The 57,671-nt window shown below is 49.6% G+C and carries 56 protein-coding genes, 1 pseudogene and 1 riboswitch (1 of these 58 cut by a window edge); of the genes and pseudogenes, 4 read left to right on the forward strand and 53 right to left on the reverse strand.

Annotated features, from left to right (window positions below):
* Positions 1-52: 52 nt before the first annotated feature.
* The 13 genes and pseudogenes from ACRPK8_RS04075 to gmk all read right to left on the reverse strand — a co-directional run bounded on the left by ACRPK8_RS04075 (position 53) and on the right by gmk (position 12,800).
* Positions 53-655: a thiamine diphosphokinase gene (locus tag ACRPK8_RS04075; protein ID WP_432237040.1), complete on the reverse strand. Its 603-nt coding sequence runs from the start codon at positions 653-655 to the stop codon at positions 53-55.
* A gap of 1 nt (position 656) precedes the next feature.
* Complete coding sequence (gene thiT / locus ACRPK8_RS04080; RefSeq protein WP_432237041.1) at positions 657-1,217, reverse strand: energy-coupled thiamine transporter ThiT; 561 nt, start codon at positions 1,215-1,217, stop codon at positions 657-659.
* A gap of 60 nt (positions 1,218-1,277) precedes the next feature.
* Positions 1,278-1,387, reverse strand: a riboswitch (TPP riboswitch).
* A gap of 22 nt (positions 1,388-1,409) precedes the next feature.
* Positions 1,410-2,066 (reverse strand): ribulose-phosphate 3-epimerase, encoded by a 657-nt coding sequence (gene rpe / locus ACRPK8_RS04085; RefSeq protein WP_432237042.1) that lies wholly within the window; start codon positions 2,064-2,066, stop codon positions 1,410-1,412.
* Positions 2,067-2,068: 2 nt separating this feature from the next.
* Positions 2,069-2,974 carry a ribosome small subunit-dependent GTPase A gene (rsgA, locus tag ACRPK8_RS04090; protein WP_432237043.1) on the reverse strand — a complete coding sequence of 302 codons (906 nt, stop codon included), beginning with the start codon at positions 2,972-2,974 and terminating at the stop codon, positions 2,069-2,071.
* A 25-nt stretch (positions 2,975-2,999) separates the two neighbouring features.
* On the reverse strand, positions 3,000-4,934 hold the full coding sequence (pknB, locus tag ACRPK8_RS04095; RefSeq protein ID WP_432237044.1) for a Stk1 family PASTA domain-containing Ser/Thr kinase: 1,935 nt from the start codon (positions 4,932-4,934) through the stop codon (positions 3,000-3,002).
* A 2-nt stretch (positions 4,935-4,936) separates the two neighbouring features.
* Positions 4,937-5,671, reverse strand: coding sequence for a Stp1/IreP family PP2C-type Ser/Thr phosphatase (locus ACRPK8_RS04100; RefSeq protein WP_432237045.1), 735 nt, complete (start codon positions 5,669-5,671; stop codon positions 4,937-4,939).
* 18 nt (positions 5,672-5,689) lie between these two features.
* Positions 5,690-7,021 carry a 16S rRNA (cytosine(967)-C(5))-methyltransferase RsmB gene (gene rsmB / locus ACRPK8_RS04105; protein WP_432237046.1) on the reverse strand — a complete coding sequence of 444 codons (1,332 nt, stop codon included), beginning with the start codon at positions 7,019-7,021 and terminating at the stop codon, positions 5,690-5,692.
* Positions 7,018-7,938: a methionyl-tRNA formyltransferase gene (fmt, locus tag ACRPK8_RS04110; RefSeq protein WP_432237140.1), complete on the reverse strand. Its 921-nt coding sequence runs from the start codon at positions 7,936-7,938 to the stop codon at positions 7,018-7,020. Before fmt ends, rsmB begins: the two co-directional genes overlap by 4 nt.
* A 24-nt stretch (positions 7,939-7,962) precedes the next feature.
* A pseudogene (gene def / locus ACRPK8_RS04115) lies at positions 7,963-8,400 on the reverse strand (peptide deformylase); the annotation flags it as partial.
* A 9-nt stretch (positions 8,401-8,409) separates the two neighbouring features.
* On the reverse strand, positions 8,410-10,734 hold the full coding sequence (gene priA, locus ACRPK8_RS04120; protein ID WP_432237047.1) for a primosomal protein N': 2,325 nt from the start codon (positions 10,732-10,734) through the stop codon (positions 8,410-8,412).
* Complete coding sequence (gene coaBC, locus ACRPK8_RS04125; protein ID WP_432237048.1) at positions 10,731-11,921, reverse strand: bifunctional phosphopantothenoylcysteine decarboxylase/phosphopantothenate--cysteine ligase CoaBC; 1,191 nt, start codon at positions 11,919-11,921, stop codon at positions 10,731-10,733. Before coaBC ends, priA begins: the two co-directional genes overlap by 4 nt.
* A 56-nt stretch (positions 11,922-11,977) precedes the next feature.
* Entirely contained in the window at positions 11,978-12,181 is a 204-nt protein-coding gene (gene rpoZ, locus ACRPK8_RS04130; protein WP_029342114.1) for a DNA-directed RNA polymerase subunit omega, read from the reverse strand.
* 1 nt (position 12,182) lies between these two features.
* Positions 12,183-12,800 (reverse strand): guanylate kinase, encoded by a 618-nt coding sequence (gene gmk, locus ACRPK8_RS04135; RefSeq protein WP_174316772.1) that lies wholly within the window; start codon positions 12,798-12,800, stop codon positions 12,183-12,185.
* A gap of 168 nt (positions 12,801-12,968) precedes the next feature.
* Here gmk and ACRPK8_RS04140 point away from each other — a divergent pair, with 168 nt between their 5' ends.
* A complete protein-coding gene (locus ACRPK8_RS04140; protein ID WP_432237049.1) occupies positions 12,969-14,660 on the forward strand; it encodes an Rqc2 family fibronectin-binding protein in 1,692 nt (563 codons plus the stop codon).
* Between the two features lie 61 nt (positions 14,661-14,721).
* Here ACRPK8_RS04140 and ACRPK8_RS04145 read toward each other — a convergent pair whose 3' ends face one another.
* The 4 genes from ACRPK8_RS04145 to ACRPK8_RS04160 all read right to left on the reverse strand — a co-directional run bounded on the left by ACRPK8_RS04145 (position 14,722) and on the right by ACRPK8_RS04160 (position 17,741).
* Positions 14,722-15,633, reverse strand: a complete 912-nt coding sequence (locus tag ACRPK8_RS04145; RefSeq protein ID WP_432237050.1) for an FUSC family protein — start codon at positions 15,631-15,633, stop codon at positions 14,722-14,724.
* On the reverse strand, positions 15,630-16,532 hold the full coding sequence (locus tag ACRPK8_RS04150; protein ID WP_432237051.1) for a DUF4097 family beta strand repeat-containing protein: 903 nt from the start codon (positions 16,530-16,532) through the stop codon (positions 15,630-15,632). Before ACRPK8_RS04150 ends, ACRPK8_RS04145 begins: the two co-directional genes overlap by 4 nt.
* A 185-nt stretch (positions 16,533-16,717) precedes the next feature.
* On the reverse strand, positions 16,718-17,407 hold the full coding sequence (locus ACRPK8_RS04155; RefSeq protein WP_432237141.1) for a metal-dependent hydrolase: 690 nt from the start codon (positions 17,405-17,407) through the stop codon (positions 16,718-16,720).
* 19 nt (positions 17,408-17,426) lie between these two features.
* Complete coding sequence (locus ACRPK8_RS04160; RefSeq protein WP_023468777.1) at positions 17,427-17,741, reverse strand: winged helix-turn-helix transcriptional regulator; 315 nt, start codon at positions 17,739-17,741, stop codon at positions 17,427-17,429.
* Positions 17,742-17,845: 104 nt separating this feature from the next.
* Between ACRPK8_RS04160 and ACRPK8_RS04165 the strand changes: the two genes are divergently transcribed.
* Together ACRPK8_RS04165 and ACRPK8_RS04170 are read left to right on the forward strand one after the other, a co-directional pair.
* A complete protein-coding gene (locus ACRPK8_RS04165) occupies positions 17,846-18,337 on the forward strand; it encodes a lactoylglutathione lyase family protein (RefSeq protein ID WP_023468778.1) in 492 nt (163 codons plus the stop codon).
* Positions 18,338-18,339: 2 nt separating this feature from the next.
* Complete coding sequence (locus ACRPK8_RS04170; protein WP_432237052.1) at positions 18,340-19,311, forward strand: zinc-binding dehydrogenase; 972 nt, start codon at positions 18,340-18,342, stop codon at positions 19,309-19,311.
* A gap of 101 nt (positions 19,312-19,412) precedes the next feature.
* On the opposite strand, the gene ACRPK8_RS04175 is transcribed toward ACRPK8_RS04170, so the two are convergent.
* From ACRPK8_RS04175 to ACRPK8_RS04345, 35 genes are all read right to left on the reverse strand, one after another.
* Positions 19,413-20,222 (reverse strand): GNAT family N-acetyltransferase, encoded by an 810-nt coding sequence (locus tag ACRPK8_RS04175; protein WP_432237053.1) that lies wholly within the window; start codon positions 20,220-20,222, stop codon positions 19,413-19,415.
* An 81-nt stretch (positions 20,223-20,303) separates the two neighbouring features.
* The gene (gene pyrE / locus ACRPK8_RS04180) at positions 20,304-20,945 is read right to left on the reverse strand and encodes an orotate phosphoribosyltransferase (RefSeq protein ID WP_432237142.1); all 642 of its coding nucleotides are present in this window, start codon (positions 20,943-20,945) and stop codon (positions 20,304-20,306) included.
* Positions 20,933-21,634: an orotidine-5'-phosphate decarboxylase gene (gene pyrF, locus ACRPK8_RS04185; RefSeq protein ID WP_432237054.1), complete on the reverse strand. Its 702-nt coding sequence runs from the start codon at positions 21,632-21,634 to the stop codon at positions 20,933-20,935. Before pyrF ends, pyrE begins: the two co-directional genes overlap by 13 nt.
* Complete coding sequence (locus tag ACRPK8_RS04190) at positions 21,609-22,541, reverse strand: dihydroorotate dehydrogenase (RefSeq protein WP_432237055.1); 933 nt, start codon at positions 22,539-22,541, stop codon at positions 21,609-21,611. Before ACRPK8_RS04190 ends, pyrF begins: the two co-directional genes overlap by 26 nt.
* Positions 22,538-23,269 carry an NAD-dependent dihydroorotate dehydrogenase B electron transfer subunit gene (locus ACRPK8_RS04195; RefSeq protein ID WP_432237056.1) on the reverse strand — a complete coding sequence of 244 codons (732 nt, stop codon included), beginning with the start codon at positions 23,267-23,269 and terminating at the stop codon, positions 22,538-22,540. The genes ACRPK8_RS04190 and ACRPK8_RS04195 overlap by 4 nt, the downstream gene beginning before the upstream one ends.
* Complete coding sequence (carB, locus tag ACRPK8_RS04200; RefSeq protein WP_432237057.1) at positions 23,266-26,475, reverse strand: carbamoyl-phosphate synthase large subunit; 3,210 nt, start codon at positions 26,473-26,475, stop codon at positions 23,266-23,268. Before carB ends, ACRPK8_RS04195 begins: the two co-directional genes overlap by 4 nt.
* Positions 26,468-27,556, reverse strand: a complete 1,089-nt coding sequence (locus ACRPK8_RS04205; RefSeq protein ID WP_223040581.1) for a carbamoyl phosphate synthase small subunit — start codon at positions 27,554-27,556, stop codon at positions 26,468-26,470. Before ACRPK8_RS04205 ends, carB begins: the two co-directional genes overlap by 8 nt.
* A complete protein-coding gene (locus ACRPK8_RS04210; RefSeq protein WP_432237058.1) occupies positions 27,549-28,820 on the reverse strand; it encodes a dihydroorotase in 1,272 nt (423 codons plus the stop codon). Before ACRPK8_RS04210 ends, ACRPK8_RS04205 begins: the two co-directional genes overlap by 8 nt.
* Positions 28,804-29,739 (reverse strand): aspartate carbamoyltransferase catalytic subunit, encoded by a 936-nt coding sequence (locus ACRPK8_RS04215; RefSeq protein ID WP_432237059.1) that lies wholly within the window; start codon positions 29,737-29,739, stop codon positions 28,804-28,806. Before ACRPK8_RS04215 ends, ACRPK8_RS04210 begins: the two co-directional genes overlap by 17 nt.
* A gap of 133 nt (positions 29,740-29,872) precedes the next feature.
* Entirely contained in the window at positions 29,873-31,177 is a 1,305-nt protein-coding gene (locus ACRPK8_RS04220) for a uracil-xanthine permease family protein (protein WP_432237060.1), read from the reverse strand.
* A gap of 51 nt (positions 31,178-31,228) precedes the next feature.
* Entirely contained in the window at positions 31,229-31,759 is a 531-nt protein-coding gene (gene pyrR, locus ACRPK8_RS04225; protein ID WP_432237143.1) for a bifunctional pyr operon transcriptional regulator/uracil phosphoribosyltransferase PyrR, read from the reverse strand.
* Between the two features lie 248 nt (positions 31,760-32,007).
* Entirely contained in the window at positions 32,008-32,931 is a 924-nt protein-coding gene (locus ACRPK8_RS04230) for an RluA family pseudouridine synthase (RefSeq protein ID WP_432237061.1), read from the reverse strand.
* The gene (gene lspA, locus ACRPK8_RS04235) at positions 32,928-33,404 is read right to left on the reverse strand and encodes a signal peptidase II (protein WP_432237062.1); all 477 of its coding nucleotides are present in this window, start codon (positions 33,402-33,404) and stop codon (positions 32,928-32,930) included. The genes ACRPK8_RS04230 and lspA overlap by 4 nt, the downstream gene beginning before the upstream one ends.
* Positions 33,405-33,476: 72 nt before the next feature.
* Complete coding sequence (ileS, locus tag ACRPK8_RS04240; RefSeq protein ID WP_432237063.1) at positions 33,477-36,212, reverse strand: isoleucine--tRNA ligase; 2,736 nt, start codon at positions 36,210-36,212, stop codon at positions 33,477-33,479.
* A 299-nt stretch (positions 36,213-36,511) separates the two neighbouring features.
* Positions 36,512-37,033 (reverse strand): DivIVA domain-containing protein, encoded by a 522-nt coding sequence (locus ACRPK8_RS04245; protein ID WP_023468794.1) that lies wholly within the window; start codon positions 37,031-37,033, stop codon positions 36,512-36,514.
* Between the two features lie 25 nt (positions 37,034-37,058).
* A complete protein-coding gene (locus ACRPK8_RS04250; RefSeq protein WP_432237064.1) occupies positions 37,059-37,829 on the reverse strand; it encodes an RNA-binding protein in 771 nt (256 codons plus the stop codon).
* Positions 37,826-38,101, reverse strand: a complete 276-nt coding sequence (locus ACRPK8_RS04255; protein ID WP_035406819.1) for a YggT family protein — start codon at positions 38,099-38,101, stop codon at positions 37,826-37,828. The genes ACRPK8_RS04250 and ACRPK8_RS04255 overlap by 4 nt, the downstream gene beginning before the upstream one ends.
* A 2-nt stretch (positions 38,102-38,103) precedes the next feature.
* The gene (locus tag ACRPK8_RS04260) at positions 38,104-38,583 is read right to left on the reverse strand and encodes a cell division protein SepF (RefSeq protein WP_432237065.1); all 480 of its coding nucleotides are present in this window, start codon (positions 38,581-38,583) and stop codon (positions 38,104-38,106) included.
* 40 nt (positions 38,584-38,623) lie between these two features.
* Complete coding sequence (locus tag ACRPK8_RS04265; protein ID WP_432237066.1) at positions 38,624-39,295, reverse strand: YggS family pyridoxal phosphate-dependent enzyme; 672 nt, start codon at positions 39,293-39,295, stop codon at positions 38,624-38,626.
* A complete protein-coding gene (gene pgeF / locus ACRPK8_RS04270; protein ID WP_432237067.1) occupies positions 39,282-40,058 on the reverse strand; it encodes a peptidoglycan editing factor PgeF in 777 nt (258 codons plus the stop codon). The genes ACRPK8_RS04265 and pgeF overlap by 14 nt, the downstream gene beginning before the upstream one ends.
* A gap of 83 nt (positions 40,059-40,141) precedes the next feature.
* The gene (gene ftsZ, locus ACRPK8_RS04275) at positions 40,142-41,296 is read right to left on the reverse strand and encodes a cell division protein FtsZ (protein WP_029342137.1); all 1,155 of its coding nucleotides are present in this window, start codon (positions 41,294-41,296) and stop codon (positions 40,142-40,144) included.
* Between the two features lie 48 nt (positions 41,297-41,344).
* Positions 41,345-42,646: a cell division protein FtsA gene (ftsA, locus tag ACRPK8_RS04280; protein ID WP_432237068.1), complete on the reverse strand. Its 1,302-nt coding sequence runs from the start codon at positions 42,644-42,646 to the stop codon at positions 41,345-41,347.
* Between the two features lie 229 nt (positions 42,647-42,875).
* Positions 42,876-43,655 (reverse strand): cell division protein FtsQ/DivIB, encoded by a 780-nt coding sequence (locus tag ACRPK8_RS04285; protein WP_432237069.1) that lies wholly within the window; start codon positions 43,653-43,655, stop codon positions 42,876-42,878.
* A gap of 60 nt (positions 43,656-43,715) precedes the next feature.
* Positions 43,716-44,810: an undecaprenyldiphospho-muramoylpentapeptide beta-N-acetylglucosaminyltransferase gene (murG, locus tag ACRPK8_RS04290; RefSeq protein ID WP_432237070.1), complete on the reverse strand. Its 1,095-nt coding sequence runs from the start codon at positions 44,808-44,810 to the stop codon at positions 43,716-43,718.
* Positions 44,807-46,153: a UDP-N-acetylmuramoyl-L-alanine--D-glutamate ligase gene (gene murD / locus ACRPK8_RS04295; protein ID WP_432237071.1), complete on the reverse strand. Its 1,347-nt coding sequence runs from the start codon at positions 46,151-46,153 to the stop codon at positions 44,807-44,809. The genes murG and murD overlap by 4 nt, the downstream gene beginning before the upstream one ends.
* A 33-nt stretch (positions 46,154-46,186) precedes the next feature.
* Positions 46,187-47,149: a phospho-N-acetylmuramoyl-pentapeptide-transferase gene (gene mraY, locus ACRPK8_RS04300; RefSeq protein ID WP_432237072.1), complete on the reverse strand. Its 963-nt coding sequence runs from the start codon at positions 47,147-47,149 to the stop codon at positions 46,187-46,189.
* A 22-nt stretch (positions 47,150-47,171) separates the two neighbouring features.
* Entirely contained in the window at positions 47,172-48,491 is a 1,320-nt protein-coding gene (locus ACRPK8_RS04305) for a UDP-N-acetylmuramoyl-tripeptide--D-alanyl-D-alanine ligase (RefSeq protein ID WP_432237073.1), read from the reverse strand.
* Between the two features lie 108 nt (positions 48,492-48,599).
* Positions 48,600-50,669, reverse strand: coding sequence for a penicillin-binding protein (locus ACRPK8_RS04310; protein WP_432237074.1), 2,070 nt, complete (start codon positions 50,667-50,669; stop codon positions 48,600-48,602).
* Between the two features lie 65 nt (positions 50,670-50,734).
* Positions 50,735-51,121 carry a cell division protein FtsL gene (ftsL, locus tag ACRPK8_RS04315; RefSeq protein ID WP_023468808.1) on the reverse strand — a complete coding sequence of 129 codons (387 nt, stop codon included), beginning with the start codon at positions 51,119-51,121 and terminating at the stop codon, positions 50,735-50,737.
* Positions 51,122-51,134: 13 nt separating this feature from the next.
* Positions 51,135-52,073 (reverse strand): 16S rRNA (cytosine(1402)-N(4))-methyltransferase RsmH, encoded by a 939-nt coding sequence (gene rsmH, locus ACRPK8_RS04320; RefSeq protein WP_432237075.1) that lies wholly within the window; start codon positions 52,071-52,073, stop codon positions 51,135-51,137.
* Positions 52,074-52,234: 161 nt separating this feature from the next.
* Positions 52,235-53,797 carry a bacillithiol biosynthesis cysteine-adding enzyme BshC gene (gene bshC, locus ACRPK8_RS04325; protein WP_432237076.1) on the reverse strand — a complete coding sequence of 521 codons (1,563 nt, stop codon included), beginning with the start codon at positions 53,795-53,797 and terminating at the stop codon, positions 52,235-52,237.
* Between the two features lie 31 nt (positions 53,798-53,828).
* Positions 53,829-54,185, reverse strand: a complete 357-nt coding sequence (locus ACRPK8_RS04330) for a DUF3397 family protein (protein WP_432237077.1) — start codon at positions 54,183-54,185, stop codon at positions 53,829-53,831.
* Positions 54,182-54,991, reverse strand: coding sequence for a 2-dehydropantoate 2-reductase (locus ACRPK8_RS04335; RefSeq protein WP_432237078.1), 810 nt, complete (start codon positions 54,989-54,991; stop codon positions 54,182-54,184). The genes ACRPK8_RS04330 and ACRPK8_RS04335 overlap by 4 nt, the downstream gene beginning before the upstream one ends.
* Positions 54,992-55,073: 82 nt before the next feature.
* Positions 55,074-55,247 carry a 50S ribosomal protein L32 gene (rpmF, locus tag ACRPK8_RS04340; protein WP_012370841.1) on the reverse strand — a complete coding sequence of 58 codons (174 nt, stop codon included), beginning with the start codon at positions 55,245-55,247 and terminating at the stop codon, positions 55,074-55,076.
* A gap of 46 nt (positions 55,248-55,293) precedes the next feature.
* A complete protein-coding gene (locus tag ACRPK8_RS04345; protein ID WP_023468813.1) occupies positions 55,294-55,818 on the reverse strand; it encodes a YceD family protein in 525 nt (174 codons plus the stop codon).
* Between the two features lie 156 nt (positions 55,819-55,974).
* On the opposite strand from ACRPK8_RS04345, the gene ACRPK8_RS04350 reads away from it, so the two are divergent.
* Positions 55,975-57,126 carry a tRNA(Met) cytidine acetate ligase gene (locus tag ACRPK8_RS04350; RefSeq protein ID WP_432237079.1) on the forward strand — a complete coding sequence of 384 codons (1,152 nt, stop codon included), beginning with the start codon at positions 55,975-55,977 and terminating at the stop codon, positions 57,124-57,126.
* Here ACRPK8_RS04350 and ACRPK8_RS04355 read toward each other — a convergent pair.
* On the reverse strand, positions 57,099-57,671 hold the 3' portion of the coding sequence (locus ACRPK8_RS04355) for a SepM family pheromone-processing serine protease (protein ID WP_432237080.1). Its footprint extends 426 nt past the window's final position; only the last 573 of its 999 coding nucleotides appear in the window; its start codon lies off the right edge, out of view; its stop codon occupies positions 57,099-57,101. The two genes, ACRPK8_RS04350 and ACRPK8_RS04355, sit on opposite strands and share 28 nt — an antisense overlap.

Genomic DNA, 57,671 nt, shown 5'->3' on the forward strand with positions numbered 1-57,671 from the left:
GTCATATGAAAGAGGCCGTGGATCATCCACGGCCTCTTTTTGTATGATTGTTCTATTCCTTAAGCGTCCGCATCATTAATAATTCGCCTTGATGGAGCGCTACTCTCGCTTGTGAGGCACACCATTCATTACTGACGGTCAATGAACCTCCGACCGGAACGGGATGGGCATCGAGCGGATATTTGACTCCAGCTAAGCTTAAGGTCGACGGTACAAGTGGAATGAATGATAGATAATGATAGCTTCCGGCTTCGACTGTATACGCTCCCGCTGCCAAATATCGTACCTCTTCTCGTTTCGTCACGAGTCGTGCCTCTGGATATTGCTTCAATAGATATACATTTTGGACGGTCATGTCGAGCCGCCCACCTGTCGCCCCGATGATGATGATCTCTTCATGCTGTTCCCTCTCAGACACTGTACGAAGGGCAAGTTCGAGATCCGTCTCATCTTTCTCGGCCGGATGAACGATTGCCCCTTCTGGTACATAACCAAGCGAATCAAAATCACCGATTGTCAGGTCGCATGTCAGCCCAAACGATTCGACCGTCTGAACACCACCGTCGACACCGAAGATGAAATCACCTAGCTGACAAAACGTCCGTAAATCCGGTACTTCTTCTCGCGGACCGGCACAGACGAGAATCGCCCGCATCTCAGACACCTCGTGCCGAATAACGGAGTAAGCGTGGCGCAGTCGTAAATAGAATTCCTGCTACGATTCCACATAAGATGTACGAGGGAACCATATACGTTGCGTTATAGACGAAAGAGTATTCCACGACTGGACCTTTTGCATACTTGGCAAAAAAGACGATTCCACTGATGACATGACAGATATAACGGAGACCGGCGCCTAATAACGTCGCAAGAAGAACGAACGCCATCAAGCTTTTCTTCTGACCATTTTGCGCTGCTTGTCTGACTTGACGTGCAAAGAGACCACTCAGTCCGACGACGCCATACGCAATCGTGTAATCGAGCAATGGTTGGACGATTGTCAACACTTGCGGCGCGAACATCAATTGAATCGTACCGACGAGCGCTCCCGTGACGACACCACCGACGACGCCGTGGCGGAATGCCATGACGAAGATCGGTAGCATCGCTAAGCTAATCGAACCACCCTGTGGCATTTTGAATGGAATCAGCAAATCAAAGACGACTCCGAGACTGGCGAAGATGGCAATTTCCATCATCATTTGTAACCGTTTCATGTTTATTTCCTCCTTCATGGTTAAAGAGGACGCAAAAAGGCAGTACGACGAACGCCGTACTGCCTGCGTGCGCCACATCCCTACGTCCGTCTGAACGGAACAGGTTCGAAGGGTTAAAGTCGAAAAGACTCCTCTCAGCCGCTTTTTAAGCGACACCCCTTGCGGTCATCATATTTCGTTTTCTCGTTCTTATTATACGGCAGCCCCTTGACGAATGCTAGTGATCGCTTCCGCATAATCCGGTGCATTGTAGATTGCCGATCCTGCAACGAGAACATTCGCACCGTTTTCGATACATTGTTTAGCGGTTTCCGGATTAACGCCACCATCAATCTCGATTTCGAATGCCAGACCACGATCTGCTTTCATTTGCGCGAGTGTTGCAAGTTTCGGCATGACGCTCTCGATGAACGCCTGTCCGCCGAAGCCCGGATTGACCGTCATCAACAAGACCATATCGACATCCTCAAGGACATGCTCAATCGTTGATAGCGGCGTGTGGGGGTTCAAGACGACCCCTGCCTTTGCACCGGCTGCTTTGATTTGTTGCAAGACACGATGGACATGGTTCGTCGCTTCGACGTGGAACGTCACGATATCTGCCCCTGCCTTGACGAAATCTTCGACGAAACGTTCCGGCTGGTCAATCATTAAATGGACGTCAAGGACCATATCCGTCTTCTGACGTAAACTGCTGAGTACGGGTAATCCAAACGAGATGTTCGGGACGAACTGACCGTCCATGACGTCGAAATGGATGTAGTCGGCTCCTGCTGCCTCGACGGCTTTGACATCACGCTCAAGATTTGCAAAATCTGCTGATAAGATTGATGGTGCAATTTTAATCATCTTCAATACCTCCGGGCTCGATTCTTGATTTCGTCTATAAACATACCATAGTTCTCATAACGAGAGGACATGATTTCTTGTGCTTCGACCGCTTCCTTGACGGCACACCCCGGTTCATTCAGATGCAAGCACCCCCGATATTTACAGTCGTCCTGCACAGCAACGAATTCAGGAAAGCTCCACCGGACATCCTCGATTTCCATCTCATAAGGGAAATCAAGATTCGAGAACCCAGGTGTATCCGCGATCAAACCGTCCGCAAGCGGCATCAACGTAACGTGACGCGTCGTATGTCGTCCACGTCCGAGTGATTTCGAGATGGCGCTCGTTTCTAAATCAAGAGATGGTTCGAGCGCGTTTAACAGTGAACTTTTGCCAACACCGGATTGTCCGGCGAGAACACTTGTTTTTCCCGCAAGTAATGGTCGGACTTGCTCGACACCTGCCATCGTCTCACTTGATGTCTCAATGACCGTATAGCCAATCTTACGGTAAGCGGCAATCGCTTCGTGGACAGCAGGGCCCTTGACATCGTCGAGCAAATCCATCTTCGTTAACAAGATGACGGGCTGGATTTCCTTCGCTTCGATCAATACGAGAAACCGATCGAGCAGATGCGCTGAAAAATCAGGTTCTGCCGCTGATACGACCAATAGGGCTTGGTCGATATTCGCAACGGGTGGTCGGACAAGGAAATTGTCACGCTCTTTCACTTCAAGAATATAGCCGGTCTCACTCTCGATATGAAGCACGACTTCATCTCCGACGACCGGACTGATGCCACGCTTCCGGAAATTCCCTCGTGCGCGCGAACGGACCTCCCCCTCTGGTGTCATGACATCATAAAAGCCGCCCTGCAACCGTATGATCGTACCTTCCCGATTCTCTTCGATGCGCTGTTCCGTCATCCTATGCACTCCTTCTTCGTCACATTCATTGTGCGTCTTTTGCTTGATTATACGTAATCGTTTTCGAACGATACACGGTATCATCCTTATAAATCGTAATTTTGCCTTCTTCTCCCGGATCAATCGTCACCGGCACGTCGAATGTCTCATCTTGATCAATCGATTCTTCAATGACAGTCCGCTTCCCTTTTGCATCTTCCGTCTCAATCCGAATGACTTGTTTCGCTGGTGTCTCATCTTCGTTCTCGCTGACCGCATCATAGACGACCTTTTCAGGGAACGTTGCCGTCACCGTTTTTTCTTCCTCACCTTTTGAGATGAAGACGGTTACCGAGTCGTTCGGTTCGACTTGTGCTCCTGCTTGCGGGAACTGACGAATGACTTGATCGAGCTTCACGTCGCTAGAGAATTCTTGCTCGAACGTTCCGTCGAGTCCTTTTTCATCCAGATACGCTTTCGCTTCGTCACTCGATAGGTTCGTCAAATCCTTCAACTCGAAAGAAGATGTTCCTTCCGAGACGGTAATCGTAATCGTCTGTTCTTTTGCGATCACTTCCGTTCCAGCCGAGATCGATTGCCGGATAACATTCCCTCGCGCAATTTCATCCGATTTCTCGCGTTCGACTTCAACTTTCGCAAAACCAGCATCCTTTAAGGTAGCGATTGCCTCTTTTTCAGCATCATCGGTGACATCGGGTACTTCGACCGGCGCGCTACCTGTTGAGACGACCAAGTTAACTGTCGAACCCTTCTTGACTTGTGCATTTTCACGCGGTGTCTGGCTGATGACGTTTCCCTCGTCCACTGTATCACTGTTTCGTTCTGACGTCTCAACAACGAAGCCAAGTTTCTCAAGCTTCGTTTCCGCCTCATCGCCGTCCGTTTTGACGACAGATGGGACGGTAACCGTCGGATCTGGCCACATCGCAAAGGTCGTAGCGGCTCCGCCTAGTAACACAAGGAACAGCAGCACGATCCACCAGCGTTTTTTCTTTTTCTTCTCTGGCGTTTTCGGTTGGACAGTCGTGACAGTTGGTGCCTCTGTTTCGGCTGTCTTTTCTTCCGGCACACTCACCGGTGCGAGGACCATTGTTTTTTCCATCTCGTCCTCTTCCGCCCCACGAATTCCTTCGTTCGCTCTTTCTTCGGAAAGGGCTGTCACCATATCTGCCTTAAATGCAGCAACCGATTGCTGTCGGTCGTGCGGTGCTTTCGCAAGCGCCTGCATAATACAGTTTTCAAGCGCTTGTGGCACTTTCGGATTCAAGACGGATGGACGGCGTGGTGTATCTTGTAGGTGTTTCAAGGCAATCGCTACGGGCGAATCACCTTCAAACGGCACTTGTCCTGTGACGAGTTCATATAAGACGGCACCGAGCGAATAGATATCCGACTTTTCATCGGCAAATTTCCCTTTCGCTTGTTCCGGTGAAAAGTAATGCACGGATCCAAGGACTGACATCGTATGCGTCAGCGTCGCATTCGACATCGCCACAGCGATTCCGAAATCCGTGACTTTGACAGTACCATCCTCCCGAATCAGCATATTTTGCGGTTTGATGTCGCGATGGATGATCCGGTGTGCATGGGCATGGTCGATCGCATCACAGATTTGGGCAATGATATCGACGGCCTGCGGCACAGGTAATGCTTGATTTTCACAAAATGTCTTTAAGGTCATGCCATCAATATATTCCATGACGATGTAATAGATGGCATCTTCTTCGCCAACATCATAGACGGCAACGATGTTTGGATGATTCAAACTAGTAGCAGCATGCGCCTCACGTTCGAATCGACGGATGAACTGTTCATCATGTGAAAACTCCGTCCGTAAAATCTTGATGGCGACATGACGCTTTAAAATTTCATCATAGGCTTGATAGACATTTGCCATCCCGCCACTTCCAACTAGCCGTTCTATGCGGTAGCGGTCATTTAATCGATCTCCGTATCGCATATTCAGACCCTCTTTCTTTCTTTGAACCGGATGGCAGCAATCGTGATATTATCTGCGCCTCCTCGTGCATTCGCTTCTTTCACCAATCGCCCGACGACCTCGTCTAAAGGCTCATCGTCCAATACGATTCGTTCGATGATTTCGTCTGGTACTTCATCGGTCAAACCGTCACTGCAGACCAGGATAAGGTCATAATCTGGAGCATCTCTGACCTGTATGTCGACTTCGACCGTTTCATTCGAACCGACTGATCGGGTAATGACATTCTTGCGCGGATGGTTTTCCACTTCCTCATCCGAGAGTTCTCCTAATTGCCGCAACATGTTGACGTAGGAATGATCGTCCGTCAATTGTTTCAACTTATCCTCTTCAAGCGCATAGACACGGCTATCTCCGACATGACCGATGACGAGTAAGTCATCGACCCAGCAGACACAGGCAATCGTTGTTCCGACGATCGCAAGTTGTTCTGCTCTTGAAAACCGAAGAATTTTCTCATTCGCTTCAGCCACGCATTGTTTAATCCAATCCGTAAGTTCCATCGGACGTTCAGGCATTTGCTCATAAGAGGCTGCAAATACTTCGCGTACGATTGCGCTGGCAATATCACCAGCCGCATGACCTCCCATACCGTCGGCGACGACGGCGAGTCCACGATCTGCCTCTCCAATGAGCAAGACCGCATCTTCATTTTTAGTCCTGACTTTCCCAGTAGTCGACAGATGAGCTAACTCCATGACAGTCCTCCGTTCCGATCAATCTTCTCGTTTTTTAAAGGCCGCAATGTAAAACCCGTCTGTTCCGACTGACGTCGGTAACAGCTTGAGTTCTGCCCGGTCCCCCATTAAATGGCGCACGGAATCCGGCATCCGTGTAGCAAAGGATGCATCGAAGTCAAATCCTTGACTGAGGATGAACGCTGTCTGCTCCTCGTTTTCGGTCGGATCAATCGTACACGTCGAATAGACGAAGGTTCCACCCTTTTTAACGAGTGGTAAGACAGATGTCAGAATATCTCGTTGAATCTTCGGTAGTTGTTCAAGTTGTTCCGGACGCTTCGTCCATTTGATATCTGGCTTTCTCCGAATGACACCGAGTCCTGAACAAGGTGCGTCGACAAGAATCCGATCAAACGATTCTGCTTCGAAGCGCTCTCCTGCTTTACGGGCATCTAACGCTTCTGCTTGAACAGTCGTAAGACCTAATCGCTTCGCTTGCTGTTCGATTAATTTAATTTTATGGGGATGAAGATCAAGTGCCTGTAGTGTTCCTGTCGTTAAACCTTCAGCAATGTGCATCGCTTTCCCACCGGGTGCGGCACAACTGTCAAGAACGTGATCAGACGCTTCTGCCCCGAGCGCACGGGCAACGAGCATCGAGCTCTCGTCTTGCAACGACACATAACCGCGATCAATCAAATCGGTTTTTTGAACGCTTCCACGCTCGATTTCGAGACCGTCTGGCGCGACAGCAGATGGTTTCGCCGTCACACCTTGGTCGAGTAGTAGTTCGATTGCTTCCTCTCGCGTTGTTTTCGTCCGGTTCACACGAACTGTGACTGGTGCAGGCGTATTATTCAACTGACAGATGCGTAGCGTTTCCTCCGGACCGAACAGTTCGATCCAGCGTTCGACGAGCCACTGCGGGTGACTCGTTTCAATGCTGATCCGTTTTGCTGCCGGCTCGATCTCGTTGAAATCAGGCATACCTGCCCGTAATACATTCCGAAGGACTCCATTGACGACTTTTGAGACGTGGACTTTTCCACGTTTTTTAGCAATTTCAACGGCTTCATGAATGACGGCATGATCCGGTACACGATCAAGATAAAACAATTGATACACACTCATCCGTAACAACGGACGCATGAATGGATCGAGTTTTTTCTGTTTCGCTAAATAAGGTTCCAAAATATAATCCAGCGTCAATTCACGACTGAGCGTCCCGTAGACGAGTTCCGTGAACAAGCCGACATCTGACGCTGCGATGGCGCGCTTTTCAAGCATTTGGTGGACGGTGATCGTTGAGAAGGCGCCACCTTGACCGATTTTCATCAACGTCGTTACTGCTGCGTCGCGTACATTCATGCGTTCTCACCTACTCGTTGTCCGAGTTCAAGCGATTGACCGATTCCGCGCATGAACGTCGCACCATCCATCCGTTTTTTGCCGGACGGCTGTAAGTCGATCAACTTCAACGCTGTCTCGGAACCTGTTGCGATGACGGGACCATCAGCTTCTAAAGCGATGATTTCACCCGGTCGTCCCGTTCCTGTGACTTTCGTCGCGAAAAAGACTTTCAATCGGTCATCACCAAGCATCGTATACGTGCTCGGGAAAGGATTCATTCCTCGGATTTGATCATAGAGTGTCTCACCCGGCAACGTAAAATCAAGCCGTTCCCGTTCACGTGAGATATTCGGTGCAAACGTCGCTTCTGCCTCGACTTGCGCTTCCGGTGTCAATTCACCTGCGAAGAGACGCGGTAACGTTTCAAGTAAGAGGCGCGCTCCTGCGTCCGCTAATTTTTCAAACATCGTACCGGCTGTATCGTTCTCTTCGATCGGAACGATGATTTTAGACAACATATCACCGGCGTCAAGTCGATCGACCATATACATGATCGTCACGCCCGTCTCTTTTTCTCCATCGATGATTGCTTGATGAATCGGTGCTCCACCACGATATTTCGGTAAGAGTGATGCATGGACGTTGATCGCCCCGAAACGTGGTGCTTCGAGAATCGCGGTCGGGACGATCTGACCGTACGCTGCCGTGATGATGAGATCTGGATTTAGATCAAGGACGTCCTGGTAATCCTCACGGATCCGTTTCGGTTGCAATACAGGAATGTCATGTTCCATCGCGACGAGTTTTACAGGTGTCGGTTTGACTTCTCGTTTGCGTCCGACCGGTTTATCTGGTTGCGAGACGACGCCGACGACGTCATACCCGGCATCGATGACTTCGCGCAATGTTCCTGCTGCAAACTCAGGCGTCCCCATGAAAACGACACGCGGCTTTTCTTGTTCGACGAGTTTATCCGTGAACAGGACACCATCTAAATGATCCATCTCGTGCTGGATGGCACGTGCAAAAAAGCCGTTCGCCTTGATTTTGACCGTTCGTCCGAGACGATCCTGCGACTTGACGACGATGCGCTCAAACCGTTCGACCGGTCCGAAGATCCCCGGCATACTGAGACATCCTTCATCATCGATTTGCGAACCATCGGCTTCGATGATTTCCGGATTGATCAGCTCGATCGGTCCCGTTTCATCATCGGTATGGACGACAGCTACACGAATCGGTTGATTGATTTGCGGCGCCGCTAAACCGACTCCGTCATATTCGTACATCGTATCGAACATCCGGTCGATCATCTTACCGAGCTTCTTATCGAATTTCGTGACAGGTTCACACACCTGTCGTAATACATCGTTTGGTACTTCTACTACTTTATACATACAGACACCTCACATGAATACAAATGGATTCAAGTCGATTGCGACTTGTGTTTTTGACTTTTGACGACGGGCTAAGATGTCACGGAGATGTGTCCGGACATCTTCTTGCCCTTTATGTTTGACTAAGACCTGTTGCCGGTACATGTTTTTGAGTCGAGCGAGTGGTGCATCAAACGGTCCATTGACGACTAAATCCTCCGATTCAAAGGCACGAAGCTCGGAAGCGATCTGTTGCGCTTCTGCTTGTGCTTCGAGTGGATGTGTCGCCGAGACCGTAATCAGACCAAGGAACCAAAATGGTGGATGCCCACCGAGTTTGCGCAATTGCATCTCTCGCTTATAGAACGTTTCAAAATCATGCTGTTTGGCCGTCTGAATGACGTAATGCTCCGGATTATAGGTCTGGATGATCGACTGACCAGCGAGTTGACCCCGTCCGGCACGACCGGACACTTGGGTAATCAACTGGAACGTGCGCTCACTTGCCCGAAAATCCGGTATACCAAGTGTTGCGTCAGCAGCAAGTACCCCGACGAGCGTGACATTCGGAAAGTCGAGACCTTTGGCAATCATCTGGGTGCCGAGCAGAATGTTTCCTTCCTTACGCTCGAAGGCATCGAGTAACTTCTCGTGCGCACCTTTACGCGACGTCGTATCCTGATCCATCCGGATAATGCGCGCTTCCGGAATCAAATGTGCCAACTCTTCCTCAATCTTTTGTGTCCCCGTTCCGAACTGACGGATCTTCGTCGATTCACAGGACGGACAGGTTTTCGGCATCGCCGCCTCAAAGCCACAATAGTGGCACTTTAAGCGATCTTCATGTTGATGATACGTTAAATTGACGGCACAGTGCGGACATTGAAGCGTCTCCCCACAATCCCGACATAAGACGAACGTCGTGTACCCGCGGCGATTCAAAAGCAAGACCGTCTGTTCGCCGCGTTCGATCCGTTCTTTGATGCCTTCGACGAGCGCGAGGCTGAACGGGGTGCGGTTGCCCCGTTCGAGCTCCTTACGCATATCAACGATGTCGACAGGCGGTAATTCTCCACCGAATCGTTCACGAAGCGGTAAATAGCGATAGACCCCTTTTTGTGCCCGGGCGTATGTCTCAAGTAATGGCGTCGCACTTCCGAGCACGACGGGACAACGATGATAGGCTGCCCGCCACTTCGCAACATCGCGTGTATGATAGCGCGGATTTTCTTCTTGTTTATAGGTTGTTTCATGTTCTTCATCGAGAATGATGATTCCGATATTCGTCAGCGGCGCAAAGACAGCAGAGCGTGCACCGACGACGACATCGACCTCACCTTGTGCGATTTTGCGCCACTCATCATACTTTTCGCCGAGCGATAGACCACTATGCAGGACAGCAACTCGTTCGCCAAAACGGCGTTTGAACCGTTTGACCATCATCGGCGTCAGACTGATTTCAGGGACGAGCAAAATCGCTTGTCTGCCGCGTTCGAGTTGGGCATGAATCGATTCCAGATAGACTTCCGTCTTCCCGCTTCCTGTTACGCCATGTAACAAGAACGTCCCCGTCTCCGCTTCCGCCGTAATCGCCGAGACAGCTTCCTGTTGTTTCTCTGTTAAAGAGGACGGAACAAAGATGTCTTGGACGAGATGTTCATACGGATTCCGTCTCACATCGATCGTCTCGACTTGGATGAGCTGTTTTTTCGCAAGTGCGTTCAATGTCGCACTCGTTGCACCCGTCGCTTGCTTCACTTCACTCCACAGAGCGGTCGGGAATTCCTGGATATAGGTATAAAGCGCCGCTTGTTGGCTCGCTTGTTTCGTAAAAGTTGCCTGTTCCTCAAGAAGACGAATTCGTTTATCTGTTTTAGATGTCTTTTTTTCACGAATGACCGGTTGAAGGGTCACTTCAGCTTGCTTCGCTGCCGTCAGAATCGTTTGTTGCACTTCCGTTGGCAACTGGCTCATTTTTTTACCGTGATACTGTTGAAGCGGACCTGTTTCTACCAGGACTAGTTTATCATAACTCACCTTCAAGGCAGCAGGTAACATCGCAAGTAGTGCCGTCGCTTGAAAGCATAATGTCGTTTCCGATAGATACGCTGATAACTCGAGTAATTCCTCTGTATAGGTCGGCGTCTCATCTAAGACACGAACGATTGATTTGACGTTCGTCAGATCAGAGGTGGCTTTCGTTCCAACGACGATTCCAAGCAGTGCGCGTGGACCGAATGGGACCTCGACCCGCATCCCGGGAACAATCAGTTCCTGCCAGAGTTCCGGAACGGCGTAATCAAACGGACGATCGACGGTTGCTGCTGCGACGTCGACGATGACTTCGGCAATCATGCCAATGCCTCCGCGAATTGACGCATCAGTGTTTTCGCAAGCGTCGATTTCAATTGTTGATCGTATCGCGTGACGGAATCGTTCTTCCCAAAGACGACGACCTCGTTTTCGTCGCTAACGAATCCGATGTCAGAGCGGGACACATCATTCGCGACGATGAAATCCGCTTTCTTTCGGACGAGTTTCTGCTTCGCGAACGTCTCGACATCCGTCGTCTCCGCTGCAAATCCGACTAATAGCTGATGCTGTTTCTGCTCACCGAGTGTCTTCAGAATATCGGTCGTCTCTTCGAGTTCAATCCGCAGAGGTCCGTGAATTTTCTTCTGCTTCTGATCGTATTGGACAGATGGTCGATAATCGGCAACGGCAGCAGACATGATGACGATGTCTTGTGTCTCATAGTCACGTAGCATGGCTGCAAGCATCTCTTCCCCTGACTCAACAGCAATCGTTGCAACGCCCGTTGGTAACCCGATTCGAAGTGGACCATGGACGAGCGTGACATCTGCTCCTGCGTCTCTTGCCGCTTCCGCTAGCGCAATCCCTGTTTTCCCTGAAGAATCATTCGTTAAGTAACGAACCGGATCAATCCGTTCTACTGTCGGTCCTGCACTGATCAAGACTTTTCGGCCGGCTAGATACTTTTCTTCAAAGAAAGTCGAGAGTGTTGCGACCAAATCTTCGGGCTCAGGCAAACGTCCTTTTCCGACCCAACCACATGCGAGATTGCCGACTCCCGGTGCAATCACCTGGACACCGTCCTGCTTCAGTTGTTCGATGTTGCGGACAGTCGCCGGATGTTCGAGCATGTTGACATTCATCGCTGGTGCGACGATGACGGGACACGTTGCGGCAAGGATCGTCGTCGTGATGAAATCATCCGCAATGCCGTGTGCAAGTTTTGCAATCAAGTTCGCGGTCGCTGGTGCGACGACGATCAAGTCCGCTTCGTCCGCTAAATCGATGTGAGCGATTTTTGACGGTTCATGCTCGATGAAGACGTCATCATAGACCGCTTTTCGTGTCAGTGCCTCGAACGTCGTCTTCCCGACGAATTGTTGGGCATTACGCGTCATCGCGACCTGGACGTGCGCGCCTGCTTGAACGAGTTTCGAAGCAAGTGCAGCTGATTTATAAGAAGCAATTCCACCGCCGACACACAGTAGAATGTTACGGTTGGTTAACATGTAGGTGTCCTCCTTATTGAAAAAAACAGCCACGATGATCAGTGGCTGCTTCAAAATTAGTCTTGCGGTTGGTTCGTGACGGATACTTCTTCGAAATAAAGCTCTTCCAAAGCTTTCCCGACCGGTTTATGCGATTTTGGGTTCGTGACTTTCACGCGTTTCCCGTCCTGGATTTGACGCGCACGCTTCGCGGCAACTGTAACGATCGTATATTTTGATGGCACTTTCTTTTGAAGCTTATCAACTGATGGATATAACATATCACTTAACCTCCATGGCTTTTTTATAGAGGGACGCAACGCGTTCCCGACTGCAATGTTCCGCTGTAACGATCGCTTGGATCCGGTCACAGGCTTTATGAATTTCGTCGTTCGTCACGACATAGTCATACGCATCCATCATCTCAATCTCTTCTTTCGCGACGAGAAGACGTTGCTTGATGACTTCCTCCGATTCCGTTCCACGCCCTACGAGGCGGTTCCGCAATTCCTGGAGGCTTGGAGGCGCAAGGAATAAGAAGACAGCTTCCGGAAAATGTTCTTTGACCTGCATGGCCCCTTGAACTTCGATTTCGAGAATGACGTCTTTTCCTTCATCTAGGATCTGGTTCACCCACTCAACCGGTGTTCCATAATAGTTCCCTACGAATTCAGCATATTCCAAGAGTTGATTGTTCGCAATCATCTCTTCAAATTCTTCACGCGATTTAAAGAAATAGTGGACACCATCCACTTCCCCTTCGCGCGGTTGGCGCGTCGTACAGGATACCGAGTAATGCAGATCGTTATCCTGATCCTCGCGCAAAGCACGACAGACCGTTCCCTTTCCGACACCACTTGGACCAGATAATACGAGTAATAAGCCACGCTCTTTGAAAATCACTTCAAAACCCCTCCATCTCACAAACTTCACATTGTTTCATATTAGCAGTAGAGACGGGAAGTTCGCAAGTCATCTTTTTTAGCTCGACTGCTTTATCATACCATAACGAAGCCATTTCTGTTACCTTTAGAAAGTGAGAACGAAATCAGGAAAGAAGGTAATCGTATGGCTTTTGACGGATTGATGACGACACGCGTCGTCGAAGAACTCCAACCGCTCGTCGGAGGACGGATCAATAAAGTATACCAACCGTATACATTGGATTTAGTATTCCAGGTCCGTGCCGAGCGAAAGAACGTCTTATTGCTCGCCTCTGCGAATGCCATGTATGCACGAATGCACATTACGTCGGAAGCGGTCAGCAACCCGAGTGAACCCCCACTCTTCTGCATGATGCTCCGCAAACATGTCGAAGGCGGGTTCATCGAATCAATCGAACAGCTCGAACGTGACCGGATCATCGTCATGCGTGTCCGCTCCCGCAACGAGCTCGGGGATGAGGAAGCGAAAAAAATCTATGTCGAGTTGATGGGACGTCACTCGAACATCATTTTGACCGATGGACAAGATAAGATCCTCGATGCGATCAAACACTTGCCACTCAGCCAAAATACCTTCCGAACGATCATGCCGGGCATGACCTATCAACTTCCACCAGCACAGGATAAAGTTGATCCGCTCACAGGAGATATCGAAAAGACACTCCACCGGATTGATTGGAACGCCGGTAAACTAGATCGACAGTTACTCGGTCTGTTCAGCGGTCTATCCCCGCAAATCGCAAAAGAAATCGTCTCGCGGGCAGGTCTAGCCAACCGAACGAACCTCGCGGCTGCTTTTCAAGCTGTCCTGAAGGAACTCGATGGTCCTTATGTCTTACAACGGATGGACGGCGGCAAGGAACGCTTTGCGCCGGTCCGTTTAACGGAAGGGACAATCATCGACGAGAAGACGTTTGAGACGAGTGGTCAAATCCTCGACGCCTTCTTCCACCAGAAAGCAAACCGCGATCGCGTCAAACAGCAAGCGGCTGATCTCGAACGGTTCATCAAAAGTGAGTACGACAAGAATATTCTGAAGCGCTCGAAACTCGAAAAAGATCTCGAAGCAACGCTACGGATGGATGAATGGAAACATAAAGGGGAGCTGCTGACGACCTATCTCTATCAGCTCGAACGCGGGATGAAGGAAGCGACCGTCGTTGATTATTACGATCCGGACGGTGCAGAAATCACGATCACGCTTGACCCTCGTTTCTCACCGAACGAGAATGCGCAACGGTACTACAAACGGTACAATAAACTGAAGACTGCAAAAGTCGAGGTCGCACGCCAGTTCGAGAAGAACCAGGCAGAGATTGCATATTTCGAAGGCTTACTCGCCCAACTCGAAGTCGCGTCCCCAGAGGATATCCGGGAAATGCGTGAGGAACTCGTCGAGGAAGGGTATCTGCGCGAACGACAAAAGAAGAAAAAGAAACCGCAGCTTCCACAACTCGAAGCCTACCGTTCTTCAACAGGCATTCCGTTTTTCGTCGGTAAGAACAATAAACAAAACGATTACGCGACGTTCAAGTTCGGACGCCGGTCCGATACGTGGTTACACACGAAGGATATTCCCGGATCACACGTCATCATCCAAAGTGATGCTCCGGACGAGACGACGCTAAAGGAAGCGGCAATCGTTGCCGCTTACTACTCGAAAGCACGTGAATCAAGCCAAGTTCCGGTTGATTTTACGGAGTTACGTTACGTCAAAAAACCAAGCGGTGCAAAACCAGGTTTCGTCATCTATACAGACCAGACGACGCTATATGTCACGCCTGACGCAGACCTTGTCCAATCACTTCGTCAGTAATGGCAAATGCAAGAACCGGCGACCCCTTTAAGCAAATCAGGGAGTCGCCGGTTCTTTGTCGTCATTTCATTTTTTCCAATTGTTCCCGGTAATCCAGCAGATGACCGTGGATGATGTCTTTTGCCTCACTTAATTCCTGATCAAAGGAAAACATCGCCTGTTTCCGTTCATGCGAAAAGATGACATCATAATGATGGCTGAGTAAGAAATCGATTTCCTGTCCTAGTTCTTTTTTCTGTTCCTCTGTCATCGGAATGTCCCGGTGACTCGCAATGCTCTCGAGCAGAACGAGCAGCTTATCTTCTAAGTCCACGAGCTCCTTTAATCGAATGAATGCTTCACTTTGACCGCTTGCCATCAAGGGATATTTTTGATCTTCCTGTAACATCAACATCATCTCTTCATGTTTGAGGATCTGTTTGCGGACAGCAAGCAGACGTGCGTCATCTTGCACGAGACTTCGCCAGTCTTCCATCAACTGTTGTGTCGTTTTTTTGACGAGTAACAGTAAACGATCCTCATAATGCGGCGGGAAGACGACGTAATTGACGATGACGGCAGACAATACACCGACGACGGTCAATAACGAGCGGGATAACGCATAGTGAACGTAATCGGCAGTCGGACTCTCGAACATCAATACGATCGCGAACGCAGCGAACGTCGACATATCGGTACGTCCAATCATCGAATTGAGGACGAGCGAGACAACGACGGCGAGTCCGATTGTCAGTGGATTGGCGCCTAGTGTCGCAACGATTGCAAGACCACACATCAGTCCAAGTACCGTTCCGAAAATTCGATTGAAGACGATTTTAAATGAACGATGAATCGTCGGTTGCATCGCAACGATTGCCGCGACGGCGCCCATTCCTGAATAAATACCGAAGACATACCAAGAGATGCTGAGTGCAAGAGCTACCGCGATGCCGGTCTTGATCGTCCGAAGTCCAATCCGAAACTTTAATTTCACTCGAGCGTCACCTGCCCGACTTCACTATTGACTGTCACTTCCGGTTTTTCTTGTTTCGACAGTTCATAAATCGTCTCATCCTTATTCTTTTGTTTCGTATATCGGTCAGAGGCTTTAATATCGCCTCCCGTGTCAATCATAATCGTACCAGCTGCTTTATCCGGTTTTAAGGTCGTCGCGCCGTCAATCGTTGTGACGTCGAGGCTCAACTTCGCCATATATTCTGATAGCGAAACACTCTCGCCTGTCACCTGCGCATGGACGGCGTCCATTTCCTTGACAGCAACAGGACCCGTTGCTGTCAAGGTAATCTCATCCCCTTTTACTTTGTCGAGATTCATCGTTTCGCCGTGCATCTCAATCGTTTTCGCATAAATGCCCATACCTTTCAATGTACCGGCGTCGACATCGACGCGGTTCATATAGCTCGGTAATCCTACTTGGATCGTATAGTCGCCGGTCTGTTCACTTGGTCGGTTTCCAAAGCGCGATAACCAACCGTCACGTCCTGTGACCGTCACTTTGTTCGTCGACGTACTGATTTTTAGCCGTTTACCACTCGAGGCACTTTCGACGAGTTTGATTTGCACATTCCCGTCCGAACTCCGGACGAACTGAACGGAGCCGTGCGGTGCTTCGATCGCAAGTGACTTATATCGATTTGTCGTCTTGAATGATTCACCACGCGATAACGATTCTGTTGAGACGAGTAACGTGATCGTGTAGAGGATAACAAGACCGAGGACGACACCCCCATATACGTACAGTGGACGTTTTACCGGACCTTTCTCGCCAATTCGATTCAACCGCGCACCCATCTTTTGCTTTTGTTTATCTTTTATTCGAGTGAACGACGATTGTTTTCGTTTGCGTACACTCCTACTGTGATGTTCTTCCATGTCAGTCCCTCCATCTCATGTCTACCATTATTCCGAATATCCGAATCGGCTGTCAACAGCCCCCTTCTTATCATAGAAGAAGTTCACCGTTTCGCCATCGGGCGGAAGAAGGAAGGATGATCAGAAAAACAGCGACAAAAAGGAGAGGAACCCTGACGTTTCCTCTCCCATGAGATATATCTTGTTTACAGTTCGAGCGACGATCCGATGGCAAGCAGATGACCCGTTTGACCTTGCTCTTCAATTTTTTCACAGAATGCGTTCGCATCTTGTTTGATTAAATCAAATGTATCGTAGTGGATCGGTACGACGGCTTTGGCTTGCAACATATCTGCAGCGATCAACGCATCATCCGGTCCCATCGTGAAGTTATCACCAATCGGTAAGAAGGCTAAATCGATTTCGTGATGGGCGCCATAGAGGGCTAAATCCCCGAACAGTGCCGTATCACCAGCATGATAGATTTCCTTGCCTTCGATTGTCAGCAGGAATCCAGCCGGCATCCCCATATACGTAATCGTCTGTTTTTCCTCGTCGATGATACTTGATGAATGGAATGCCTGTGTCATCTTCACTTTACCAAACGGAAACTCAAACTGTCCGCCGAGGTTCATCGGGTGAACGTTGAGTCCTTTAAAACTCAGGTACGTCGCCAACTCATGCGTAGCGATGATTGTTGCTCCCGTCGCTTTCGCGATTCGCTCTGCATCAAGCATATGATCGGCATGCGCATGCGTCAAAAGGATGAAATCCGCTTTGACGTCATCGGGATTCGTCGTCGCTTTTTCGTTACCGCTAAAGAATGGATCGATGACGAGATGATGCCCGTTCGTCTCGATTGTTACTGTCGATTGTCCGTGATAAGTCAATTTCATGAATGTCACTGCCTCTCGTTTAGGATTCGGATAATTGATTCCCTTCCCCCCATGCACATAAACCTTTCATGGCCGGTTGCAGTGTAAATGCAGCCTCTGTCAATTTGTATTCGACGTGTAAGACGGCTTCATCATACTCAATCCGCTCGATCATTCCGAGTCGTTCAAGTTCTTTTAACTGATCGGTCAAGACTTTCCGAGAAATCCCGGGAATGGCACGTTGTAACTCTAAAAAACGTTTCGGACCGTTCTCTAACGTGCAATATAATTGTGGGCGCCATTTTCCGCCGATGATGGCGAGCGCCCGATTGACCGGAAATTGTTCTGTCGACATGTTGTTCTCTCCTCCAGAGTAGTTACTTCAAAGTGCGTACTATGCAATCGAGTGTAGCGTAAGTTAGAGTATGCGTAAATCATTTTGCAAAAGGAGTGTTAAGCATGACGTATCCACGTAATTTTTCGCACATCGGTCTTTCCGTACCGAATCTCGACGAAGCCGTCCGTTTTTATCAAGAGGTGATGGGCTGGTACATCATCATGGAACCATCTGATGTCCTCGAAGATGATTCTGCCATTGGTGTTATGTGCACAGACGTCTTTGGTGCAGGGTGGAACAAGTTCCGGATTGCCCACATGGCGACGGGTGACCGCATCGGCATCGAGTTGTTCGAGTTCCCGAACAATGAACAGCCCGAGAACAACTTCGAATTCTGGAAAACAGGTATCTTCCATTATGCGATTCAAGATCCAGACGTCGAAGGTCTCGTCGAAAAAATCGTCGCTCACGGTGGCAAACAACGGATGCCAATCCGCGAATACTATCCGGGAGACAAGCCGTATCGAATGGTCTACTGTGAGGATCCGTTCGGTAACCTCGTCGAAATCTACTCTCACTCGTATGAACTGACGTATTCGGAAGGAGCGTATTAAACATGAAAGCATGGTTAAATCATTCAGGTACAGCCATTGATCAATGGACATTCGAAGACGTCGCAACGCCAACCCCAGGAGAAGGACAGGCCTTGATTCGCGTCAAGACGGTCGCACTGAATCCCGTCGACTATAAGGCGACCAACAATCCCGCTTGGACGTTCCCGCATATTCCGGGCGTCGATTTAGCCGGTGTCGTCGAACAAATCGGACCCGGCGCAGAAGTGAAGATTGGTGATCGTGTCGCGATTCATACGAATCTGCAACGCGATGGTGCTTTTTCTGAATATGCGCTCGTCGATACACGTGCCCTCGCCCTGATTCCGGAAGACGTCTCATTCGCTGAAGCCGCTGCGATTCTGTGCGCAGGCATGACAGCCTATGAAGCCATCGTTCAGAAGATGAACACGACAGGAAAAGAGACGATCCTCATTCATGCTGGTGCAGGTGGTGTCGGAGGCATCGGCATTCAACTCGCAAAACGCCTTGGTCTTTCGGTCGCGACGACTGCTTCGACGGAAAACCATGAATGGGTCAAACGACTCGGTGCCGATCTTGCCATTGACTACAAAAAAGAAAATGTCACAGAGGTCATCCGGGACTGGACGAACGGTCGCGGCGCTGACTTGATTTTCAATACGGTCGGTCGTGACGAAGCAACAGCGGATCTCGGACGTCTTGCTTTCTCCGGTCAACTCGCTTTCATCGCCGGTGGTCCGGATCAATCCGTCGTCAAACCGTTCACGCTCTCTCCATCAATCCATGAAGTGGCACTCGCCGCTGCTTACGCCAGCGAAGATGACCGTGCCATCCGAAACCTCGGTCATATGGCAAGTGAGTTGTTAACACTCGTCGCAACGAAAGAACTCGATCCACTCGTTACGGAAGAGATTTCAGCAGCAGACATCGTCAAAGGATTGCAACGTCTATCTGAACGCCACGTCCGTGGTAAAATCATCGCTACATTCAATTAATTTCAGTTTGACATGAAACAGCCGACCGTCCTTAGATAAAAGGATGGTCGGCTGTTGTTGTGCATATCAATGTCTAGACATCGAAACAAGATGCCCGATATTTACCGATAGCGCTCTTGTTTCTTGATATGTAAGGATCGTCCGACTAACTCGAAACCGACATGCTGATAGATTTTATTCGCTGTCTGGTTCGACCAATCGGTATAGAGCGTCACGACCGGATAAGACTGCAGTAGGTGTTCAGATAGTTTGGCGACGAGATAAGAGGCATACCCATTTCCACGCAGTTCTTTCGGCGTATAAACATAAGAGATCGTAATCCCCGTTTGTGTCGGACGGGTCGCTGCTGCCATCGCGACGAGCATTGATCCACTGAACAATCCGAACAAACTACCTTGTACGATGTGTCGCGTCATCGACTGATGCAATTGCATAAGCTGTCGCTCGGAAGGTCGCGTTTCAACTTCATATAAAAATCCGGACGCAAACGTTAAGGCTTGTTGTCTTTCATCGTCCGAAATCGGTCGGAAGACGACGTTTTTCGGAACATGCGGCATCTTGACCTTCGTCAGTGCATACATCCCCTGCTCCATATGTAAAGCGTACATGGAATGTGGCAGTAACAGTGGCTCTAGAATCGACTGTTCACCAACGAATCCTGGACTATCCAAAATACGCGCTAGCTTTCGGATACCCTCTTTTGAGAACACATCGCCTGCGATGATTACTTGCTCCGGTATCGTTTGCAAAATGACGAGTCGTCGATCACCTTCTTGTGCCGTTGCCATCAAAAGCGGCTCGTCCCCGCGTTCCAAAATACCAAGAATCAACTGATGCGTATCCGGACGTTCAATCAGAAACGGGAGGACGACCATTTTGAATTGTTCATAATCACGATAATGCGTCACCATAGTCGACGACCTCCTTTATTTTTCTAGTGTACCAAATCTCACACGAGAAATCGTAGGTCGTCCGACGGAAACTATCTGTTTTTAGACGTTTGCGGTAAACCGTTCGCTCCAGGCAACCGGATCCTTTGACCAATCTGCCAATTGTTCCTGTTCTTCTACCGTGATATCACCTTGTTGTTGTGCCGTTTCGAGTAGCGCTTCGAACGTCAGTAATGCATCCGCGTCAATCTTCGCGTCTCGGAGATTGGTTTTCAAGCGTTCCATCCCATAAGAGAAGATCGCTTGAATGCGAATGACGTTCGCCCCTTTTGCTTGGAGGGCTTCCGCTGCCTCGATCGCCGACATCCCCGTTGATAATAAGTCTTCGATGACGACGACACGTTGCCCTGGTTGAATGACACCTTCGATTTGGTTCCCTTTCCCGTGTTTCTTGTTGCCACTACGTACGTAGACCATCGGTAATCCTAATCGTTCCGCAACGAATGCCGCGTGTGGAATACCTGCCGTCGCGGTTCCAGCAATCACATCGACTGCAAGTCCCTTTACTTTCTCAGCGAGTGCATTTGCAATCAAGGAACGAACTTCCGGGTACGAAAGCGTCAACCGATTATCACAATAGATTGGTGAACGAAGTCCACTTGCCCATGTGTATGGATCGTTTGGCGATAAGGTGACGGCTTCAATACGGAGTAACGCACTAGCGATTAGATTTACCATGAGAATTGCCCCTTCCATTGTTCGAGTAACGTTTGGTAGACCTGTTCAGGATGTGCGGCACGCGTAATCGGACGACCAATCACTAAATCCGTTGCTCCATTTTGACGAGCCTCGTGAACGGTCGCGACCCGCTTCTGATCATCCGCTATACTGTTTGTCGGACGGATACCGGGTGTGACGAATCGGAAATCCGACCGGCAGACTGCAGTGAGTTCTGGAAGGTCGAGCGCCGAACAAACGATACCGTCTAGTCCGGCTGCTTCTGCCAGTTGCGCATACTCACGTACGACAGCCGGCATTGCTTCCTCAATCTTCAAATCGCGTAGCATCGCTTCATCCGTTGATGTCAACTGCGTCACGCCGATTAATTGTGTCTCAGCATTCGTTTCACGTAGTCCTTCTCGCGCCGCGATCATCATCTCTTTCCCACCGGAAACATGGACGTTCGTCAGTTCAACGCCTAATTGTCCGATGATGCGCATCGTCCGACGCGCCGTTTCTGGAATGTCGTGAACTTTGACATCGAGAAACACCGCATGCCCACGCTCGACGAGTTTTCGGACGAATGTTCCGCCTGCTGCATAAAATAATTCCATCCCGACTTTCACGGCTGGTCGTGTCGCTTCGAATCGGTCGAGAAACGAAAAGACTTCTGCTTCGGTCGGAAAATCAAGCGCGATGTAAAGTTGATTCATATGCTTTCCCCCTGATGTCTAAAATATGATCGATGCCCAGCTCGTCCATCCGTTCCGGTAACTGCTGAATCAATTCTTGACAGATGTATGGATTGACGAAGTTTGCCGTACCGACAGCAACAGCGGAAGCCCCGGCGTAAATCATTTCTAAGACGTCATCGACCTCCATCACGCCACCCATCCCAATGATCGGAATCGAGACGGCTTGCGCGACATCATGAATCATCCGAATCGCGACCGGTTTGATCGATGGACCGGATAATCCACCGATCCGGTTCGCAAGGATCGGCTGCCCCGTCCGGACATCAATTCGCATCCCGACGAGTGTGTTGATCATCGTCAGTCCGTCCGCACCCGCTGCTTCGACGGCTCGCGCCATCTCGACGATCGAAGTGACGTTCGGTGAAAGCTTAACGTAAACCGGTTTGGTCGAGACCTGTTTGACACGACGCGTCAATTCAGCGGCAAGCAACGGATCCGTTCCGAACTGGATCCCACCTGATTTAACGTTCGGACAGGAGATATTTAATTCCAGTGCATGAATGCCAGGGTGACGACTCATTTTTTCGGCGACAAGCTCATACTCTTCCGGTGTCGATCCAGCGACATTCGCGATGATCGCTGTATTAAATGTTTCAAGGAACGGTAGTTTTTTCGTTAAGATACCATCGACACCCGGGTTTTGGAGACCGATTGCATTCAACATCCCCATCCCGCTCTCTGCGACACGCGGCGTCGGATTTCCGTAGCGTTCTTCACCCGTCGCTGCTTTGATCATGATCGCCCCGAGCTCTGATAAATCATATAACTTCGCGTACTCTTCACCGAACCCAAAACATCCGGATGCCGGCATGATCGGATTTTTCAAGGAAAGTCCCGGCAACTCGACACGCAATCGTTCCGTCATAATACGACCTCCTCTGCCCGAAAGACTGGACCATCGGAACACGTTTTGACATACCCGCCGGTCGGTGTTTGACAGACACAGGCAAAACAAGCACCGATGCCGCATCCCATCCGATTTTCGATCGACAGATACTTATGCTCGATCGGTTGTTGTTGGAGTGACCGCAACATCGGCTCCGGTCCGCAGGCGAGTAGGACGTCGTAGTTTTCCGGATATAAGGCAGCCGTAACGAACCCTTTCGTGCCGTGTGTGCCATCGACCGTCGTGACCGTCGTCTTGCCGAGCGCTTTAAATTCCGCTTCGTAAAAAACACTCGTTGCCGTATCGAATCCGAGAATCGCTTCACACGTCACACCCCGTGCGACGAGTTGGCGCATCGTCTCGTACAGCGGTGGCACCCCGATTCCTCCACCAACGAGAACGACCCGTTGGTCTCGGTTGACGGCGTTGATCGGAAACCCGTTTCCAAGCGGTCCGAGGGCATCGATTTTATCGTCGGGACGTAAGGAAGCGAGTTCCGCCGTTCCTTGTCCGATTTCTTTAAAGAGAAACGTGATCAAGTCATGATCGACCCGGGCAATCGAGATCGGTCGGCGTAAGAGTGGCCCGACGCGAAGATGCATGAATCGCCCTGGCGCGATGACCTGAGGTTGCTCAAGGCGACAGACGAGTTCTGTCGCACCTTGAGCTACCGTTCGTCGAGAGACGACCGTCAAGAGTTGCTTCATTGGATCACCACTTTCTTTTCATGTGTGAAGGCTTGGATTGCACTGGCTTCGAACGAGCGACTTTCGATGACGCGTAGGATTGCTTCCGCCGTATCGAGTGATGTCAGACAGACGACTTGATTCTCGGCTGCTGCCCGGCGAATGATGAAGCCATCTTTCGTGACTTGCGAGTCTCGACTCATCGTATTGATGACGTATTCGATCTCCCCTTTTTCAATCACGTCGAGCATCGATTCGGAAGACGAGTCGATTTTGCCGACCGTCTGGACCGGTAATCCTTGCGCCGTCAAGTAGGCTGCCGTTCCTTCCGTTGCAAGTAACGTGAATCCAAGTGAGGCAAAGCGACGTGCAAGATCCGTCATTTCTGCTTTATCTGGATCTGCGACCGTCAAGAGGACACGACCGTGCTCTGGAATCGCCATCCCTGATGCGAGCAACCCTTTATAGAGCGCTTTTTCAAGCGTCCGATCCGTTCCGATGACTTCACCAGTCGATTTCATTTCTGGTCCGAGCGTTGGATCGACTTCTTTCAGCTTCGCAAATGAGAAGACCGGCACTTTGACCGAGACGAGTGGTTCTTCCGGCAGGACACCACTTGTTAACCCATAAGAAGCGAGTGTCTCACCGAGAATGATGTCCGTTGCGAGCCGTGCGACCGGAAGTCCCGTCACTTTCGAGATGAATGGCACCGTCCGGCTGGCACGCGGATTGACTTCAAGGACATAGAGGGCGCCGTCCGCGTAGACGAACTGGATGTTGAGTAAGCCTTTGATGCCGAAGGCTTTCGCAATCCGTGTCGTGTAGTCGACGATCCGGTCCTTGATGTCCTGGGAGACCCGTTGTGGCGGATAGACACCAATCGAGTCACCCGAGTGAACACCGGCACGTTCGATATGCTCCATGATGCCGGGGATGACGACATCCGTTCCGTCGCAGATCGCGTCGACCTCGAGTTCGATTCCTGTCAGGTAGCGGTCAACGAGGACCGGTCGTTCCGGTGAGGCGATGACCGCGTGTCTCATGTAATGTTCCAGTTCTTCTTGAGCATAGACGATTTCCATTGCCCGACCGCCGAGGACGTACGATGGACGAACGAGAACCGGGTAACCGAGTGACGCTGCTGCCGTGACCGCTTCTTCGACTGTCACGGCCGTTTTACCTGGTGGCTGTGGAATGTCGAGCGCCGTCAATGCTGCTTCGAACTGTTTCCGGTCCTCAGCCCGGTCGAGATCCTCAAGCGATGTCCCGAGGATTTTTACACCTTCTGCTGCTAATGACTCGGCTAAGTTGATCGCTGTCTGTCCACCGAACTGGACGATGACACCGAGTGGACGTTCGTTTCGGATGACTTCGAGAACATCCTCCGTCGTCAGTGGTTCAAAGTAGAGACGATCGGAAATCGAGAAGTCGGTCGAGACCGTTTCTGGATTGTTGTTGACGATGATTGCTTCGTAGCCGGCTTGACGAATCGCTTGAATCGAATGGACCGTCGCGTAATCGAACTCGACGCCTTGACCAATCCGGATCGGACCTGATCCTAAGACGAGAATCGAAGAGCGATTCGTCGCGATCGCTTCATTTTCGCGTTCGTATGTCCCGTAGTAGTACGGCGTGTCGGACGCGAACTCGGCCGCACACGTATCGACCATCTTATAGACCGGGTGAATCGCTTGTGCTTCACGCATCCGGCGAATCTCCGTTTCCGTTTGTCCGGTGATCCGGGCGAGCATCGGGTCACTGAATCCATACCGCTTCACATGCAGGAGTAGTTCAGGTGTCAAACCAGCTGCGACCGATTGCTCGAGCTGCCAAATATGGTGCAACTTCTCGAGGAACAGGCGATCAATCGCCGTCCAGTCATGAATCTGTTCGACGCTGTAACCGCGGACGAAGCCCGCGTACAAGGCGAAGAGTCGATCGTCCGTCGCTTGGCGAATCGCTTGTTGTAAGGCATCGTCTGCCATTTCGATGAAGCGTGGCATATACAGATCCGCTGTACCGATCTCGAGCGAACGAACGGCTTTTAGTAAGGCCTCTTCCATCGTCCGTCCCATTGCCATGACCTCACCAGTTGCTTTCATCTGTGTGCCGAGTGTCCGGTCTGCCGTTTCGAATTTATCGAACGGCCAGCGCGGAATCTTGGCGACGACATAATCGAGTGCCGGTTCGAAGGAAGCAAAACTTGTCTCGGTGATCGGGTTCTTTAATTCGGATAAGGCATACCCGACGGCAATCTTCGCAGCTAGTTTTGCGATTGGATAACCCGTCGCTTTTGACGCGAGTGCGGACGAGCGTGAGACACGTGGGTTGACTTCGATGACATAGTAGTCGAAGCTCGTCGGATCCAGTGCGAACTGGATGTTACATCCACCTTCGATTCCGAGTGCACGGATGATATCAAGCGAGACGTTTCGTAGCAATTGATAATCGCGATCCGATAGCGTTTGCGTCGGGGCAAAGACGATCGAGTCTCCAGTATGAACACCGACGGGATCGAAGTTTTCCATCGCACAGACGATGATCGCCTGATTCGTCGCATCGCGCATGACTTCGAACTCGACTTCCTTCATCCCGGCAATTGATTTTTCAAGAAGTACCTGTGTTGCCGGACTTGCCTTGAGTCCCCCTTCGACGATTCGCGTGAACTCTTCTGGTGTGTTGGCGATGCCACCGCCCGTTCCCCCAAGCGTATACGCCGGACGGATGATGATCGGTAGACCGATCTGTTGCCGGAATTGTTGTGCCTCTTCGAGCGTATGCACGATTTCACTGTCCGGCACACCATGTCCACGTCTAAACATCAGTTGACGGAACAAATCACGATCTTCTGCCTCTTCGATTGCTGACAATTTCGTACCGAGTAACTCGACACCATACTCAGCAAGGACACCGAGTCGATCCAGCTCGACAGCCAAGTTCAGACCCGTCTGACCACCAAGTGTCGCTAGCAAGGCATCCGGACGTTCCTTGCGGATGATCCGTGAGACGAACTCTGCTTGAAGAGGCTCGATGTAGACACGATCCGCAACTGTTGGATCCGTCATGATCGTCGCCGGATTCGAGTTGACGAGGATGACTTCATATCCTTCTTCCTTCAAGGCTTGACACGCTTGTGTTCCAGCGTAGTCGAATTCAGCAGCTTGTCCGATGACGATGGGACCGGACCCGATAACGAGAATCTTCTGGATATCTTGACGTTTAGGCATGAGAGACCTCCTGTTGTTTCGTGATTTCTTCTAAAAACTGTTGGAATAGGCCGTTTGCATCCATCGGACCAGGTGATGCTTCCGGATGATACTGAACGGAGAAGACTGCTGCAGTCGTATGACGGATGCCTTCGACCGTTCCGTCGTTGATCGCAAGATGCGTCACTTCAAGCACGGTATCGTGTAAGGACTGTTCGTCAACGGCATACCCGTGGTTTTGCGACGTGATATCGACGCGACCTGTCCGGATATCTTGGACGGGATGATTCGCCCCTCGGTGACCGAATGGGAGCTTGAACGTATCCGCCCCGTGCGCTAGTGCAATCAACTGATGACCGAGACAGATGCCGAAGATGACGACTTTTCCCGTCAATTCTTGAATCATCGGAATCGCCGTTGGGACATCCTTTGGATTCCCCGGTCCGTTCGATAGCATTACACCGTCCGGACGATAGCGTAAGACTTCCGTTGCACTGACGTCGTAGGGCACGACGACGACTTCACAGCCGCGTTTGACGAGTTCGCGGACGATTCCGAGCTTCGCACCGAAATCGACGAGAACGATTCGCGGTCCAGCACCCGGAATGATGTACGCTCGTTCCGTTGAAGCTCGCTTGACTTGATCCGTCTCGATAGGTGCGTTTTGAAGATGAACCAGTTCTGCTGCTAAATCGAACTCACCATCAACGAGTCGTCCACGCATGACGCCTTTCGAACGGATATGCCGTGTCAATTGGCGCGTATCGATTCCACTTAATCCTGGAATATCAAGATCTTGAAGGGCTGCATCGAGCGACATCTCACTCCGGAAATTCGACGGCGTCTGACAATGTTCACGTACGATCAGTGCTTTAGCGAGCGGACGCGTCGTTTCATAATCTTCTCGGTTGATTCCGTAATTGCCGATCAATGGGTTCGTCAACACGATCATCTGATCACAGTAAGATGGATCCGATAACATTTCTTGATACCCTGTCATTCCGGTCTGAAAGACGACTTCTCCTGTTGTTGTCGTATCTGAGCCAAACGCTGTTCCTTCAAACGTCATCCCATCTTCTAGTATCAGTGTCCGTTTACGCATGTGCTGTGTCCTCCTTGAATACGATTTCTCCCTTGACGAGCGTCATGACCGGGAATCCTTTTAACCGTTCTCCTGCGAATGGTGTGTTCTTGCCTTTTGAACGGAATCGTTCCGGTGATACGGTACGCTCCGTTTCTAGATCAAGCAAAACCAGATCTGCTTCCGCCCCCACTTCGAGCTTGCCGTAAGGGAGTTCAAAAATCGCTGCTGCCTTGTCCGTCAAATTCCGGATCAGTGTCTCAAGTCGCATCTCTCCTTCAGCGACAAGTTTCGTATAGAGGAGTGGAAAGGCCGTCTCGAACCCTGTGATGCCAAACGGGGCGCGTTCGATACCGAGTGCCTTCTCTTCTGCCGCATGGGGAGCATGATCGGTCGCGATGCAATCAATCGTTCCGTCCGCTAACCCCTCGAGCAATGCTTGGCGATCTGCTTCACTTCGTAAGGGAGGATTCATTTTAAAGTTCGGGTCCTGATTCGGTATGTCTTCATCGATCAACACCAGATGGTGCGGTGTGACTTCTGCCGTCACCCGAATCCCTGCTCGTTTCGCGTCACGGATGACACGGACCGATTCTTTCGTCGAGACATGACAGACGTGATAATGACAGCCGGTTTCTTCTGCGATCAGAACATCACGTGCGATGTGGATACTCTCAGCAAGCGACGGAATACCTTGTAGTCCTTCTCGTCGACTGTAGTTCCCCTCGTGCACACATCCTGCTTTTAGCGAATCATCTTCACAGTGGGCAACAATCGTTTTCCCGAGCCGTGCCGCTTGTTGCATCGCTGTCCGCATGACTGCTGCCGTCTGGACGCCGACACCATCATCCGTAAAGGCGACAGCATCTGTTAATTGGTCGAACGCGACGAGTTCTTGTCCGAGTTGATTTTTTGAAATCGCCGCGTAAGGCAAAACCCGAACGGACGCTGTCTCTTCAATCTTTTGGAACAACGCATCAAGTGTTTGACGATCGTCTGGTACGGGGCGCGTGTTCGGCATCGGACAGATCGTCGTGAATCCACCCGCTGCCGCCGCTGCCGTGCCGGTCGCAATCGTCTCCTTATGTTCGCCACCCGGTTCCCGTAGGTGGACATGGATGTCGACGAATCCTGGTGCGACGAATAATCCTGACGCATCAATGATCGTTTCATTCGCTTGCGGTGTTGCTGCTAAATCCGTGATTTTCCCCGCTTCAATCCGAATATCTCCCGTTCGAACTTGTCCCGCCTCGTACCATCTCGCATTCTCAATTCGTGTTGTCATCTGCATCGTCTCCTTTGATTGATTTCGTTGAAAAGCACCATTCCAGAATCGCCATCCGTGCAAAGACACCATTTTTCATCTGTTCAAAGATCCGCGATCGCGGATGTTCGACCAGTTCGTCAGCAATCTCGACTCCCCGATTGACCGGTGCCGGATGCAGGACGATCGCGGAATGCTTCAGACGGTTCATCCGCTCATGTGTCAATCCGTACGTTGTGTGGTAGACTGCTGGATCAAATCGTGTCGTCCCGTCATGCCGTTCGTGCTGGACACGCAGTAACATTAAGATGTCGCACTGCTCGACGGCTTCATCCATCGGAAGATACGGTATGCCCATCGCAGGGTCGTACCACTCAATAGGTCCTGATCCATAAACGATGGCACCGAGTCGCTTTAAGATGTCCGCGTTCGATCGGGCGACGCGACTATGTTGTAAGTCCCCACAGATGACGACGACTTTTCCTTCGACCGTTCCGTACGTTTCGACGATCGTCATCAAATCGAGTAAGGACTGGGACGGATGTTGACCGCTCCCGTCTCCCGCATTGATGATCGGAATATCGAGTGTCTGTATCAGTTCTTCGTAATATCCGGTTGCTCCGTGGCGAATGACCAAAGCATCTGCGCCGATTGCTTCGAGTGTCTTGCATGTATCGCGTAACGTTTCTCCCTTTTGCACGGAGGAAGTCGCCGTTTCGAACGGCAGTAGATGCATGTTCAGACGATGCTCTGCCATCTCAAAGGAAGAGCGTGTTCGCGTCGAGTTTTCAAAGAACAGATTGACGAGTGTCTTATCGGAAAAATCTGGTGCTGGCTCGCCCCGTTTAAAAGCGAGACTGCGTTCAATCAACGTTTTGATTTCTGTAATGGATAAGCTTTCTAAATTGACGAAATGTCTGGTTTGTAAGATTGTCTTCATGTCATTCACTCCTCTTCAGGTCATGAAAAAGGCGCACCTTCTAAGTGAAGGTGCGCCGAAAGAAGGCAGAGTGATTCCCTGCATCTTTTCATGGCCTTCACTTTATCGTTCTCTCGGAACGTCTTAAAAGTTGTTAGCTTACCGATTGAGTTGTAGAAGTTTCCGTTGTTTCTTCGACCTGCTCCGTCGTTTTCGGAAGGACCAGATTTAAGATGATCCCGAGGATCGTCGCCAGTGCCATCCCTTCAAGGGAGAAATTGCCGATTTTTAAGGCGGCGCCTCCGATACCTGTGACAAGAATGACAGCTGTAATCGTCAAGTTCCGTTTATCGGCAAGGTCGATCTTACTTTCCGTCAGTGTCCGGAGACCGTTTGAGGCGATGACTCCGAATAAGAGGATACTGATGCCGCCCATGACCGGTGTCGGAATCGTCTTGATGAATCCTTCGACATATCCGAGGAATCCGAAGCTGATGGCAAGCACTGCTGCCCCACCGAGGACATAGACACTGTACACGCGAGTGATCGACATGACACCGTTGTTCTCACCGTAAGTCGTCACCGGTGGACCACCGAGCATCGAAGCGACCGTCTTCGCAATCCCGTCGCCCAGTACGGTCCGGTGCATACCAGGATCGAGGAGCGTCTCGCGCCCGATGATCCGTGATGTCACTTTTTGTTCGCCGATGTGTTCCGTCAGTGTGACGAGCGTCACGGGAACAATCAGAAGCAAGGCGGCTGTATTCCACGATGGTGTGTAATTCAGGAACGGAATCGTGAAGTCCGGCACGTGGAAGAACGTGGCTTGTTGGAGCGGTGTGAAGTCAATGATTCCAACCGATGCCGCAACGAGATAACCAACCGTGATCCCGAACAGGATCGGAATCGTGCTCCACATTCCTTTTAAGTACGTCATTGCAAGGAGTGTGACGCCGAGTGTGACCATCGCGACGAGGAAGTACAGTCCGTTGTACTTACCGTCCGCTCCGTTCATCGCCATGTTGACAGCGGTCGGGGCGAGCGATAAACCGATGACCATGATGACCGGTCCGATGACGACCGGTGGGAGTAAGCGAAGCAACCAGGCAGCGCCCGTGTAACGGATGAGGAGGGAGACAAGTCCGTAGACGAGTCCAGCGACCATTCCGCCGATTAAGGCGTCCTCGACACCCCACCGTTCACTGACGGCGATGATTGGGGCGATGTAGGCAAAGCTTGAACCAAGATATGTGGGTACTTTGAAGCGGGTGACGGCGAGGAAAATCAGTGTGCCGACTCCGCTTGCGACGAGCGCGACCGATGTGTTGAGTCCCGTTAAGAGCGGGACGAGCACGGTCGCACCGAACATCGCGAAGACGTGTTGTAGGCTGAGCATCAGCCAGTTTAGAGGGTGAGTAGGTACTTCTTGTACATCAAGTACTGCGGCATGTTTTGCCATATGGATGACTCCCTTTCTGGTCTCTCTGGACCACCTTAAAGGTTTTGAATTTTAGCGTTTAATGAATACTTGATCGGCTTCATCGACTTCAGCGAGCGCGACGACGACTTGCTCGTCTCGTGACGTCGGAACGTTCTTGCCGATGAAATCCGGTCGGATCGGTAACTCCCGGTGTCCGCGGTCGACGAGGACAGCGAGTTGAATCATGCTCGGTCTTCCGTGGTCGACGAGCGCGTCCATCGCGGCGCGAACGGTGCGTCCGGTGTAAAGGACGTCGTCAACGAGGACGACGATTTTTCCGGTAATGTCTTCCGGTAGTTCAGAACCTTTGATTTCCGGCTCTAAACTTCGTTTTGACAAGTCATCCCGGTACATCGAGATATCGACGACACCAAGTAAGACCGGTTTACCTTCAATTTGTTCGATCCGCTTCGCAAGGCGGCGGGCGAGTGTCTCGCCACGCGTCTTGATTCCGACGATCATTAAATCAGCAATGCCTTTGTTACGTTCGATGATTTCGTGGGCGATCCGCGTCAGTGCGCGTCCAATCGCGGCTTCATCTAAGATGACGGCTGGTTTCATGGTTTCTCCTTTCATACAAAAGACCTTCTGCGGAAATCCGCAGAAGGTCATCGAAGACAGAATCATGGCATACGTCATGTATGCATGCCTACGCACGATTGTGGTAGGTTCTCCCTTTCGCAGCCTCTCCGGACTCGATTAAAGGTGATACTAGTTTGGTAGGATCGTCGCTCGGACGACCGAAGTGTCAGTAGAGGATGTCTCGCATCGCTCTCTAGGTGATACTCTACCGTTTTATTAGAAAAACGTCAAGACTCTAATTCAAGTTTTTTCAGTTGACCGATCTCGAATGTCATCTCTTCCGGGAGTGGTGCTTCAAAACGCATCCATTCGCCTGTCCGTGGATGTTCGAAGCCGAGAACCGCAGCATGCAAGGCTTGACCGTTCATTTTCATCGTCTTACGTGGACCGTATTTCGGGTCACCGGCAAGCGGGAAACCGATATAACGCATGTGAACGCGAATCTGGTGTGTCCGACCTGTTTCGAGTTTACATTCAACGACTGTGAACCCTTCGTACCGGTCGAGAACACGGAAATGGGTTACGGCAGACTTCGAATTCTTATCCGTCACCGTCATCCGTTGACGATCGTTCTTGTCGCGTCCGATCGGTGCTTCAATCGTTCCGAGCTCGTGCGGAATCTCACCGTGTACGAGCGCGATGTAGAGACGTTCCGTCGTTTTCTCTTTTAACTGTTGTGCGAGCGATTCATGCGCTAAGTCGTTCTTCGCGACCATCAATAGCCCTGACGTATCCTTATCGATCCGGTGAACGATTCCCGGACGTTTGACACCATTGATACCTGAGAGATCCTGACAATGATGTAATAAGGCGTTGACGAGCGTCCCTGAGACATGACCTGCCGCTGGGTGGACGACCATTCCTTTTGGTTTGTTGACGACGATGACATCTGAGTCTTCGTAGACGACTTCAAGCGGGATATCTTCTGGTAAGATCTCAAGTTCTACTGCTTCCGGGATATGAACGACAATCGTTTCCGTTCCCGATAATTTATAGTTCGGTTTGACGACACGACCGTCGACTTCGACGCGTCCCGCTTTCAACCATTCCTGTACTTGCGAACGCGACCAGTCGTTTTGTTCCGCGAGCCATTTATCAATGCGCCCTGTCGCTCCATCCGCTTGTACGGACCATGTTTCTACTTCATTCATTTATCCATCGTTCCTTTCTTAGTCAACCGTTCTTCGAACATGACGCTGATCAGCATCGTGATGACACCGAACGTCAAACAGACGTCTGCGACATTAAAGATCGGAAAATTATAGCCGAACGGGAAGAAGTGGAAGAAATCAACGACTTCTCCTCGAACCATCCGGTCGATGAAATTTCCGATCGCACCACTGAGCAGTAACGCGATGCTCCAAGCAAATACCTTATTTTTCGTGCCTTCCTTGTAGAGGAAGTAAATCAATCCAATGACGACGATGATCGTAACGATGAAGAAAAAGCCGAATTTACCTTCGAGCATTCCCCACGCTGCGCCTCGATTTCGATACGAGTTGAGATAAAAGAAATCCGGAATGACCGTGATCGCTTGACCAATCGTCATATTCTGAACGACGATCCATTTCGTCAACTGGTCGATTCCAACGAGTAAAGCAGCAATCCCTAAGTAAAGCCACATCCTATTGTCCTCCGCATCCAAAAATAATGAGGGGCGTCCTGCGAAGTCGCAGCCGCCCCTCCCTTTGTATCATTATAAAGAATTGACGACTTCAGTACAACGTGGGCAAAGCGTCGGATGAGCCGGATCTTGTCCGAGTTCCGTCGAATATGTCCAACACCGTTCACATTTTTCACCGTCTGCTTTTTGAACCGTGATGCCTGTCGTCTCATACATCTTATCCGCCGTTTCAACGAATTCGAGTTGGGAGACTTGGAGTAACTGCTCAAGATGATCGATTGTTCCGAGCAAGGCTTTCGTCTCTTCCTTCGGCGCGAGCAGGAGTTTCGCTTCGAGTGTCTTACCGACGAGTTTCTCGACGCGTGCTTCCTCGAGTGCTTTTAAGACATCATCGCGGAACGTCAGGAACGCGTTCCATTTCTCGATCAGGGCAAGTCCTTCTTCTGAGACTTCGACCGTTTCCGGAAGATCCGTCAAGAAGATACTCTTCGTCTCAACAGCTGGTACGAACTCCCATGCTTCATCTGCCGTGTGTGGCAAGACAGGTGCCATCAATTGCAATAAAGCGACGACTGTATCATACATGACTGTCTGAACTGCACGACGTGATGTTGCGTCTGCTTTTTCGATATACAGGATATCTTTCGTGTAATCGAGATAGAACGACGACAAATCAAGGACACAGAAGTTGTGAAGCAATTGATAGACTGACATGAAGTCGTACGCATCATAGGCCGCTTTTACTTTTCCAACCAGTTGGTCGAGCTTCGTCCGCATGAAACGGTCTGACTCTGGTAAATCTTCGAATGCGACACGGTGCGCCGCTGGATCGAATTGATCCAAGTTTCCGAGGAGGAAACGAACCGTGTTCCGGATTTTCCGGTATGATTCTGAGACTTGTTTGAAGTTATCCATCGATGCCCGGACATCGGCTTGATAGTCGACAGATGCCACCCACAAGCGAAGGATCTCAGCTCCGAATTGTTGCATGACTTGAATCGGTGCAATCGTGTTACCAATCGATTTCGACATCTTGCGACCTTGACCATCGAGGACGAATCCATGACTAACGACCGCTTTGTATGGTGCTTTCCCTGTCGTTGCGACGGCTGTCGATAACGACGAGTTGAACCAACCGCGGTATTGGTCAGATCCTTCAAGATAGAGATCCGCCGGACGTGTCAATTCAGGACGTGTCGCGAGGACACCGGCATGTGATGAACCGGAATCGAACCAGACATCCATGATGTCCGTTTCTTTTTTGAAGATTCCGTTCGGGCTTGCTGGATGTGTGAATCCTTCAGGAAGCAAGTCGACTGCGTCACGCTCATACCAGACGTTTGATCCGTGAGCTGCGAACAGGTTCGCGATATGATCAATCGTTTCCGGTGTGACGATTTCCGTACCATCTTCAGCGTAGAAGATCGGAAGTGGTACACCCCATGCACGTTGACGCGAGATGACCCAGTCACCGCGGTCTTTGAACATGTTATGAAGACGTGTTTCGCCCCACTCTGGTACCCACTGGACACCTTTGATTTCATCAAGGATTTCCGCACGGAAGTCTTTGATTGAAGCGAACCACTGTGGCGTCGCCCGGAAGATGACCGGTTTTTTCGTCCGCCAGTCGTGTGGATACGAGTGTTTGATGAATGACAGTTTTAAGAGGGCGCCTGCTTCTTCGAGTGCGAGACCGATTTCTTTGTTCGCATCCTCATAGAACATGCCCTCGAATCCAGGAGCTTCTGCTGTCATGACCCCTTTATCGTCGACTGGGCAAAGAACGTCAAGACCGTACGCTTGACCGATCCGGAAGTCATCTTCCCCGTGACCTGGAGCGGTATGAACGACACCTGTCGCTTCGGCTGTGACGTGGTCACCGAGCATGACGAGTGATTCACGGTCATAAAGTGGATGTTTCGCTTTCATATACTCGAAGTCAGCACCATTGAAGACGCGTCCGACAGTTGCCTCTTCCCATCCGAGTGCTTCGATGACTTCAGGAACGAGCGTTTCTGCGACGATATAACCTTTTCCTTGGTACTCGATCCGTGCATACGTCAGCTCTGCACTGACAGAGATTCCGAGGTTTGCTGGAATCGTCCATGGTGTCGTCGTCCAGATAACAAAATGATCCGTCGGCTCTAAGATGTTTTTCCCATCCATGACTTGGAAGGCGACATAGATTGCAGCTGAACGCTTGTCTTGATATTCGATTTCTGCTTCAGCTAATGCCGATTCAGAAGAAGGTGACCAATAGACAGGTTTTTTCCCTTTGTAGATATAGCCTTTGTTTGCCATATCTCCGAATAACCGAATTTGAGCTGCTTCGAATTCAGGCTGAAGCGTGATATATGGATTGTCATAATCACCGAGTACACCAAGACGTTTGAATTGGTCCCGTTGGTGATCGACTTGCTCCAGTGCATACTTCGCACACAACTCACGGAATTCTGCGACTGTCATTGATTTACGATCAACACCGGCTTTTTGAAGTGCTGTTTCAATCGGTAATCCGTGTGTATCCCAACCTGGTACGTAAGGCGACTGGAAGCCATTCATCGATTTATAACGGACGATGATGTCCTTTAAGACTTTATTTAATCCGTGACCCATATGGATATCACCGTTTGCGTACGGAGGACCATCGTGAAGGATGAATGTTGGTTTCCCAGCATTCTTTTCCTGTACAGCAGCGTATAGGTTCATCTCTTCCCAACGTGCTTGCATATCTGGTTCACGTTTTGGTAAGTTGCCTCGCATTAAAAACTCAGTTTTCATCATCAATAAGGTTTCTTTGTAATCCATCTGACCATCTCTCACCTTTCGCTTTAAAAGTACAAAAAAAGCCAAGCTCATCCCTGAGATAGGGACGAGCTTGGCTGAACTCGCGGTACCACCCTACTAATCCTGCTCGTCAATTCGACGACACAGGACCGCTTAAGAACTCGATAACGGGAGTGAACCGGCATGGCTTACTGTTCAGTGAACGTTCAGTCATGCACTCCAAGGGGATCCCCCATCTTTTCTCGTTGCTCGGGCTTCCACCATTCCCCGATTCGCTGTCAACTGCCCAAGATGCGACGTGTCCTTGTCATTGATTTGATTTATACGACATCGTCGTCATTATACGCAACTGCCGGAACATCGTCAAGCGCTCCACGAGAAGAGAAATCAAACGCATCCCAGTCGTGGCTCGTCAACAATTCCATCTGTGCATCGATCAACACTTTGAACCGGTTGCGGTAAAGCTCGATTTTCTTACGCATCTGCTCGACTTCGAAATCCGTTCGTTGTGCCCGGCGCTGCGCTGCGTCTTGCAACTGCTCTGCTTCGCGTTCTGCTTGTTTCAGGATCAGACTCGCTTCCTTCGACGCATTCGCTTTCACTTCTTCAGCAGCTTCCTGCGCAACGATGATCGACTTATTCAATGTTTCTTCCATCGAACTGAAGTAATCGACACGTGCTTGCATATTCTGAATGACTTCCTGTTGTTGGCGATTCTCCCGTAACAACAATTCGAAGTCCTTGATGACTTGATCTAGGAATTCGTTCACTTCATCTTCGTCATAGCCGCGAAACTTTCGTGTGAACTCCTTATTATGAATATCGAGTGGCGTTAATGGCATGATGAATTCCTCCTCTACTTTTCTATTATCCTTTTAAAATACCGTATTGTAACTTGATCCGGTCTCGCTTCGTCGACCCGAGAATCGCAATCAGTTTGACACGACCTGTTCCGCGTAATGAGAGTAAATCGCCCTCTTCAAGAAGAAAACTCGGATCATCAACTACTTTATAATTGACTTTGCTTTCACCTTGCTTGATCAGCGACTGGGCCTTCTGACGTGAGAAGCCCAGCACTTCACTGACGACGGTGTCAAACCGAAGGGAACTGACGAACCCGAGTGTCTCTTCCCACTCTTGTTCCTTGACTTTCAAGCGATCTTCCGCCTCTACACGAGACAGGCGGATTTTCGTCTTCCCTGCCCGTTCGACATTTGCTTCAATATACGAGGCAACCTCATCTGCAACAGCAAACTGGACTTGCTCTTGGATGATGACGTCGCCGAATTTGGCACGTTTTAATCCGACGTTCAATAATGTACCGGTGACTTGACGATGAGACAGTTCAACGAATTTAGTAGGATAATGAATGCGATAAATAGAGATGTCAAAGTCATCCACGTTGTATTCATAATAATCTGGTGCGAGGATTGCTCGTTTCCGTTCGGCGCCTTCGAAACCGCCCTCAAAAAAGAGGGCGCATTTCGAACCGACGAGTTCTTGTGTGATCTGTTGTTCACGAGGATCTAAAAAATCCGTTAGCTTGAACGTATAGGTCGCTTCCACGTGATCAATCCAGTTTAAGACTGAATCGACGAATTCCCGCTCGCTTCCGCGATAATGATCGTATACACTCATACGAAGAAGATAGCTCGAATACCGGATTGTGCCAAATTCAAGACGAGAAAGGCAACAATCGGCGAGATATCCAGCATGCCTCCGATAGGCGGGATGATGCGACGGAAAGGCGCTAGAAACGGCTCGACTAACATCGCGAGCACTTGTCCGAATTTAGAGTCACGGGCATTCGGGAACCACGAAAGCAAAATATAAACGATCATGACATAGCTGTAATATTGCAGCAGTGTACTTAATGTACGACCAATCGCGTACATCACTTGTGAATCCATACTTACCACCCCTTATGATTAATATCATCTTCTCCAAGAAGATTCGAGATGCTACCAGCTAACTCGACGTTGTTCGGAACACAGAGGAGGGTATTCTGACTGATTGTCGTAATCGTTCCATCAAGAGCGAAAACGACACCAGATAAGAAGTTGATCATCTGTCGTGATTGATCTTTTGACATACGCTGCATGTTGACGATGACGGCACGATTCTGACGAAGGTGTTCCCCGATTTCTTGGGCTTCGTTAAAGACACGTGGTTCACTCAAGATGACTTGCGATTTCGTTTTTTTCGTCGCATGAAGCGGCACGATATTCGATTGTTTCACGCTGTCCTCCTTTTGAGCAACACTCGGGGTAGATTCCTCGTAGTACTCTTCATACTCTTGTTGCGACGTACCTCTACCTTTATTTATTGTAGCATCATTTTCATACTCGAGTTCATCTAAATCATCGCTGTTACCGAGAAATAGATTTTGCATTTTTGATTTGAAACCCATATCCCTTTTCCCTTCTTTCCATTTAAATGTGAACGAGTGTCGTTCCGATTCGGACGAACGTCGCACCTTCTTCGATTGCGATTTCAAAATCAGATGACATTCCCATGGACAATTCCGTACAGGGTGCATGAGCCAACTGTTTTGCGGCTACTTCTTGTTGCAGGATTCTTAATGTACGGAAGACCTCGCGAATTTGTTGTTGATCTTCCGTCAAAGGGGCCATCGTCATCAGTCCGATGACTCGAATCGCAGGATACTGTCCAACTTCGTGCAAGAAGGACGGTACATCCTCCGGAGCAATACCCTGTTTTGACTCCTCACCGGATACATTGACCTGAATAAAACAGTCAATCGTCCGGTTCGTCCGTTTATTGATCTCTTCCGCTAAGTGAAGTCGGTCGAGCGAATGCAACACATCGATGGCATCGATGATTTGTCGCACTTTGCGCGTCTGTAACGTACCGATGAAATGCCATGTACAAGCTGTTCGCCCGAGCGCCGCCTGCTTTTCGAGCAATCCATCTGGGCGGTTTTCTCCAAGATGGGTCACTCCGGCAGCCAATAACTCAGAAGCGACTTGACTTGAGACTGATTTCGTCACGCCAATCAACTGTACCTGCTTTTTAAATGAACTCTTTTCAAGAGCATGCTGCATTTGTTCAGTGACCCGTTGTACATTTTCAAGAATTGACATCCAATGACTCCTTTACAATCAAACTTGCGAAGCGTCCACCGTGATCACCGTGTCGATAAGAGAAATAATCCTCTGCCTGGCAATGTGTACACAAACCAGAATCCAGAACATCACCTACTCCGCACCGTTCGGCTAACGCTGCATTTGTTTTTTGTAGCGATAACATCGCTTTTCCATCTTCCTTGCGTATGTAAGGAGACTCGTCTAGTTGTAATGCATCAATGGCATCGGTGACCGGCTGGTCGACTTCATAACAACACTCTCGAATCGACGGACCAATGACCATCTGAATCGATGAGCGACTAGCTCCCGCACGTTCCATTTGTTCGACCGTCGCTTCAACGATGTTAGCGACCGTCCCACGCCATCCAGCGTGCGTATTCGCGATGATGCCTGTCGTCGGATCACAGAAAACGAGCGGCACACAATCAGCAAACAACATCATCAACAAAACGTTCGAGTCCGTCGTCACCAATCCATCTGTACCCGGAATCGCTGTTTCATAATCCAAAGCGCCGCGTCCAGAGTCAAGTGTCGTCACTTGTTCGACATGATTGCCATGGACCTGCTCCGCCCAAATCGAATTCTCGAGCGAAAGATCTAATTGCCGAGCGATGACCTGCCGATTTTGGATGACACCATCTCGATCGTCATGGACATGTAAGCCCAAATTTCCATTTTCATGTGGTGCAGCGAACTTCGTCGTAAATGCCGCCCGTACGGTTCCGGTCGGTGTATCCCATTTGATCCATTGCCCAAACATGTTCCTGCCTCCTTCGTTTTAAAAAAAGAGGCGCCGCTTACGCGACACCTCTTGGTTTAGCAGTCGTGTCACTGGAACATCGATCAACGATTATTCCGGCGAAGGAAAGATGGGATGTCCATCGTTTCTTCGACATCTGGCGCTTTAGCCGGTTCAGGATTCGAGCTGACAGGTGTCTCTTCGACTTGTGGTTTTGACTCCTCTGTTGGTGGTGGAGTCGCTTGTTTTTTCTTCAACAGATTTTTCATCATTTCTTGAGCGGACGGAATTTCGAAGTCGAGTGGTTCATTTTCGAATTCTGTCGCAATGACCGTGACGATGATTTCGTCCTCGAGGTTGTCGTTGATGACCGAACCGAAAATCAAGTTGACTTCCTCGTCTGCTGCACTTTGGACGATTTGTGCTGCTTCCGTCACTTCGTACAAGCTGAGGTTCGCACTACCCGTGATGTTCATCAGGACACCTTTCGCCCCTTCGATCGATGTCTCAAGCAACGGACTCGAAATCGCCTTCTTCGCTGCTTCCGTCGCACGGTGTTCACCTGTTGCGACACCCACACCCATCAATGCAGATCCTTTTTCAGTCATGATCGTCTTGACATCGGCGAAGTCAAGGTTAATCAAACCAGGTACAGCGATTAAGTCCGTGATCCCTTGTACACCCTGACGCAAGACATTATCCGCTTCTTTGAACGCTTCGAGCATCGGTGTGTTCCGATCAACGATTTCAAGCAACTTATCGTTCGGAATGACGATGAGTGTATCGACTTTTTCTTTGAAGTTCTGGACACCCGAAACAGCATGTTGCATCCGTTTGCGCCCTTCGAACATGAATGGTTTTGTCACGACGCCGACTGTCAATGCACCGATTTCTTTTGAAATCTCTGCAATGACTGGCGCTGCTCCAGTTCCTGTTCCGCCACCCATTCCGGCTGTAACGAAGACCATGTCAGCACCCGAAAGAATTTCTGTCAATTGCTCCCGGCTCTCTTCTGCTGCTTTTTTACCGATCTCTGGGTTCGCACCTGCACCAAGACCGCGTGTCAGTTTTGCCCCGAGTTGTAATTTCACATCGGCTTGTGACATGTTCAATGCTTGCGCATCCGTATTCACCGCGATGAATTCTACGCCTTGGACACCGTGTTCAATCATTCGGTTGACGGCGTTCGATCCGCCACCGCCTACACCGATGACCTTGATTTTTGCTACTTGGTCCATCATTTCATCAAAATGCAACATAAAAAGGGCCCCCTAATATTTTTTTACTCATTGGATTTTTTGTAGGCATTAACCAAAGAATTTCTCAAAGAAACTGCTGAATGACTTTTTCTCTTTTGGAGGCTGTTCACGTTGCGACCGGTCATCCCGAACAGGAGCAGCCTGTTCGTTAAGCAGAGCATCCTGTTCACGCCCATGGGCTACGACTTCCTTTTCTTCCGCCCGGTCAAACCCAGATTTCGAAACGGCACTACGTGAGAGTACATATCGTAACATACCCGCCGCCACTGCATATTTCGGATGACGAATACCTAGGCTAGCCGGCTGATAGACGTTGACGCTCTGCTGAAAGATGCGTTTCCCGAGCTGATCGATGCCAGGAAGTGATGAACTGCCACCGCACAGGATCAATCCGCTGTTCATATGCGCATACCCTGCTTGAGTCATTCGTTTTTGGATCATCTCGAAGATTTCTTCAAGACGTGCTTCAAGAACGAAACCGATTTCCGATTGCGGTTCAAAACGATGCTCGCCGTTGATCGTCACGTAAGAGACTTTCTCTTCCGGGTCACCGAGTGCTTCTAAGGCAACACCATATTCTTCTTTTGCGAGTTTCGCATCTTGGTATTTGCAGTTCATCTTGTACGTCAAATCGCGTGTCAGATGATCGCCACCGTATGGCAATGTCGTCGAGTAGACGAGGTCGTTCTTTTCGTAAATCGAAAGTGTCGTCGTCTCATGTCCGATATCGATGATTCCGACGCCAAGCTCGAGCTCGTCAATCGATGCGGCGATTCTAGATACCGCTAAACTCTCCAGCACATATCCAGCAAGCTCTAGACCAGCCCGTTCAATGGAACGTTTAATGCTATGTAGGATCGTCTTCGCACCGATGATAAGCTTCCCTGTTACTTCGAGACGATAACCGATCATTCCTCTCGGATCAGTGATTTCTGTTTGCTGGTCGACCGTGAAGGTCTTCGGCAGCACATCTACGACACTGAGTTCGTTCGGGATACGCATGACCATCGCTGAATGTAGGACATCTTTCACGTCATCGTCCGTGATCTCGTTGTCCTCCCCTTTGATCGACGTCATACCTTGGCAATCCTTGACTTGAATGTGTTCACCTGAAATAGCGACATATACTTCACCAATCGGCTCACCGAGTGTGCGTTCCACTTCCGTGACCGCTTGTTTAATGGCATTTACTGTTTGATCGATGTCCACGATGACACCACGCTTAACACCCGCGGATGGTGCAGAACCTTCAGCCAGAACGTTCAGTGTTCCACCAAGTAGTTCACCGACGATGAGTTTCACCTCCGATGTCCCAATGTCGAGTGCGGCAATCGTACCTTTCGTTTCCATGGGAGTGACACCTCCACTTTCATAATACTAATCCTTTTTATTCCTAATTATATTATAGGAAAGAGACAAGCTTCTTCTCGTTTAAGTCTACACTATCTGAATACTTACGAAAAGAAGTTATTGCCCGTCTTAGCGCCGTATTAGATTACGATTTGATGACGATTCGAATAATGCCTGATGAATGAAAACACATGTTTGTTCTTTTATTCATCAGCCTCTTTCGAATTCCCTATTTTTTCCCTTTATATGGTTTGAAATAGATACCGCCATCGATCGTGATCGTGCCTGTCTTCCCTTTTGGTAAAGCGGAAATGACCTTTACATACTCGTTCAATGAATTTGAAAATGCCGATGTACTGAGCAATACGGTATTCCCATCCGTCATGAACAATTTAAGACCACCCTTATCCGTTTTATCATTGGCGACGATCTCTGAAATCCGACTCCGTACTTTCGGTTCGATTTTGACGAGTTCCTTCGTCAGACGAATTAAGGACTGATCCGTAAAACCGGTCAGAATCGGTGCATCGAATAGTTCTTCCTTCGATTTCCCAGGGATGATCGTGCCATCCGCCAGTACGATCCGATCACCCGGCTTATCTTTCGCGTAGGCAATTTCCTTCTCTTCTGTCACTGTCACATGATACTTGTGCAAAAATTGTTTTTGCATCGTTGCCTCTTGAATGCCCGGAACCTTTTCGATGCGTTCCAACACCTTTTCTTCTGAAACGTTAAAGGCGTGGGTTTCATGTACGTTGATTCCTGATGCGCTCAAGATATCACTTGTTTTGACATTGATGTTTCCATCAATCACAAATTCGGCAACCCGTGAGTAACTGGACTGTAGATAAAAGACGACACCGACCAACAGACCAATCAAAATGAGGACATAGATAAGTCGTCGGTTGGCTTTCTTACGACGTTGTTCACGGATATACGGTATCTTATCTTCGAGACTGCGGACGTTTTCGTCCTCTTGCGGCCGTCCGACCGCTCTCCGTTCCCTCACGCCTCATTCCCCCTCCATACGTAACAGTTCATTTCCCTATCGGTCTTTTCCTGCAATAGTTTAGTTTTTTTGCCCTGCTAGCCGTAACAATTCATCGACGAGATCCCGTGAAGCGTGCGGCATGCCGAGAGCGAGGGCAGCTTCTGACATCTTTTGCTGTTGTGCGAGCGCTTGAACACATGCCTCAAACAATCGATCACCCGTCAGCTCTTGTTCACGAATCAATAGACTAGCCCCCGTCTCGACGAGCGATGAGGCATTGACTTCCTGGTGATTCTCCGTCACATAAGGACTTGGAATGAGCACACTCGGGAGTCCGAGTGTCGTCAGTTCTGCGAGCGTACTTGCCCCTGAACGCGAGATGACCAGTTGACTGGCCTTTAAGATGTTCGGTAAGTCATAGACGAACGGTCGCAACTGAATGCGCTCCGGTACGGAACCGACACGTGAAGCAATCGTATCGTAATGAATCTGACCGGTAACGAAGAGCAGTGACCAGCCTGCCTGTTCCACTTTCGGCATCATCTCGACGACCGCTTCATTGATGGCGGGTGCACCGCGGCTCCCCCCGTAAATGACGACGAGTGGTCGTCCCTCTTCAAAACCGAACCGTTGACGTTCTGCGAGCGGGTCAATCTTTAATTCCGCCACTTCCGAGGCACGCGGATTACCGATTAGAACCGTTTTGGATTCATTTTTACCGAAGTGGTGACCGGACCCCTTAAACGACAAGGCGACACGATCGACATAACGTGCTAAAAACTTATTCGTGATGCCCGGTAAACTGTTTTGTTCATGAACGAGTGTCTTGAATCCCATCTTTGCAGCTGTGTATAATACCGGTCCACAGACGAAACCACCTGTACCGACGACGATATCCGGTTGGAACTGGCGCAGCAGTCGACGAACACGCCGGACGCTCTTGACGAAGCGGATACCTGTTTTAACGTTTTCAAACGATAGTGATCGACGAATGCCGGAGATTTCGATTGATTCAAAGGGAATCCCTGCTCGGCGGACGATGTCTGCTTCGAGACCATTTTCCGTACCGATATAGAGAACCTCACATGGCATCCGTTGTTCAAGTTCACGAATCATAGCGAGAGCAGGGTAGATGTGTCCACCTGTTCCGCCTCCCGAGACGACGATTTTCATACAACTGTTCCTCCTACCTGGTGAACCGCACGAACGAAATGATCGCCGCGCTCTTCATATGTCTTATATTGATCCCAACTCGCTGATGCCGGTGATAAGAGAATGATATCTCCCGGTTGTGAGATTGCAAACGCGGCGGTGACTGCTTCATCCATCGTTTCAACGACTGTCGACGGATAACCGTTTTCTGATGCAAGCGCGCCAAAACGGTGCCCTGTCTCACCTAAACCAATGACATGTTTTACATGCGTCATCGCACCAAGTAATGGTGTTAAATCTGCTCCACGTTCAAGTCCGCCACATAACCAGACGACCGGAGCATTGAATCCGGATAATGCCGCCTCCGTCGCGACATTGTTCGTCGCCTTCGAATCATTATAGACTTTCCGACCAGCGATCTCTCCCACATATTGCGTACGGTGAGCCACACCACCGAATGTCCGGAGGACCTGTTGAACGTCACGTAACGCCAATTCGAACGGTTCGACGAGCGTTAAGGCTGCCAGGACGTTTTCGACATTGTGCCCCCCACCGAGAGCCAGCTCGCTTACCGGTAAGATGGCCGTTCCATTGAGTGTAATCGTGTCCTGTAAGATTTCTGCATAAGCCGGTTGACGGCGAGAGAAGGTAAGCCGCGAAGCGTGTGCCGTTTCTCCTAATTCCCTTACCGAGTCATCGTCTGCATTGAGGACGAGACGGTCTGATGATTGCATATTCTTGAAGATACGCGCTTTAGCAGCACCATACGATCCAAAATCACCATGATAATCCAGATGTGCCGGTGATAGATTGAGGAAAGCCGCCGTATAAGGACGGAATTGATCAATCCCCATCAATTGGAAACTCGACAATTCAATGACGATAATATCATCTTTCTTCGCCTGCGCTGCGATCTCGATTGCCGGGAAACCGATGTTTCCTGCCAAATGTACCGGACGCTTCCCGGTTTTTAATAATTCATGGACAAGGGTCGTCGTCGTCGTCTTCCCGTTGGAGCCCGTAATCGCTACCCACGTCGCTTCCGTGGCTTGATACGCTAGCTCCACTTCCGTCCAAATCGGGATGTTCCGTTTCAACGCTTCTTGTAACAAGTCGATCCGGTACGGAATACCAGGATTTTTAACAATGAGATCGACATCGTCGAGCAAAACAAGTGGATGCTCTCCGTAGACCGTTTTGACGCCGAGTGACGCAAGTGTCGCTTGATCATCCTCCGACGGCATACTACCATCATTGACCGTTACATCAGCACCGACCTCTACGAGATAGCGTGCCGCTGCAATTCCGCTCTTCGCCGTTCCGAGAACGAGCACTTTTTGATTGTTCCATTGTCGTTGTTCCATCGTTGAATCGCTCACTTTCTCTCTCCGTTTTTATCACATGAATAGGTAGGCGATGAACGCCATCAAACAGCTGATGCCCGCGAATGTACCGACGATCCGCCATTCGCTCCATCCGACCATCTCGAAGTGATGATGAATCGGGCTCATCTTAAAAATACGCTTTCCTGTCGTCTTAAAGGAAATGACCTGCAGGATGACCGACAGTGTCTCAATGACGAAGACGATTCCGATCAAGACGAGTAATAGTTCAAGCTTCAAGACGATTGAAAGACCGGCAAGCGCCGCACCAAGTGCAAGCGATCCTGTGTCACCCATGAAGATTTTGGCAGGATGTGCATTGAACAAGAGAAATCCAATCAATGCCCCCACTGCCGAGAACGCAAAACAGGCTGCTCCGATTTCATCGGCAATGAACCAACTGTATAACCCGAAGAAGAGAAATGTCGGGATTGCCGTAAACGATACGAGCCCATCAAGTCCGTCCGTCAAATTGACCGCATTCGAGAAGCCAACTAACCAGAACAGCGCAACGAACGGATAGATGATGCCGAAGTCGATCTGAAGATCTGTGAATGGAACGGCTAAATAGGTCGCATCACTCGTAAATCCACCGCTCAACCAGACGAACAGCAAGCCAACGACGATTTGTCCGATTAATTTTTGTTTTGAATTCAGACCGAGGTTCCGTTTCTTAACGACTTTGATGTAATCATCGATGAAACCGATCGCGCCATAAGCAAGCGTCAAAAAGAGTAATGATAATTGCGTCGTCGACAGGTCACCCATGACAACGGCTCCAAGGACGCTGACGATCATCGCCACAAGAATGACGATTCCCCCCATCGTTGGTGTTCCTGATTTCACCTGGTGCCACTGCGGACCTTCCTCACGAATCTCCTGACCGAATTTCAAACGATGCAGAAACGGAATCGCCTTTGGCATGACAAGTAATACAACAAGAAATGCAAGAATAAGACTGATAAATAATGTGATCATAGCAGACACCCTTTTTCAAAAATTAGTTTTCGTTCAGATAAGTCAATATCCGTTCGAGCGCCATCCCACGTGACGCCTTCAATAAAACAATCGTTCGTTCTCCAAGCAATGGACGCAATCGCTTTGCCGCCTCCTCGACGGTTGACGCGAACTGAATCTGGACGGACGGGTCACTGATTCCTTCAGCAATCCACGCGCCTTTCTCCCCTACTAGGATAGCATGCGAGACGGGTAACGCAATCCGCTTTCCGACGGAGGCGTGCAATAAACGCTCTTCCTCTCCCAGTTCATACATATCTCCGAGGACGAGCACACGTGTCGTATATCCTTCGAGTGCACCGACTGTCTCGATGGCCGCGTTCATCGATGTCGGACTGGCATTGTAAGCATCATTGATGATGGCCGTCTCTTCAAATACGAGTCGTTCCATTCGCATCGGGGTCAGTTCGACAGCATCGAATCCTTCCTGGATTTTTGAATCGTTTACACCCAGCGCCCGTGCAGTCGCGATCGCATAGGCCGCGTTACGGACTTGATGTTTGCCGAGTACAGGCAGGTGGAACGTCGTACCATCGAATAGGAACGCCGTACCAAAGAACGTCGCTTCCGTCGTCTCGATGCGGTACGTATTGCCAATCTGATAACCGATTTTTTCCGCTTCGATTCCTGACAGGAGCGGTTCGTCACCGTCGATGAACAGATGTCCACCTGGTTTAAGTCCTGACCGAATCTCAAGCTTCGCTTTGGCGATGCCGCTACGCCCACCGACTTGTTCGGCGTGGGATTCCCCGATGTTCGTCACAAGTGCAATGTCTGGTTCTGCTAGGTTCGAGAGAAACTCAATATCTCCAAAACCATTCATCCCCATTTCAAGTACAGCCACTTCCGTATCGTTTGGCATCATCAGGATCGTCAGCGGCATTCCGATATCCGAGTTGAAGTTTCCTAGCGTCTTATGTGTCTTAAACGTCGTCTTGAGTACACTCTCGACCATATCCTTCGTCGATGTTTTACCGTTTGATCCCGTAATAGCGACGACTTTCGGTGCAACGTGCAATAAGTATTGCTTCGCAATCTGCTGCAGAGCAGCAAGTGGTTCGTCGACTTCTAGAAAGACAACATCGACATCTGGTCGTTCGATACCTTTTTTCCATAAGGTGACGATTGCCCCTTGCTCTTTGGCACCCTCGATGAAACGATGTCCGTCGACGCGTGCACCTTGAATCGGAATATAAAGACCGTCTTCGAGTAGCGCTCGTGAATCCGTCGCAAAATGACGGACGATCCGGTCATCCTGCACGTCTACTTCTATCCATTCAGCGATCTGCGTAATTGTTAACATCCTCTATTCCTCCATTCGATGACAGCAAAAGAGGACGAATGCAAAAGTCAACGAATGACTCCTGTTCGTCCTCGTCCTCCTGTAGAAATCAGGAAACTTGCTCCACCATTACTCTTTTGGTTCAGCTAGTTCAACCGTCAACTTTCCATTTTCCTTCACTAGTGTACCAGTTCGTGCCGATTGTTTGGTTACAAAACCTTTACCAATGACGTCCAGCTTCAAATCATACAAGCTGACGAGTTTTTTGACATCTCGTTGCGACCATCCCGTCAAGTCCGGCATTTTAAAGGTGTTTGCCGTCTTCAGTAAGACACGTTCCCCACTGACGAACTCCTGACCACGTGTCGGGATTTGGGACACGACTTCTGCCCCATCTCCTAAGATGATTGGAACGGCCTCTTGTTCTTTTGCCAGGTCCGTTGCTTGACGAGCACTCTTCTTGATGTAACTCGGCGTGATTTTGGCTTTGACATCTACCGAATCCTTCTGCGTTTCCGGCTGGATGCTGCGGTATTGCAATGCTGTGTTCATGACACTTTTAAAGACAGGACTCATGATGAGAGGTCCAGAGACCGACGATTCATTTTTCGACGGCCGGTCAACAGCAATATACATGATCAACTCCGGGTCGTCCTTCGGCGCCATACCGATGAACGAGTGAATGAATTGTCCTTGAATGTACTTTCCATTTTCTGAAATCTGGGCCGTACCGGTTTTCCCGATGACACGGTAATCTTTTAACTTGTACATTTGACCGGTACCGATTTTGCTATTGACGACACCGTCAAGTGCTTCGCGGGTTGCTTTCGCTGCTTCAGCAGAGATCGGCTTACCGACGACTTCTGTTTTTGCCCGATACGGTGCTTTGTCCGTATGGTCCGCTTTCTGGATGATATGCGGTTTGACCATCTCTCCGTCTCCGGCAATCGCAGTTGCTCCCTGGAGCAGTTGCATCGGTGTAACGGCAGTCGATTGCCCCCATGAAGTAATGAGCGCATTCAACGGTTTCGACAAATCAGACTGACTGTTTACTTCTCCCGAGATGTCTATACCCGTTCGTTGGTCAAAATGAAACTTCTTAAAGTAATCTTTATAGCGCTCGATCCCAAGTTTTTCTGCCGTCAATTTCGAAAACATGACGTTCGACGAGTGATAGACCCCCTCAATCATCGGAATCGTTCCCCACCCGACATCATTGTAATCTTTGATGACTGTTCCTTTATAGTTGTAACTGCCTGACTTATACATCTCGTTCGGTCGGAAGACACCTGCATCGATGGCTGCCGCGAGCGTAAAGATTTTCATCGTCGAACCCGGCTCAAAGCGAGAGGACACCGCAAAGTTCGTAAAATCCGTCATATCACGTAAGTTCGGATTAAAGGACGGTCGATCCGTCATCGCTAGAATCTCACCGGTTTTCGCATCCATGACGATCCCCGTCGCATTCTTCGGCTTATACGTGTCGTACATTTTCTGCATTTGTTTTTCAAGTGCTTGTTGAATCCGGTGATCGATCGTCAGATAGAGATTCGAACCATCCTTCGGTTCGTTCGAGACACGAGACGACCCTTGAATGAGCGGGTTCCCGCTCCGATCCTTCTCAAAGACACGCGCTCCGTAGGATTCACTCAGCGCCTTATCATACTGCTTCTCGATCCCCATCTGTCCTTTTAAGGCGACACGACCGTTTTCCTCAGTGATTTTTTGAACGAACCCCAGCGTATCCGACAAGAAGATACCGTTCGGGTAATAGCGTTTCGGCTCCTCGATCATTCGGATTCCGGGCAATTTCAGCTTATCGATCTTCTCTTTTTGATCAAGCGTCAAATCATTTCCTTTTTTACCGAATTCGATTTGGGAACGATCCTTGTTTTCAATCAAGTATGTCTCCAGTTCCTTCACCGTCATCCCAAGAATCGGCGCAAGACCTTCAGCCGTCCGCTTGAAGTCGACGATCGTCTCGTCTGGATCTTTGACGCCACCGAGTCGGTAAATACCAATCAGATGATACGACGGCACGTTGATCGCAATCGGAGAGCCGAGACGGTCAAAAATCTCTCCCCGTTCCGCACCTAACGTTTCTTGCGACTCCCAGCGTTTTTTCTCGGCGTAGGCAATCATATCCTCACCATGGAATTGCTTCGTCGTTGCTAAGTATAAAAATCGGCCAATGAACACAAAAAAGAGAGTAGCAAATATCACCATGATAAAGGCTACTCTCCAACGGGCTTTTTTCAGTGGATTCATTTAGGAATCACCTTGATGTTCCCTTTACGCATATCAAGACCTTGTTCTTTCGCAATCTTATAAATCCGTTCCGGAGAGCTTAAGTTCGTGACCTCTAGTTGTAAACGTTCATTTTCTTTTTTGAGCGATTGTGTGACTTGATTTTCTTTTGCTAAGTCACGGCTGACGTTATACGCCTCGTTGTGTGTACTGATCGTCAAACTCCCAAATAACACCAGACCACCAATCATCGCACTGTATAAGAATTTTTCAAACGGATACAAGCGATACTTCGGACGGACGGCGACGCGACGCGCGATATCTTCCGTCTTCCGTGGCTCCTGAACAGGTTGTTGACGAACGGGTTGAACCGTTTGGACCGATTTACGAAGTGGTTCTGCCATTGGAATGCTCCTCTCAAGATTCTTTCATTTTTTCAGCGACTCGTAATTTTGCCGATCGGGCACGCCGATTGTCATCGAGCTCTTCGACGCCTGCTGTAATCGGCTTGCGTGTGATGAGTTTAAGTTCCGGCTCCATCTCGACAGGAATCATCGGTAACCCCGGTGGAAGTTCGGGAAGTGATGATTTTTCCTTGATTGCCTGTTTACACATCCGATCTTCGAGTGAATGGAACGTAATGACACAAAGACGTCCCCCGACTCGCAACAGATCGATTGCTTGATGTACTGCACGGTCAAAGACATTTAATTCATCATTGACAGCGATCCGGATCGCTTGGAACGTCCGTTTTGCAGGGTGACCGCCTTTTCTTCTTGCCGGTGCCGGAATCGCATCCTTGATCAGTTCGACGAGTTCGAATGTCGTTTCGATCGGTCGCTCTTCCCGCGCCTTTTCGATCTTGCGCGCAATTTGTTTCGAGAATTTCTCTTCCCCGTATGTAAAGAAGATACGTACGAGATCATTGTATGACCACTCATTGACGACTTCATAAGCGGAAAGTGGAGAAGATTGATCCATGCGCATGTCGAGACGTGCGTCGTGATTGTAACTGAATCCCCGTTCCCCTTCGTCTAATTGTGGTGAAGAGACACCGAGATCAAATAAGATGCCGTCTACTTTCTCGACACCATGTGCTGCCAACTGCTCTTTCAGGTAAGCGAAATTACTTTTTATCAATGTGAAGCGACCTTCATACGCCGCGAGACGTTCTGCTGCATGGGCGAGTGCGACATCATCTTGATCAAACGCGTACAGATGACCTGTCGTCAATTGCTTGACGATCTCTTCGCTATGACCTGCCCCACCTAATGTACAATCGACATAAATGCCGTCCGGTTTAATCGCGAGTCCTTCAATCGACTCCCATTTCAATACTGTTTCATGCTCAAACATGTCCTGCCTCACCTTTCACTGTCCTTAAAGGACGTTACTCTTTTTCAATGTATCATATTCTCTCCTGAAAACGTTACGAAAATGAGACAGTTTACTTGATTTATTTAACTTTTGTGTATTTTTCGCTAAAAAACCGAAAAAACCTGCTTATTTCAGCAGGTTTAAAGGAAAATCTTCAACTGTTCACTCGTGCCCGCTTCATAAGCTTGGCGTAAGTTCTGTACGAAATCAAACCCATGGTGGTTTAACCACGGTAAGACGGAATGAATCCGCTCTTGCGGCGCACCATCGGGGAGCACGTGATAGGCTGTCTCTTTATACTGCCGCGTCTGACGGTCAAATTGACGTCGATCCTCCGCCAACAGACTAGCTAGTGACTGTTCGAGTTGCTTCTTGATTTTCTCACTCTTACTCGATGTCCGCAGCAGATGATGTTCAAGCGTATGGAACTCGGTGACGAAACTATCTTTGAGCATCGCCGCTGTGTGCATGCGCCCCGTCATCTTCTCTTCTGAATAGACAGGAATCGGAACACCTGACTTTATAGCCTCCTCAAAGGACACATGAAGTTTCGCGAGACGTTTTTCATCACTATGACGTACGAGTAGTCCGCCCATACGGGGAACTAGCACCGGCATCGTCCAGTCGAGATGATGAAAGAGCGGACGTAATCGTGTCCAGTAAGCAAGTTCCCCGGGACCGCCGATGTATGCAAGTGTCGGAAACAGATAGTCCTGCATCAGCGGACGCGTCACGACACTATTTGAGAAGCGTTCCGGGCTGGCATACAGGAGTGCGATCAACTCAAGTTCTGTAAACTGCTTCCCTTGTTTCGTTTCAAATCCGTCTACCGTCGGATAAAGCAACTGGCGACCGTGATCGTCGAGGAAAAGGTGAGCTGCCTCCTCGTTTAAAAATGTATCAGGCAAGTCCTTCGTTTGTTCGATTCCTTCAGACAACGCACGTCTCAACTCGGCATTCTCTTGGATCAACCGTTCAAAAAACGGAATCTCAAGTTCCCGTACAGCGGGTGCATCAGCGTCAAAAAACAGAATGTCATAATCGACGAGTTCACCCATCAATCGGGAAAAGAACGCTCCGTAAGAGGCAGACTCCTGAACAAGCTTCTGCAAGCGGTCGAAAAGCGACCGTGTATGTTCCGTCTCCGGCATCGCTTGAAACGTCTCATGCAAAAGATCGAGAAGCGCTGAGCGGTCGAACGCGAGACGACTGACCGAACGGGCAACCGTCTCCTGAGGTGCAAGTGCGAGTTTTCGTGGCTGAAAATCCGCTGTCGGGACATACACATGATTGATTTCATCAAAATCGTGATCTTCGGTCGCGAGCCAAAATACCGGGACGACAGGACGTTCGAGTGTCGTCTCCGCCTGCTGCGCGACCTTAAGACAGGTTAAGAGCTTATAGATCGCATATAAAGGACCACCGAAGATGCCGGTCTGTTGTCCTGTTATGACGACTTGCGCCTCACCTGCACGAAGTTTTACGATGCGCTCACGAAGTCGTTGCGTCATCTGCGGATTCTGTCGTTCTAATTCGTCTGTCAATGCCGCAAGATGCGGAAAGTGGCGTTTCGCTAACAGTTCACTCCGCGACACGAGTCCACTCTCTCCGAGATGGTCGACATATGTTAAGAATTCTTCTCGTGAAGCACGATGCATCAGCGAGTTATCATCATATAAGGCTTCAAATGGTTGTACCTTCAAACAAAATCCCTTCTTTCTTACCTAACTGAGATCAACTGATGAACAGCTGATGCATACCAAGCACGAACAATACGAAATGAATCGGTAGCGCAAGTAACATGATAATCCGCCAACTATGACGGATCATCTGCCTGAAATCGACATCAAGTTGCCGGGCTCTTTGCCAGAGCGCATTCAGTGCAAAAATCAGCAGGACGGCAATGATGATCCAGCCCAGATAGTTCGTTCCCGTTAAAGCAATCAAGGCGACATGAATCGCATACAGGACGATGAACGTTCCGATATCAAGTGAATACCGAACGGCTTTCCCGTGTTTTCGAAACAGAAGTAAGAACAGAAGATACAATACCATCAGGCTGAATAAAGGAAAAATGATGAAGACCGTCACCGCGGACCCTCCTTTTGTTTAATCTGGTCGTAAAAAAAGGATAGACGAGGCGTCACTACGGTTGCCTGACGTAAAGCATATCCTAGTATCGGTTCCACTTCTGTTTGTCTACCGTACTCAAGATCACGTAGCATCGAAGAACGGTTTTTGCTCGTATTCAGCATGACGCGCTCGATTTCAGCATACGTAATGGGGTGCTGCGGAAAAATCATCTGCATCTCATCAAACAATTGACGCGCTTCCTCCCGATACGGCGTTTCTAGAAGGCGTCCGTTCTCGACACCGTAATAGGCCGTCACCGGATTGATGACGACGTTGATGAATAATTTCGTCAGCAATACGGATTCCATATCGGGCTCGCATTCGAATCGGAGCTGTTCTTGCATCAACGCTGGAATTAACTGATCCCCGTAACGGATACGTCCTTTTCCAGTATGTCGCACCTCAAACGGTCCCACCCGCATCGCCCCATGTTCGACGACACCGAATAGGGGGTGGCGCAACTGATGCTTCCACTTCAAATGGTCCATTCCATTTTGCAGGAACATGACCGGGCACGTCAGCCGCTCCACGAATGGAATCACACTTTTTATATCATACGACTTTGTCGCAATAAACACCAAGTCTTCCGACTCGAGCCGGTCAATCTGACGGACGCGTATGACAGGGCTCTCTTGTCCATCACGCAAAATCGTGCGCTTCTCATCATTTTCTTGTCGGGTATAGAGGGTGACCGCATGCTCTTCAGCTAAGTAAGACGCAAGTAACAATCCGATGGCTCCCGCGCCAATGATTCCGATATTCATCGCCTGTTTCTCCTTTCATGAAAAAAGCGACCTTAAAACCGATTTCTCGATTTGAAGGTCGCTTTTATACCGATCAATCAGCTTACTTGCTGACGATTTCTTTACCTTTGTACGAGCCACATGCTTTACAAACACGGTGTGAAAGTTTCATTTCACCACAGTTTGGGCACTCGACCATACCTGGTACACGGAGTTTGAAATGAGTACGGCGAAGACGTTTGCGTGTTTTCGACGTTCTGCGGAATGGTACTGCCATCGTTGTCCACCTCCTTGAAAAAATACACTCGCCTTTACTTCAGAAATCAGGAGTCCTGATCTTTTTTAAAGAACTGAGCGAGACCCGCGAGTCGCGGATCGATTTTTGGTTCGGTTTCCTCTGGATCTTCTTCAGAAAGAATCGTCCAGCCTTCCCCCTCAACCAACTGATTCTCTTCATCATCCCCATGCACTTGCACTGGCACATGAAGTAAAATCAATTCTTGCACGAGCGGTCGAAGATCGACCGTATTCCCGATCGGTACGTTGATGTCATCTGCTTCGTTTGAAACAGCATCGACTTCGAGCAGGAATGGCTCGATGGATTCAATCTCGAATGGATAAGCGACGTCATTTAGCGTCCGGGCATCCGGAAGCGTCATTTCGCCGGTGATCCGAAGATTGAATATTAATTGATTCGATGTAAACGATGCATTTGCACGAACGTGCACAGGTTGCACCGCCCGGATATCCGGATGGAGGGCGACTAGCTCATTGAGCTCGATCGTCTCGTTAACCTGAAGTTGACCCAGATTGCGCAATTTATTCAATTGCATCAGGGACCATTTCATCCGAATCACCTCAATTGCAACAATATGAATTATAGAGAGGACATCTTGTTTTGTCAATGTTTTTTCTTTACACTGAAATCGCTAGAGAACGAACACTTTTGGACGTCTTTATCCATATTACCGCACTTAATTCGGTTTGCAAAGGAGAAAGTTTTCATGAGGATGACAGCTATCATTTCAGAGTACAATCCGTTTCACAATGGACACTATTATCAAGCGACGACAGCACGACGGGAAACAGATGCCGACGTCATCGTCGCCATCATGAGCGGGACGTTCATGCAGCGTGGTGAACCCGCCTTTACGGATAAATGGACACGTGCCCGAGCAGCGGTCGCCAGTGGTGCCATTGATCTCGTGCTTGAACTTCCCTTTTACTTTGCCGTTCAACGCGCAGATCGTTTTGCGCTCGGCGGTGTGACAATCGCTGAGACGATCGGATGCCAGTCCCTTTCATTCGGAAGTGAGTGCGGCGACATCACACCATTTCTCCGGGCTGCCGCGGAGCAGATCGAGGAGACACCTGCGTACAAGCAAGCGTTACGCGATGGATTGACAGCCGGTCTCTCTTCTGCTCACGCCGCGAGTCAAGCCTTCAAAACCGTCTCACACACGCTAGATCTGACACAACCGAACAATACGCTCGGTTACTATTATGCCCGTGCGACGACGTCACTAGCGCTTCATACGACGAAACGGATCGGGAGTGGATATCATGACCTATCAACCGGAGATATCATGAGTGCGACTGCGATACGCGCCCATCACCAGAGATACGGTCAGTTGCTCGCACTTCCTGCACAGACGGAGAACGTCCTCACAGACGCTTCTTTCGCTAACTTCTCGTACTATTATCCTTGGATCCGTCAGCGTTTGCTGTCCACCCCACTGCCTGAACTCATCCGGATCGCTGGAATCGATGCCTCACTAGCGCCTCGTTTGATCGATGGAGCAAAACAAGCAGCGACTTTCGACGCATTCATGGATAGCGTTAAAACGCGGCGTTACACGCGGACGAGTTTACAGCGTGCGCTTGTCTACCTTTTGACTGCAACGACGTCTGAAGAGGTTGCACGGATCGAATACGACCACGTTGACTATGTCCGTCCGCTTGCTTTTAATGAACGGGGGCGCTCGGCACTCAAGAACATCAAAAACCGGATAGCTGTTTACAGTACGTTCACGAGCCATCCTTGGCTAACGAAAGAAAGCCAAGTAACAGCCGCTTACGCGCTGCCCTTGGCCCGTCATGATGCATTAGTCGAACATCGTCACTTCCCTTACTTCGCCGGAAGTTCCTCTAAATAATCAATCGCATCTTCTACTGTCTTGATCGGAACGAGCTTCATGTTCGTTCCGAGTTTTTTTATGGATGGTTTTGCTTCTTTATAATTTTCCCCGGCAGGAACAAACATGATTTCCGCTTCTGCTTCATCGGCAGCAACGACCTTTTGCCACGCCCCGCCAATCGGACCGACTTTTCCACCCTCTTCGATCGTTCCGGTACCGGCGATTTTATGACCCTTCGCTAAATCACCCGGTGTCAGTTGATCGTAGATTTCAAGCGTGAACATCATTCCGGCAGAAGGACCACCGACACCTTCGACACGAAAGTCGATGTCAGGATCCGTCGAGACGCTCGAAATCGGAAGCGGCTCATAAATGCCGAGTCCGACACGTTTGATCTCTTTTGATAATTGATCCACCCGAATCGTCGTCTTCTTGACTTCCGACTTCCGCGTGAATTGAATCGGGACGGCTGTTTTTGCCTTCTTTGCTTGAATCGTCTTCATGAAGCCATCAAACGATGCTATCGGTTTCCCGTCGACTTCCGTGATCCGGTCCCCCGCTTT

Origin of the sequence: Exiguobacterium sp. TDN 0502, from assembly GCF_050846835.1 — a bacterium.
Taxonomy (GTDB): domain Bacteria; phylum Bacillota; class Bacilli; order Exiguobacteriales; family Exiguobacteriaceae; genus Exiguobacterium_A.

Coding starts and splice junctions, on each gene's coding strand:
- ACRPK8_RS04075 (WP_432237040.1), bottom strand. CDS start 655: ATGCGGGCGATTCTCGTCTGTGCCGGTCCGCGAGAAGAAGTACCGGAT.
- thiT (WP_432237041.1), bottom strand. CDS start 1,217: ATGAAACGGTTACAAATGATGATGGAAATTGCCATCTTCGCCAGTCTC.
- rpe (WP_432237042.1), bottom strand. CDS start 2,066: ATGATTAAAATTGCACCATCAATCTTATCAGCAGATTTTGCAAATCTT.
- rsgA (WP_432237043.1), bottom strand. CDS start 2,974: ATGACGGAACAGCGCATCGAAGAGAATCGGGAAGGTACGATCATACGG.
- pknB (WP_432237044.1), bottom strand. CDS start 4,934: ATGCGATACGGAGATCGATTAAATGACCGCTACCGCATAGAACGGCTA.
- ACRPK8_RS04100 (WP_432237045.1), bottom strand. CDS start 5,671: ATGGAGTTAGCTCATCTGTCGACTACTGGGAAAGTCAGGACTAAAAAT.
- rsmB (WP_432237046.1), bottom strand. CDS start 7,021: ATGAATGTACGCGACGCAGCAGTAACGACGTTGATGAAAATCGGTCAA.
- fmt (WP_432237140.1), bottom strand. CDS start 7,938: ATGGGGACGCCTGAGTTTGCAGCAGGAACATTGCGCGAAGTCATCGAT.
- priA (WP_432237047.1), bottom strand. CDS start 10,734: ATGATTGCCGAAGTCATCGTCGACGTCGCAGCAGCAACCGTCGATCGT.
- coaBC (WP_432237048.1), bottom strand. CDS start 11,921: ATGTTAACCAACCGTAACATTCTACTGTGTGTCGGCGGTGGAATTGCT.
- rpoZ (WP_029342114.1), bottom strand. CDS start 12,181: ATGTTATATCCATCAGTTGATAAGCTTCAAAAGAAAGTGCCATCAAAA.
- ACRPK8_RS04140 (WP_432237049.1), top strand. CDS start 12,969: ATGGCTTTTGACGGATTGATGACGACACGCGTCGTCGAAGAACTCCAA.
- ACRPK8_RS04150 (WP_432237051.1), bottom strand. CDS start 16,532: ATGGAAGAACATCACAGTAGGAGTGTACGCAAACGAAAACAATCGTCG.
- ACRPK8_RS04155 (WP_432237141.1), bottom strand. CDS start 17,407: ATGAAATTGACTTATCACGGACAATCGACAGTAACAATCGAGACGAAC.
- ACRPK8_RS04160 (WP_023468777.1), bottom strand. CDS start 17,741: ATGTCGACAGAACAATTTCCGGTCAATCGGGCGCTCGCCATCATCGGC.
- ACRPK8_RS04165 (WP_023468778.1), top strand. CDS start 17,846: ATGACGTATCCACGTAATTTTTCGCACATCGGTCTTTCCGTACCGAAT.
- ACRPK8_RS04170 (WP_432237052.1), top strand. CDS start 18,340: ATGAAAGCATGGTTAAATCATTCAGGTACAGCCATTGATCAATGGACA.
- ACRPK8_RS04175 (WP_432237053.1), bottom strand. CDS start 20,222: ATGGTGACGCATTATCGTGATTATGAACAATTCAAAATGGTCGTCCTC.
- pyrF (WP_432237054.1), bottom strand. CDS start 21,634: ATGAATCAACTTTACATCGCGCTTGATTTTCCGACCGAAGCAGAAGTC.
- ACRPK8_RS04190 (WP_432237055.1), bottom strand. CDS start 22,541: ATGACGGAACGATTGCGTGTCGAGTTGCCGGGACTTTCCTTGAAAAAT.
- ACRPK8_RS04195 (WP_432237056.1), bottom strand. CDS start 23,269: ATGAAGCAACTCTTGACGGTCGTCTCTCGACGAACGGTAGCTCAAGGT.
- carB (WP_432237057.1), bottom strand. CDS start 26,475: ATGCCTAAACGTCAAGATATCCAGAAGATTCTCGTTATCGGGTCCGGT.
- ACRPK8_RS04205 (WP_223040581.1), bottom strand. CDS start 27,556: ATGCGTAAACGGACACTGATACTAGAAGATGGGATGACGTTTGAAGGA.
- ACRPK8_RS04210 (WP_432237058.1), bottom strand. CDS start 28,820: ATGACAACACGAATTGAGAATGCGAGATGGTACGAGGCGGGACAAGTT.
- ACRPK8_RS04215 (WP_432237059.1), bottom strand. CDS start 29,739: ATGAAGACAATCTTACAAACCAGACATTTCGTCAATTTAGAAAGCTTA.
- ACRPK8_RS04220 (WP_432237060.1), bottom strand. CDS start 31,177: ATGGCAAAACATGCCGCAGTACTTGATGTACAAGAAGTACCTACTCAC.
- pyrR (WP_432237143.1), bottom strand. CDS start 31,759: ATGAAACCAGCCGTCATCTTAGATGAAGCCGCGATTGGACGCGCACTG.
- ACRPK8_RS04230 (WP_432237061.1), bottom strand. CDS start 32,931: ATGAATGAAGTAGAAACATGGTCCGTACAAGCGGATGGAGCGACAGGG.
- lspA (WP_432237062.1), bottom strand. CDS start 33,404: ATGTGGCTTTACTTAGGGATTGCTGCTTTACTCGTTGGAATCGACCAG.
- ileS (WP_432237063.1), bottom strand. CDS start 36,212: ATGGATTACAAAGAAACCTTATTGATGATGAAAACTGAGTTTTTAATG.
- ACRPK8_RS04245 (WP_023468794.1), bottom strand. CDS start 37,033: ATGCCATTAACGCCACTCGATATTCATAATAAGGAGTTCACACGAAAG.
- ACRPK8_RS04250 (WP_432237064.1), bottom strand. CDS start 37,829: ATGAGTGTATACGATCATTATCGCGGAAGCGAGCGGGAATTCGTCGAT.
- ACRPK8_RS04255 (WP_035406819.1), bottom strand. CDS start 38,101: ATGGATTCACAAGTGATGTACGCGATTGGTCGTACATTAAGTACACTG.
- ACRPK8_RS04260 (WP_432237065.1), bottom strand. CDS start 38,583: ATGCAAAATCTATTTCTCGGTAACAGCGATGATTTAGATGAACTCGAG.
- ACRPK8_RS04265 (WP_432237066.1), bottom strand. CDS start 39,295: ATGTCAATTCTTGAAAATGTACAACGGGTCACTGAACAAATGCAGCAT.
- pgeF (WP_432237067.1), bottom strand. CDS start 40,058: ATGTTTGGGCAATGGATCAAATGGGATACACCGACCGGAACCGTACGG.
- ftsZ (WP_029342137.1), bottom strand. CDS start 41,296: ATGTTGCATTTTGATGAAATGATGGACCAAGTAGCAAAAATCAAGGTC.
- ftsA (WP_432237068.1), bottom strand. CDS start 42,646: ATGGAAACGAAAGGTACGATTGCCGCACTCGACATTGGGACATCGGAG.
- murG (WP_432237070.1), bottom strand. CDS start 44,810: ATGAAAATCGTCGTCTCGGGAGGCGGAACAGGTGGACACATCTACCCT.
- murD (WP_432237071.1), bottom strand. CDS start 46,153: ATGGAACAACGACAATGGAACAATCAAAAAGTGCTCGTTCTCGGAACG.
- mraY (WP_432237072.1), bottom strand. CDS start 47,149: ATGATCACATTATTTATCAGTCTTATTCTTGCATTTCTTGTTGTATTA.
- ACRPK8_RS04305 (WP_432237073.1), bottom strand. CDS start 48,491: ATGTTAACAATTACGCAGATCGCTGAATGGATAGAAGTAGACGTGCAG.
- ftsL (WP_023468808.1), bottom strand. CDS start 51,121: ATGGCAGAACCACTTCGTAAATCGGTCCAAACGGTTCAACCCGTTCGT.
- rsmH (WP_432237075.1), bottom strand. CDS start 52,073: ATGTTTGAGCATGAAACAGTATTGAAATGGGAGTCGATTGAAGGACTC.
- ACRPK8_RS04335 (WP_432237078.1), bottom strand. CDS start 54,991: ATGAATATCGGAATCATTGGCGCGGGAGCCATCGGATTGTTACTTGCG.
- rpmF (WP_012370841.1), bottom strand. CDS start 55,247: ATGGCAGTACCATTCCGCAGAACGTCGAAAACACGCAAACGTCTTCGC.
- ACRPK8_RS04345 (WP_023468813.1), bottom strand. CDS start 55,818: ATGAAATGGTCCCTGATGCAATTGAATAAATTGCGCAATCTGGGTCAA.
- ACRPK8_RS04350 (WP_432237079.1), top strand. CDS start 55,975: ATGAGGATGACAGCTATCATTTCAGAGTACAATCCGTTTCACAATGGA.